General features: G+C 57.0%; 51 protein-coding genes and 4 tRNA genes (2 of these 55 only partly in view). 36 read left to right on the forward strand and 19 right to left on the reverse strand.

All coding sequences use genetic code 11. The features are described 5' to 3' along the window. From nrdG to ALMA_RS01735, 3 genes are all read right to left on the reverse strand, one after another. Positions 1-207 carry the beginning of an anaerobic ribonucleoside-triphosphate reductase activating protein gene (gene nrdG, locus ALMA_RS01725; protein ID WP_094726186.1) on the reverse strand. The gene continues 534 nt to the left of window position 1, outside the view, so only the first 207 of its 741 coding nucleotides appear in the window; the start codon lies at positions 205-207; the stop codon falls past the left edge of the window. An 81-nt stretch (positions 208-288) separates the two neighbouring features. After that, on the reverse strand, positions 289-2,661 hold the full coding sequence (nrdD, locus tag ALMA_RS01730) for an anaerobic ribonucleoside-triphosphate reductase (protein WP_094726111.1): 2,373 nt from the start codon (positions 2,659-2,661) through the stop codon (positions 289-291). A 267-nt stretch (positions 2,662-2,928) separates the two neighbouring features. Beyond that, positions 2,929-4,350: an MFS transporter gene (locus ALMA_RS01735; RefSeq protein ID WP_094726112.1), complete on the reverse strand. Its 1,422-nt coding sequence runs from the start codon at positions 4,348-4,350 to the stop codon at positions 2,929-2,931. Between the two features lie 235 nt (positions 4,351-4,585). On the opposite strand from ALMA_RS01735, the gene ALMA_RS01740 reads away from it, so the two are divergent. Further along, entirely contained in the window at positions 4,586-4,867 is a 282-nt protein-coding gene (locus tag ALMA_RS01740) for a hypothetical protein (protein ID WP_094726113.1), read from the forward strand. Positions 4,868-4,992: 125 nt separating this feature from the next. On the opposite strand, the gene ALMA_RS01745 is transcribed toward ALMA_RS01740, so the two are convergent. Then, positions 4,993-6,006, reverse strand: coding sequence for an FKBP-type peptidyl-prolyl cis-trans isomerase (locus tag ALMA_RS01745; RefSeq protein ID WP_094726114.1), 1,014 nt, complete (start codon positions 6,004-6,006; stop codon positions 4,993-4,995). Positions 6,007-6,230: 224 nt separating this feature from the next. Here ALMA_RS01745 and ALMA_RS01750 point away from each other — a divergent pair, with 224 nt between their 5' ends. From ALMA_RS01750 to ALMA_RS01760, 3 genes are read left to right on the forward strand one after another with little or no spacing between them, the layout of a single operon-like run. Continuing rightward, positions 6,231-7,457 (forward strand): heme exporter protein CcmD, encoded by a 1,227-nt coding sequence (locus ALMA_RS01750; RefSeq protein WP_094726115.1) that lies wholly within the window; start codon positions 6,231-6,233, stop codon positions 7,455-7,457. Then, on the forward strand, positions 7,450-8,445 hold the full coding sequence (locus ALMA_RS01755; protein ID WP_094726116.1) for a DUF8094 domain-containing protein: 996 nt from the start codon (positions 7,450-7,452) through the stop codon (positions 8,443-8,445). Before ALMA_RS01750 ends, ALMA_RS01755 begins: the two co-directional genes overlap by 8 nt. A gap of 39 nt (positions 8,446-8,484) precedes the next feature. Next, a complete protein-coding gene (locus ALMA_RS01760; protein WP_094726117.1) occupies positions 8,485-9,459 on the forward strand; it encodes a tetratricopeptide repeat protein in 975 nt (324 codons plus the stop codon). A 389-nt stretch (positions 9,460-9,848) separates the two neighbouring features. On the opposite strand, the gene ALMA_RS01765 is transcribed toward ALMA_RS01760, so the two are convergent. Next, entirely contained in the window at positions 9,849-10,496 is a 648-nt protein-coding gene (locus ALMA_RS01765; RefSeq protein ID WP_094726118.1) for a CYTH domain-containing protein, read from the reverse strand. Positions 10,497-10,590: 94 nt separating this feature from the next. On the opposite strand from ALMA_RS01765, the gene ALMA_RS01770 reads away from it, so the two are divergent. The 6 genes from ALMA_RS01770 to ALMA_RS01795 all read left to right on the forward strand — a co-directional run bounded on the left by ALMA_RS01770 (position 10,591) and on the right by ALMA_RS01795 (position 15,596). Beyond that, positions 10,591-10,664, forward strand: a tRNA-Arg gene (locus ALMA_RS01770). Positions 10,665-10,850: 186 nt separating this feature from the next. Continuing rightward, entirely contained in the window at positions 10,851-12,461 is a 1,611-nt protein-coding gene (gene lysS / locus ALMA_RS01775; RefSeq protein ID WP_211278319.1) for a lysine--tRNA ligase, read from the forward strand. Positions 12,462-12,578: 117 nt separating this feature from the next. Then, the gene (gene menA / locus ALMA_RS01780; RefSeq protein WP_094726120.1) at positions 12,579-13,553 is read left to right on the forward strand and encodes a 1,4-dihydroxy-2-naphthoate octaprenyltransferase; all 975 of its coding nucleotides are present in this window, start codon (positions 12,579-12,581) and stop codon (positions 13,551-13,553) included. A gap of 10 nt (positions 13,554-13,563) precedes the next feature. After that, entirely contained in the window at positions 13,564-14,301 is a 738-nt protein-coding gene (locus tag ALMA_RS01785) for a phosphoglyceromutase (protein WP_086106752.1), read from the forward strand. A gap of 165 nt (positions 14,302-14,466) precedes the next feature. Further along, positions 14,467-15,096, forward strand: coding sequence for an NAD(P)-dependent oxidoreductase (locus ALMA_RS01790; protein WP_094726121.1), 630 nt, complete (start codon positions 14,467-14,469; stop codon positions 15,094-15,096). Between the two features lie 17 nt (positions 15,097-15,113). Continuing rightward, a complete protein-coding gene (locus ALMA_RS01795) occupies positions 15,114-15,596 on the forward strand; it encodes an Rrf2 family transcriptional regulator (protein ID WP_094726122.1) in 483 nt (160 codons plus the stop codon). 237 nt (positions 15,597-15,833) lie between these two features. Here the strand turns inward: ALMA_RS01795 and ALMA_RS01800 are convergent, their stop codons facing one another. Together ALMA_RS01800 and ALMA_RS01805 are read right to left on the reverse strand one after the other, a co-directional pair. Further along, positions 15,834-17,423 (reverse strand): MucBP domain-containing protein, encoded by a 1,590-nt coding sequence (locus ALMA_RS01800; RefSeq protein WP_094726123.1) that lies wholly within the window; start codon positions 17,421-17,423, stop codon positions 15,834-15,836. Positions 17,424-17,591: 168 nt separating this feature from the next. Beyond that, entirely contained in the window at positions 17,592-19,580 is a 1,989-nt protein-coding gene (locus ALMA_RS01805) for a MucBP domain-containing protein (RefSeq protein ID WP_094726124.1), read from the reverse strand. 419 nt (positions 19,581-19,999) lie between these two features. Here ALMA_RS01805 and ALMA_RS01810 point away from each other — a divergent pair, with 419 nt between their 5' ends. After that, on the forward strand, positions 20,000-21,787 hold the full coding sequence (locus ALMA_RS01810; RefSeq protein ID WP_094726125.1) for a DEAD/DEAH box helicase: 1,788 nt from the start codon (positions 20,000-20,002) through the stop codon (positions 21,785-21,787). Positions 21,788-22,223: 436 nt separating this feature from the next. Here the strand turns inward: ALMA_RS01810 and phoU are convergent, their stop codons facing one another. Continuing rightward, complete coding sequence (gene phoU, locus ALMA_RS01815; RefSeq protein ID WP_094726126.1) at positions 22,224-22,910, reverse strand: phosphate signaling complex protein PhoU; 687 nt, start codon at positions 22,908-22,910, stop codon at positions 22,224-22,226. A gap of 96 nt (positions 22,911-23,006) precedes the next feature. On the opposite strand from phoU, the gene ALMA_RS01820 reads away from it, so the two are divergent. Beyond that, a complete protein-coding gene (locus ALMA_RS01820) occupies positions 23,007-24,281 on the forward strand; it encodes a sensor histidine kinase (RefSeq protein WP_094726127.1) in 1,275 nt (424 codons plus the stop codon). 13 nt (positions 24,282-24,294) lie between these two features. On the opposite strand, the gene ALMA_RS01825 is transcribed toward ALMA_RS01820, so the two are convergent. Next, entirely contained in the window at positions 24,295-24,558 is a 264-nt protein-coding gene (locus ALMA_RS01825) for a DUF2530 domain-containing protein (protein WP_094726128.1), read from the reverse strand. 78 nt (positions 24,559-24,636) lie between these two features. Beyond that, on the reverse strand, positions 24,637-25,878 hold the full coding sequence (gene serC / locus ALMA_RS01830) for a phosphoserine transaminase (protein ID WP_094726187.1): 1,242 nt from the start codon (positions 25,876-25,878) through the stop codon (positions 24,637-24,639). Between the two features lie 321 nt (positions 25,879-26,199). On the opposite strand from serC, the gene ALMA_RS01835 reads away from it, so the two are divergent. Both ALMA_RS01835 and ALMA_RS01840 read left to right on the forward strand, forming a co-directional pair. Further along, positions 26,200-26,976, forward strand: coding sequence for a CHAP domain-containing protein (locus ALMA_RS01835; protein ID WP_244568818.1), 777 nt, complete (start codon positions 26,200-26,202; stop codon positions 26,974-26,976). Between the two features lie 122 nt (positions 26,977-27,098). After that, entirely contained in the window at positions 27,099-28,139 is a 1,041-nt protein-coding gene (locus ALMA_RS01840) for a universal stress protein (RefSeq protein WP_086106762.1), read from the forward strand. Between the two features lie 583 nt (positions 28,140-28,722). Here ALMA_RS01840 and ALMA_RS01845 read toward each other — a convergent pair. After that, the gene (locus tag ALMA_RS01845) at positions 28,723-29,139 is read right to left on the reverse strand and encodes an OsmC family protein (RefSeq protein WP_086106764.1); all 417 of its coding nucleotides are present in this window, start codon (positions 29,137-29,139) and stop codon (positions 28,723-28,725) included. Between the two features lie 194 nt (positions 29,140-29,333). Between ALMA_RS01845 and ALMA_RS01850 the strand changes: the two genes are divergently transcribed. From ALMA_RS01850 to ALMA_RS01875, 5 genes are all read left to right on the forward strand, one after another. Then, entirely contained in the window at positions 29,334-30,206 is an 873-nt protein-coding gene (locus tag ALMA_RS01850; RefSeq protein ID WP_094726130.1) for a thymidylate synthase, read from the forward strand. Positions 30,207-30,356: 150 nt separating this feature from the next. After that, the gene (locus ALMA_RS01855) at positions 30,357-31,052 is read left to right on the forward strand and encodes a dihydrofolate reductase (RefSeq protein WP_094726131.1); all 696 of its coding nucleotides are present in this window, start codon (positions 30,357-30,359) and stop codon (positions 31,050-31,052) included. Positions 31,053-31,086: 34 nt separating this feature from the next. Next, positions 31,087-31,590, forward strand: coding sequence for a low molecular weight protein-tyrosine-phosphatase (locus tag ALMA_RS01860; protein WP_086106767.1), 504 nt, complete (start codon positions 31,087-31,089; stop codon positions 31,588-31,590). Positions 31,591-31,608: 18 nt separating this feature from the next. Continuing rightward, the gene (locus tag ALMA_RS01865; RefSeq protein WP_094726132.1) at positions 31,609-33,156 is read left to right on the forward strand and encodes a family 43 glycosylhydrolase; all 1,548 of its coding nucleotides are present in this window, start codon (positions 31,609-31,611) and stop codon (positions 33,154-33,156) included. 365 nt (positions 33,157-33,521) lie between these two features. Continuing rightward, positions 33,522-33,920 carry a hypothetical protein gene (locus ALMA_RS01875; protein ID WP_094726134.1) on the forward strand — a complete coding sequence of 133 codons (399 nt, stop codon included), beginning with the start codon at positions 33,522-33,524 and terminating at the stop codon, positions 33,918-33,920. A 66-nt stretch (positions 33,921-33,986) separates the two neighbouring features. Here ALMA_RS01875 and ALMA_RS01880 read toward each other — a convergent pair whose 3' ends face one another. Then, positions 33,987-35,123 (reverse strand): substrate-binding domain-containing protein, encoded by a 1,137-nt coding sequence (locus ALMA_RS01880; protein ID WP_377866535.1) that lies wholly within the window; start codon positions 35,121-35,123, stop codon positions 33,987-33,989. 376 nt (positions 35,124-35,499) lie between these two features. Between ALMA_RS01880 and ALMA_RS01885 the strand changes: the two genes are divergently transcribed. Beyond that, on the forward strand, positions 35,500-36,117 hold the full coding sequence (locus ALMA_RS01885; RefSeq protein ID WP_244568828.1) for a nuclear transport factor 2 family protein: 618 nt from the start codon (positions 35,500-35,502) through the stop codon (positions 36,115-36,117). 65 nt (positions 36,118-36,182) lie between these two features. On the opposite strand, the gene ALMA_RS01890 is transcribed toward ALMA_RS01885, so the two are convergent. The 3 genes from ALMA_RS01890 to galE all read right to left on the reverse strand — a co-directional run bounded on the left by ALMA_RS01890 (position 36,183) and on the right by galE (position 37,547). Further along, positions 36,183-36,255, reverse strand: a tRNA-Phe gene (locus ALMA_RS01890). Between the two features lie 54 nt (positions 36,256-36,309). Continuing rightward, positions 36,310-36,383: transfer RNA gene (locus ALMA_RS01895), tRNA-Asp, on the reverse strand. Positions 36,384-36,536: 153 nt separating this feature from the next. Continuing rightward, on the reverse strand, positions 36,537-37,547 hold the full coding sequence (gene galE, locus ALMA_RS01900; RefSeq protein WP_086106990.1) for a UDP-glucose 4-epimerase GalE: 1,011 nt from the start codon (positions 37,545-37,547) through the stop codon (positions 36,537-36,539). A gap of 257 nt (positions 37,548-37,804) precedes the next feature. On the opposite strand from galE, the gene trmB reads away from it, so the two are divergent. Next, positions 37,805-38,632: a tRNA (guanosine(46)-N7)-methyltransferase TrmB gene (gene trmB / locus ALMA_RS01905; protein WP_094726136.1), complete on the forward strand. Its 828-nt coding sequence runs from the start codon at positions 37,805-37,807 to the stop codon at positions 38,630-38,632. 117 nt (positions 38,633-38,749) lie between these two features. Further along, a tRNA-Glu gene (locus ALMA_RS01910) sits at positions 38,750-38,821 on the forward strand. Between the two features lie 101 nt (positions 38,822-38,922). Here ALMA_RS01910 and ALMA_RS01915 read toward each other — a convergent pair. Together ALMA_RS01915 and ALMA_RS01920 are read right to left on the reverse strand one after the other, a co-directional pair. Beyond that, the gene (locus tag ALMA_RS01915) at positions 38,923-39,882 is read right to left on the reverse strand and encodes a hypothetical protein (protein ID WP_094726137.1); all 960 of its coding nucleotides are present in this window, start codon (positions 39,880-39,882) and stop codon (positions 38,923-38,925) included. A 33-nt stretch (positions 39,883-39,915) separates the two neighbouring features. Then, positions 39,916-40,776, reverse strand: coding sequence for a glycosyltransferase family 2 protein (locus ALMA_RS01920; protein WP_094726189.1), 861 nt, complete (start codon positions 40,774-40,776; stop codon positions 39,916-39,918). A gap of 85 nt (positions 40,777-40,861) precedes the next feature. On the opposite strand from ALMA_RS01920, the gene ALMA_RS01925 reads away from it, so the two are divergent. The 11 genes from ALMA_RS01925 (at position 40,862) to ALMA_RS01975 (ending at position 53,461) form a co-directional block, all read left to right on the forward strand. Next, entirely contained in the window at positions 40,862-42,439 is a 1,578-nt protein-coding gene (locus ALMA_RS01925) for an AI-2E family transporter (protein ID WP_158520629.1), read from the forward strand. Beyond that, positions 42,440-43,783: a glycosyltransferase family 2 protein gene (locus ALMA_RS01930; protein ID WP_094726139.1), complete on the forward strand. Its 1,344-nt coding sequence runs from the start codon at positions 42,440-42,442 to the stop codon at positions 43,781-43,783. Next, positions 43,776-45,242: a D-alanyl-D-alanine carboxypeptidase/D-alanyl-D-alanine endopeptidase gene (gene dacB / locus ALMA_RS01935; protein ID WP_094726140.1), complete on the forward strand. Its 1,467-nt coding sequence runs from the start codon at positions 43,776-43,778 to the stop codon at positions 45,240-45,242. Before ALMA_RS01930 ends, dacB begins: the two co-directional genes overlap by 8 nt. Then, positions 45,239-46,249 carry a tRNA lysidine(34) synthetase TilS gene (tilS, locus tag ALMA_RS01940; protein ID WP_094726141.1) on the forward strand — a complete coding sequence of 337 codons (1,011 nt, stop codon included), beginning with the start codon at positions 45,239-45,241 and terminating at the stop codon, positions 46,247-46,249. The genes dacB and tilS overlap by 4 nt, the downstream gene beginning before the upstream one ends. Beyond that, positions 46,236-46,793 carry a hypoxanthine phosphoribosyltransferase gene (gene hpt / locus ALMA_RS01945; RefSeq protein ID WP_094726142.1) on the forward strand — a complete coding sequence of 186 codons (558 nt, stop codon included), beginning with the start codon at positions 46,236-46,238 and terminating at the stop codon, positions 46,791-46,793. The genes tilS and hpt overlap by 14 nt, the downstream gene beginning before the upstream one ends. 303 nt (positions 46,794-47,096) lie before the next feature. Next, the gene (gene ftsH, locus ALMA_RS01950) at positions 47,097-49,373 is read left to right on the forward strand and encodes an ATP-dependent zinc metalloprotease FtsH (RefSeq protein WP_094726190.1); all 2,277 of its coding nucleotides are present in this window, start codon (positions 47,097-47,099) and stop codon (positions 49,371-49,373) included. Beyond that, positions 49,366-49,944 carry a GTP cyclohydrolase I FolE gene (folE, locus tag ALMA_RS01955; RefSeq protein WP_094726143.1) on the forward strand — a complete coding sequence of 193 codons (579 nt, stop codon included), beginning with the start codon at positions 49,366-49,368 and terminating at the stop codon, positions 49,942-49,944. The genes ftsH and folE overlap by 8 nt, the downstream gene beginning before the upstream one ends. 65 nt (positions 49,945-50,009) lie before the next feature. After that, on the forward strand, positions 50,010-50,975 hold the full coding sequence (gene folP / locus ALMA_RS01960; RefSeq protein ID WP_094726144.1) for a dihydropteroate synthase: 966 nt from the start codon (positions 50,010-50,012) through the stop codon (positions 50,973-50,975). Positions 50,976-51,003: 28 nt separating this feature from the next. Then, a complete protein-coding gene (folK, locus tag ALMA_RS01965; RefSeq protein ID WP_094726145.1) occupies positions 51,004-52,011 on the forward strand; it encodes a 2-amino-4-hydroxy-6-hydroxymethyldihydropteridine diphosphokinase in 1,008 nt (335 codons plus the stop codon). Next, positions 52,008-52,475 (forward strand): DUF3180 domain-containing protein, encoded by a 468-nt coding sequence (locus tag ALMA_RS01970; protein WP_094726146.1) that lies wholly within the window; start codon positions 52,008-52,010, stop codon positions 52,473-52,475. Before folK ends, ALMA_RS01970 begins: the two co-directional genes overlap by 4 nt. Positions 52,476-52,507: 32 nt before the next feature. Beyond that, positions 52,508-53,461: a hypothetical protein gene (locus ALMA_RS01975; RefSeq protein ID WP_094726147.1), complete on the forward strand. Its 954-nt coding sequence runs from the start codon at positions 52,508-52,510 to the stop codon at positions 53,459-53,461. A gap of 40 nt (positions 53,462-53,501) precedes the next feature. Here ALMA_RS01975 and ALMA_RS01980 read toward each other — a convergent pair whose 3' ends face one another. After that, the gene (locus ALMA_RS01980; protein WP_094726148.1) at positions 53,502-55,022 is read right to left on the reverse strand and encodes an alpha-N-arabinofuranosidase; all 1,521 of its coding nucleotides are present in this window, start codon (positions 55,020-55,022) and stop codon (positions 53,502-53,504) included. Positions 55,023-55,264: 242 nt separating this feature from the next. Next, a complete protein-coding gene (locus ALMA_RS01985) occupies positions 55,265-56,161 on the reverse strand; it encodes an acyl-CoA thioesterase (protein WP_094726149.1) in 897 nt (298 codons plus the stop codon). On the opposite strand from ALMA_RS01985, the gene ALMA_RS08300 reads away from it, so the two are divergent. From ALMA_RS08300 to ALMA_RS01995, 3 genes are all read left to right on the forward strand, one after another. Continuing rightward, positions 56,160-56,285 (forward strand): hypothetical protein, encoded by a 126-nt coding sequence (locus ALMA_RS08300; RefSeq protein ID WP_275542022.1) that lies wholly within the window; start codon positions 56,160-56,162, stop codon positions 56,283-56,285. The genes ALMA_RS01985 and ALMA_RS08300 overlap by 2 nt on opposite strands. Before the next feature lie 63 nt (positions 56,286-56,348). After that, complete coding sequence (locus ALMA_RS01990; RefSeq protein ID WP_158520630.1) at positions 56,349-57,086, forward strand: LytR/AlgR family response regulator transcription factor; 738 nt, start codon at positions 56,349-56,351, stop codon at positions 57,084-57,086. A gap of 19 nt (positions 57,087-57,105) precedes the next feature. Beyond that, on the forward strand, positions 57,106-57,671 hold the 5' portion of the coding sequence (locus ALMA_RS01995) for an ATP-binding protein (RefSeq protein WP_094726151.1). It continues 943 nt past the right edge of the window; the window shows 566 of its 1,509 coding nt (coding positions 1-566); its start codon is at positions 57,106-57,108; its stop codon lies beyond the right edge, outside the window.

Consider the following 57,671-nt stretch of genomic DNA (forward strand, 5'->3'; position numbering starts at 1 on the left):
GCGGATTCCTTCGCCATCGGTGACGATGAAGCGCTTATAGTCTGCCACGATGTTCTTCGAGAGCCTGCGGCCATCCCACTGGCCGGCGCGAGGATTATTCGCGAGATCTGTCGGTATGCTCGGTCCACGCCCTGTCTCGCCGCGCGCAAAGTCGCGGTGTGCGCTTGTCCGCCTTTTTACTCCCGTTTTTTTAAATTCATCTGCCATGCTGATAAGCTTCCTCTCTGAAAAAACGAGCGGGCTTGGAGAGTTCCCCTCGTCCAAGCCCACGACATCATTCATAAACGCTTACTTCGCGTCATCCCACCATTCACGCACAGTGCCGTCCGCGAGGGTCACGTGCCCAGTCTCGCCAGCCATGTGCTTGACGCGGTGGGCTATCTCCTCGTGGCGGCCGTGCGCCATAGGGCGCTGGACAGGGTTACCGAGGTAGCCGCACGTGCGCTTGGTGACGTTACACGTGTTCGGGTCGCTGTTCCCGCACTCTGGGCAGGTAAAGCCTGTCTCCGTAGGCTGGAAGTCCCCTTCGAAACCACACTTAAAGCAGTGGTCTATAGGTGTGTTCGTGCCGAGGTAGCCTATGCCTATGTTATGAGCGTAGTCCCACACGGCTTCCAGTGCCTTCGGGTTCGACTGAAGGCTCGGGAACTCGCAGTAGTTTATGAAGCCACCGTTCGCCAGGTATGGGAAGTCGCGCTCGTAGGAGAGCTTTTCCATAGGCGTAGGGCGCAGCCACACTGGGTAGTGGAAGGAGTTCGTGTAGAAGTCGTGGTCGGTCACGCCATCCACCACGCCGAACTGCTCCTTATCCAGGCGTGCGAAGCGGTCAGTGAGAGACTCTGCTGGAGTGGAGTAGACGGAGTAGTGGTATCCTTCGGCATTATCCCACTCCACGCACAGGTTATGCATGCGACGCACTATCTCGAGAGCGAACTCCTTACCGTTCTCATCCCAGCTGTGGTCCTGCATCCAGTCCTTACCGTAGAACATGGCCACAGTCTCATACAGGCCTATGTATCCCAGCGAGATGGTGGCACGTGAGCGGTTAAAGAGCTGGTCCACGTTATCCCCAGGCTTGAGGCGTCCGAAAGCACCATGCTGGAAGAGGGTAGGAGCGTTTATAGGTGTGGCTTCCTTACAGCGCTTAATGCGGAACTGCAGAGCTTCGTGTGCTATGGCCATGCGCTGGTCGAAGAGCTTCCAGAAGCGCTTCTTATCCCCATGCGACTCGAGTGCGATGCGTGGGATGTTCACCGTAACCACGCCGAGGTTCAGGCGAGAGTCCTCCACATCCTTACCGGTGTCTGGATCCGTCCAGCCATTCAGGAAGGAGCGGCAGCCCATCGGAGCCTTAAACGATCCAGTAATCTTCACGATGTTCTCATAGAAGACCACGTCTGGGTACATGCGCTTGGTAGCGCACTCGAGAGCCAGCTGCTTCAAGTCATAGTTTGGCTCGTTATCACGCGAGTTCACGCCATGCTTCACAGTGAAGACAAGCTTCGGGAAGATGGCGGTGTGACGGTCCTTACCTAAGCCCCGAATGCGCACGAGCAGGATGGCACGCTGAATCTCGCGTGCGAACCAGTCCTGGCCGAGTCCGAATCCCACGGTCACGAATGGCGTCTGACCGTTACTGATGCGGTTCGAGTTTATCTGATACTCCATGGTCTGCATGGCGTCATAGATGTTCTTGCGTGTGAGAATCTTCGCATACACTTCGCGAATCTGCTCGAGCTCGTCTGCGTCCTCGTGGAACGGTGTATCCATAGGCAGAGGCTCGCGGTTTTCGAAGTGCAGCCAGTCTGCTTCACGCTTCTTAAACTCCTCGATGGCATGCTGGGCTACATCCAGAGGCTCGCCGTCGGGGAAGACCACGCGTGCCATCTCCATGTTCTTCGCATAGTCGAGTTTTGCGTACGGTGCGAGCATCTCGTCTGCGCGGTTCACCGTCTGGCCGCCATACTGCGAGCCCGCTATGTCCTTAATAATCTGCGTAATCTGCGTAGCAGCGGTACCGATGGACTTCGGAGAGTCCATCATGGCGTTCCCGAGGATGAATCCGTGCGCGAGCATGTTCCCGAAGTCTGGCAGAGAGCAGTTCGTCATCGGCGTGAATGGGCTGTAATCCGCGTCGTGGAAGTGGATGTCTCCCTTAATGTGCGCGTTCGCCACTTCTGGAGGCAGCATGCTCATGGCACTGGCCTTTGAGACGGCTCCGGCGAGCAGGTCGCGCTGGGTGGCGTAGACGTTCGAGTCCTTGTTCGCGTTTTCGCGCATGATGGTTTCGTCACGGTTTATGAACTTCTTAATGGCTTCGTTCACGTCGCTCGCCTTCGCGCGCGCGATGTCCTTATTCAGACGCCAGGTCGTGTACGCCTGCGCTATCTCGTACAGGTGATTATTTATGAGAGTGTGTTCCACTGCGTTCTGGATGTCATCGATGCGCACGTTCCCCGTATAGCGGCCTGTAATGACGCTTTCCACGGTAGACGTCATGTCCTCGATGCGGCGTTCATTCTGGGAGTCCAATTCTTCCCCTACTGCGTGAAACGCTGCTTCGATGGCATGAATGATGTTCATGCGGTCGAAAGGAACCACGCGTCCGTCGCGCTTTTCTACCTGAAGTCCCTTCGTCTGTACAGCCGTCGCAGTAGCCATAATCTCCACGTCATCCCCTCTAGATATCCCTCGTGATGAAGCCCTTTCATCACATCACCGTGAAAATATAGTAGGACTACCGTACGACTATATCTGGAGTACATTTTCCGTATAAATACTATATATAGTGTTTTTCGCCTTTGTGAGCGAATGTGGATAACTCGCCCTTTTGGCGCAAATCGGCGCGTGTCCACGTGGATGAAATCGTGGATAAAAAAACACGCCCACTAAATAGTGGGCGTGTCGAAGGAGAAGGGAAAATTGACCTTACTCGTGCGAAAGCTCGTCGTTATACTTCGCGTCCTTCGTCTCCTTAGACAGAACGAGGGATACGAGCGTGAGAGCCGCCGCCACAGCGAGGTAGACGCCTACCATCCACGTGCTGCCGCCAGCCGCACGCCACAGCGCCACCGCGATGATAGGAGCGAGAGCCGCACCCAGGATGGAGCTGATGTTATACGCGATAGCCGAACCGGTGTAGCGCACGTTCGTCGGGAACATCTCAGGCAGGAACGCACCCATAGGACCGAAAGTAATACCCATGAAGATGAAGCCCACGATGAGGAAGGCTTCAGCAGCCCAGACGCTCGCCGGCGTGCCGTGACCGAAGTCGAGGAACAGCGGGAAGAGGAAGCCGAGGATGATGATGCCCACGGTCACCCAGATGAGCAGCGTACGGCGGCCCACCTTATCTGCCCATGGACCGGACAGCAGGGTGAAGATGGCGAAGAAGATGACGCCTATGATCTGCATGAGCACGAACTGCGTGTACGGAATGCCCAGGCCGTTCTTCTCGGTCGGCGTGGTGCCGAAGCTCAGGATCCACGTGGTGGTCAGGTAGAACAGCACATAGGTAGCCAGCATAGCGAAAGTACCGAGCACCACTTCCTTAAAGTGGTAACGGAAAGTATCTGCCAGAGGAGACTTCACGACCTTATCCTGCTCCACAGCCTTCTTAAAGGTCTCGGATTCGTTCAGCTTTACGCGCACCCACATGCCTACGGCCACCATAAGAGCCGAGAAAATGAACGGAATACGCCAGCCCCAGCTCAGGAATGCTTCGGACTGCAGTACAGAGCTCGTCGGGTGAGGCAGCGCGAAGTTAATGATGAGGAACAGACCATTCGCGATGATGAAGCCGATAGGAGCGCCGAGCTGTGGGAAAGTACCATACAGTGCGCGCTTATCTTCAGGAGCGTTCTCCGTGGCTACGAGAGCTGCACCGGACCATTCGCCGCCGAGTGCGAAGCCCTGCGTCAGGCGCAGAATGAGCAGGAAGAATGGCGCCCACAGGCCTATCTGATGGTAGGTCGGCAGGAAACCGATGATGAAGGTGGCTATACCCATGGTCAGCAAGGAGATGACCAGAGTGGTCTTACGGCCGAGGCGGTCGCCCAGGTGGCCGAAGAAGATGGCGCCGAGTGGACGCGCCACCATCGCTGCGCCGAAGACAGCGAAGGAGCTCAGGAGGCTCACGGTGTCATTCCCCTTAGGGAAGAACAGGCTCGGGAAGACGAGCGCTGCTGCCGTCGCGTAGACGTAGAAGTCGTAGAATTCGATGGTCGTACCCACCAGGGAGGCTGCTATGACCTGGCCTGGGGTGTTATAACTGGATTTCTTCGCGGACGCGGTGTGCGCGGTGTGCGCGGTGTTCGCAGTGTTCGCGGGGGACGATGGTGCCTCTGACATGATGGCCCCTTTTCTGTCTCTTCTCAAGTTTCACTCTATCTAAACGAAAAGAGCAGCCTCGGATGTTTTGCATCCTCGCTGCTCTGTATGGTTATGAATTATGGCATATGGGAGACGCGCGCGGCGAAAGTGTCCACTACGTGAGAAAGGCGTGCGGGAAGAGGCTGCGTTTTTCTGCTATACTGAATGTCAATTTCCCCTGTACTTTCAGGGGTCTCATGGAAAGGGAGAGATAATGAAAGATTTTCACGATTTTCTCGATGACACGATGCAGGACAGCATGGGGCAGGCTCTGACGAAGAAGTCCACCATGTACCTCTTCGCTTTTATCTCGGCTGTATGCAGCCTTCTGGTGGCGTGCTTGTCTCCGAAGAAGAATACGGCGAGCGTCGCTCTGGGTGCAGTGGGTGCCACTCTCTGGGGTGTGCTCGCTTACACATCTTTCGTTCAGGAAAAGGATGAAGCGGACGCTCTGTACGAGCTCGCGAGTGTGGCGGATGAGGCTGCGGGGGAGTAGACCTCGTTCTCGTTAAAACCTGTAAAAAAACTTGGCCAATGGTTATGCCCATTTTCTGCCTGACAGAGACGGAAAAATGGCTCAAACCATTGGTCAAGTTTTTCAGTGAGCGGGGCGCTTACTTCTTACTGCGCGTCCAGAATATCCACCACGAAGACGAGAGTGGAGTTTGCCGGGATGTTATTCTGCGCAGTGCTACCGTAGCCGAGGTCTGGTGGGATGATGAGCAGAACCTGCGAGCCTACCTTCTGGCCGGTCAGGCCCTGCGTCCAGCCCTTGACTACCTGCTGGAGGCTGAAGGTGGCGCTGGAGCCGCGAGACCACGAGCTGTCGAATGGCTTTGAGGCATCGCCTCCGAGGACCCAGCCCTTATACTGCACAGTAACCGTGCTGTTCTGCGTCACATCTGCGCCGGTGCCCTGGAGAAGAGTCTGGACCTTGAGCTGACCGTCTGACTTATAATCCTTCAGATCGGTAGCGTCGATGTTTGGCTCGCCATCCTTCGCGAGGGTGATCTTCGGCAGGCTCGAGTCGATGCCGTCCACAGCCTTACCATCTGCTCGGGTAGGGATGGTCTTTGCGCTGACGATGGTCAGGCCCATGATGTAGGCGGTGACCTCATTCTCAGAGTTTGAGGAGTTCGACGAGCTGGAGCTCGACGACTGTGAAGACGACGTGGAGGATTTCGAACCTTCCGAGGTGACGCCGATGGCCACGGTGGAGTTTACCTTCATGGACTTGAAAAGCTTATAGAATGCTGGCTGGAGGTTCTTTTCAGAAAGCGTGGTCGTGCAGTCTGCCGCAGTCTCCCAGGTGGAGCTGACCTCTTTACCCGTCTTCGGGTCGAGGACTATCTGCTGAATGCACAGCTTCTGGCCGTCCTTCAGCTCTGCTCCGTCACCCGTCTGAAGCATTTCATACGAATTATTCGTCACCTTAAAAGGTGTGGTGAAAGTAATAGTAGGCTTCTGGCCGAGTGCGCCTTCCGCCTTCAGTCCCGTCATCTGCGTGAAGGTGATGTCATTCGACGAGGATGAGGACGAGGAGGATGACGAGCCGCACGCTGCCGTAGTAAGAACGAGCGCGGTGCTCATGAGAAGCGCGCCAGCTGTGCGCGCGAGTGTACGTGGTATATGCATACGTCTCACTTTACCCACTGAGCCGGTCAAGCGCGAGCACAGAATGTGCAGGAATAACACAGGAATGTCAGAAAATGGCTTTTTTAAGGTCCTCCATGTAAAATGGTGTGGTTATAGAAAAGAAATTTCTGAGGGTGCGCCCCCAGATGCGAACGCAGATCAGCGGCTCGCGTGTTATGACAGTTGACTAGATACGCACGCGAGCTCGGATCAAGGAGTCTGACATGCCTGAAACGTCTGAAGCACACGAAGAAGAGGGGAGCCCACTGAAGAAGTGGGATCGGCGCAGGATTATGCGCTGGATAGTGATGCCACTCGCCGCTGTTCTGGCCGTGGCAGCACTCGTCATGGGTGTGCTGAATCTGACCATCCTGCGCCCGGCGCGTGTGGTGTCTGCTTCGGCAGGAACGTCCACGAATTATGTGGTCCTAGATGCGGGCGTGGCGAATCTCGTCAGTTCGGAAGTATCCGTGACAGCCACTATTAAGGAATCGGCTGAGCAGCGCTCACAGGCTCGCTCGGGAGATGATAATTCCGCTCAGCGCATGATGTGCGTGGTCGCAGGATCCACCACAGATGTGGATGCGTGGATGGCTGCACAGGCTGTGGCGTACACGCGCGTGACAGGTCTGAGCAGCTGGACGAGCCTGTCCACGCAGAATGTGGCGAAGACGGGAACGGCAGCGAAGGACCAGGTTCAGCTTAGTGATTCGGACCTGTGGGCTCTGAGTAATTGTGCTGAGCGTACGGCCACACTCCGTATTACTGGCGCTCAGCCGTATGAAAAGGTCATCGCTTACAGCCCGAGTGGAGTGAGCAGCGTGCGGGTGAACTGGAACCGCACGAACATGCCGAATACCGCCATCCCATGGTTCAGCTGGGCAGCAGTCTTCATCGTGGTGGCGGTCCTCGCCATGACGTGGCTGTCTGGAGAAGATCCATTCGGCGCACAGCGCAGGAAAAGGAAGCGTGAAGAGCAGCTCGCTGCTCTCGAGGCTCGTGGTATCGATACGGGCATGATTCCGAGCCTTGACGAACCGTACGTGCCGTACCAGAAGAAGAGTAAGTCGGGCATTACGCACCGCACGCGTACGAATGGTCTGTTCGGTGGTCTGTTCGGTAAGAAAGAGACCACCCCAGAGGACTCCACTCAGAAGGATACGCCGAAGCCTACGGTGGTCGATCCGAGCTCGGTGAATCTCGTGGCCTCCACGGGTGCTGGTGCCACAGACAGCGCATGGTCGCCGTCCGTGATTAATCGCACAGATTCACAGGCACAGTCCGAGCACACTGGCACGCTGACCGGCCAGGAGCTGCTGGAATACCTCGCACGTCTGGCGGTGGAAGGCCGCTCGGACACTGCGGAAGATACGGCTGAAGACACGGCGGAAGAGATGAGCGAAGAGAGCGGAAAGATTGACACTTCCGAAAAGGACGATGCACATGAATAAAAACCTCGCAGTACGCGCCGTAGCGGGCCTCGCCGCCGTTTCCGCGCTCGTTTCGCTCGCCGCATGCACGCCGTCGCCGCAAGCGCAGGCAGACCCGGACGGCGCTCCCGTCGTCACCACGGATCAGGAGCAGAAGATTCGCCAGAACGTGCTGAAAGCGATTAAAGCCGCGGACGATGCGCGCGACACGAAGGCGCTGGCCGCACGCATGTCTGGTCCGGCGCTCACCGTGCGTGAAAGCCAGCTGAAGATAGCGCAGAGCACGAATAAGCTGGACTCGAGCGCCACTATCCCAGACTCGCTGAGCCAAAGCATCGTGAGCACGTCGAAGACCTGGCCGCGCGACCTCTTCGCCATCACCACGGTCACGGACCAGCAGCAGTCGCAGCGTCTGCTCGTGCTCGACCAGGAGAAAGCGACGAGTAATTATAAGATTTGGGGTCTCGTGCGCCTCTTCTCGGGCGTGCAGATGCCGAAGTTCGCCGTGGCGACCATAGGCTCCGAGCAGGGGGATGCGAATACGTCCGGTTTGCTTCTTACTCCTGCGCAGGCGGCTCAGCAGTACGCGGACGTGCTTGAGAAGGGCTCGAACAGTTCGAACGCGAACCGTTTCGCGGACGATTCGTTCCGTCAGCAGCTGGCTACGCTTACCGAGAGCGTGCAGAGTGCTATCGCGCAGAACGAGGGCTCTCAGACGCAGACGTACAGCGCGGATACGAAGAATATGAAGGTCATCCGGACGGCTGATGGCGGCGCTCTGGCCGTCGTAGCCATTACGTCCGTGTGGACGCGTACGGCTGGGTCGAACCGCAAGTCGCTGCCTGCTTCGGAGAGCGAGACCGCGCTGTTCGGGAACGCGCAGTCCACGAGTACGCTCGAAGTGACGTATATGAACGAGGTCGCGCTGTACATTCCGGCGTCCGGCTCGAGTGAGCAGATACGCGCGGTAGGCGCGGAACGTCAGCCAATTTCCGTGGTAGCGAAGTAGTCGCAGTCATTCAGGGGAAACGTATAAAGGAGGAAGCGCATGGCACAGGATGCATACCGTCCCAGCTTTTCGCTGGCAGGGGCAGTAGATCTCGAATCGCTCAAGCATAAAGCAGAAGCCCAGATGGGTGAAGAGGGGGGAGCTCCAGCAGCAGGTGGCTACGTCATCGACGTGACCGAGGCGAGCTTCGAAGCCATGGTGAACTCCTCGAACACCTTCCCTGTGCTTCTGCTCGTGTGGATGCAGGATGATCAGCGTTTCTTCGACGTGGCGCGTGCTCTGGCTCGCATGGTTACTGCTCTGAATGGTGGGATGCAGCTGGCGCGCATCGACGGTGCGTCGAATCCGCAGATAGTGCAGGCGCTGCGCGTGCAGGGGGTGCCAGCGCTATTTGCTCTCGTGGGTGGCCGGCCTATCCCTCTGCTCCAGGGCATGCCGTCTGAGGCGGAGCTCACGCAGCTCGAGGAGACGCTCCTACCACAGGTCGTGGCTATGGCTCAGCAGTCTGGGGTAACCGGCACAGCGCCGTTCGTGGGGGATTCGTCTGCGGATGCGTCTGGTGCTACTGACGAGGCCGCCGGACCAGCTGAGCCAGCCATTCCAGCCGGGCACGAGACTGCCCACGCACTGGCGGCCGCTGGACAGTATGACCAGGCTGCTGCCGAGTACGCCAAGCTCGTGGAGCGTGACCCTCATGATGCCGAGGCAGCACGACAGCGTGCTCTGTGCTTGCTGCTGGCTCGAAACGGCCAGTCGGATGTGCGCGTGGTGCGCGCTGCGGCGGCAGAGCGCGTGGACGACGTGCAGGCGCAGCTCGATGTGGCTGATGTGGATATGATAGGCGGGCAGATATCTGATGCGTTCGGGCGTCTTCTGGACTTTATCGCTGTGCCAGCACACCGCGAGCATCTCGCTGTGGTGCGTGAACGTCTCGTAGAGTACTTCGCTATTCCTGAAGCGAGCGATCCACGGCTGAAGGCTGCGCGGCAGAGGCTGATGACGCTGATGTACTAGTGGCTGCGGAGCTGCCCGGGGGGTGTAGCGGCGCTGCGCGCGGTAGGACGCGCTCGTGCGGGCTTGTGCGGGCGAGACGTGAGTTATGTGTAAGTCATCTCACGTCTCGCTCTTTTTTATGCCTTTTCGCGTACTTTCGAGAGCGAAAATGAGATGACTTACACAGAACTGGCTCGAGGGGGATGGGAGGTGGATATGGAGAGGCCGAGGAGGGGATGTGAAAAGACAAGTTGTTTGTAAATCGTCTCATTTTTACCCTCTCCATCCCGGCGAAGAAGCAAAAAATGAGACGATTTACAAACAACTGGCCGTGAGTTTCCTTGAAACTGCACTCAGAGAGGCGAAGTGCGCCCAGCCCGGCCCTGCCCCAGCCGAAGCCGGCCCTGCCCCTACTCCTCCTCGCGGCGATTCTCTCCGAAGCTGTCGAGGAAGAGTGGCCCCACTTCCTCGAGCTCAGCAGCGAAGTCATCCTTCCATGCGCTAAATGGCTTTCCGGCGAGTCCGTCGTTCGAGAAGCGCGCCTGGTCAGTGATTTCCGTGGTGCAGAAGGATGGAATGACGAGATTCGTCACAGGATTATGGCGCTCCACCTCAGCTACGATGAGTGGATAATTATCCGCGCCAAAGAGGTCTATCTTCCAGCCATCTTCGCCCTGCCAGATGCTGTAGCGGTTCTTAATAATCGCCTTTCCACCGCGGAAGACGAGCTCCGCAGCTACGTCGGGATCTATAGAGTTCTCCAGCTCATAGCGTGTACCGCCCACGGCTGGGCCCTTCGCTGTGAGCGTGGCTTCAGTAAAGCTATCGCGGTAGCGGGCGAGGACAGAAATGGGATCGGTATCCTCAGCCATGTCGAGGCGCACATTTTTCGCGTTCAAACGTACACGCAGAGCGTAGTTATCCTGGTGCACGTAATAGCTCTGGACGATGAGCGTAGGAGCCTCGTCAGCCAGAATCTCCGACGGAATGCTCTCACAGAAGAAGCGGCGTTCGTATTCGAAATGATCGAAGTGGTCGAGCTGATCGAGAGAATCCATGGCTACCTCCAGTAGTGGTACATACACCTGTACCACGATTTTAACATGCGCGGGTATGCGTGTTTCCGCTCCACTTGTTATAATCGTGGACGATGGGTCTGTAGCTCAGCGGATGAGAGCATCTGTTTCCGGTACAGAAGGTCGAGAGTTCGAATCTCTTCAGGCCCACTTTTGGTCAGGTGCTTCCCGTAGTGCTTCCCGTAGCAGTGCCCGCAGCCTTCCCGCACAGCAGTGTACGACGCTTTTAGTACTCTTATATTCCATAGATAATACTCCTTCTATCGAGGACATGAGTAGAACGTTATGGAAGAATTGACAGAAGAACAGACCGAAAAGAGCGAAAACGCCAGCGGAATGAATACCGTGGAACGCGCGGAACTCCTGCTGAAGCAGGACGAAACCATAGCCGAGCGCATCGCGGGCGGAGCGAGCCTCGACGAGGCCATCGACCCGTCGAACGAGCAGTACGGGCCGCACGCGCACCCGGAGCAGGTGCAGATGCGCGTGGCGAAGCGTTCGCTCATGCTGCAGAACGGGGTCGATCCGTACCCAGCCGAGCTGCCTGTCACGCATACCATTCAGCAGGTACGCGAGGCGTACGAGGGGAAGCTCGAAGCCGGGCAGGAGACGGACGACGTGGTAGCGCTGGCCGGTCGCGTCATCTTCCTGAGGAACGGCGGCGGCCTGTGCTTCGTGCAGCTCGAAGCCGGCGACGGCACACCTATCCAGGGTATGCTTTCGAAGAAGGAGATCGGTGCAGACAGTCTGAAGGAATTTAAGCAGCTCGTGGATCTCGGGGACTTCCTCTTCCTCAAGGGCCGCGTCATCTCCTCGAAGACCGGAGAGCTCTCCATCTTCGCCAGCGAGTGGAAGATCGCGACGAAGGCGCTGCGCCCTCTGCCAGCGCTGCATAAGGAGCTGAACGAGGAACAGCGCACGCGTAAGCCATACCTCGGGATGATCGTGGATGATGCGATGCGTAAGATGGTGCGAAACCGCGCATCTGTGGTCTCCTCGCTGCGCCGGAACTTCGAGTCCCGCGGATACATCGAGGCGGAAACGCCTATGCTCCAGACGCTGCGCGGTGGTGCTACAGCGCGTCCGTTCACCACGCATATTAATGCTTTCGACATGGGCCTGTATCTGCGCATCGCTCCAGAACTTTTCCTCAAGCGTATGCTCGTAGGCGGCATAGACCGTGTCTTCGAGATAAACCGCGCGTTCCGTAACGAGGGTGCAGATGCCACGCACGCACCAGAATTTACCACCATCGAAGCGTACGAAGCGTATGCTACGTATGACACCATGGCCACGATCACGCAGTCGCTCATCCAGCAGGCAGCTCTGGACACCTTCGGCTCCACCACGGTGACGCTGGCAGATGGAACGGAGTATGACCTCGGCGGCCAGTGGCGCGAGCTGGACATGTATGAGTCGCTGTCTGAAAAGCTCGGTGAGGAAGTCACGCCGGCCACGTCCGTCCAGACCCTGCAGGCCTTTGCGGATAAGCTGGGCGTGGAGCATGAAAAGGTGGAAAACCACGGTAAGCTCGTGGAAAACCTCTGGGATCACTTCTATACCGAGGACCCGCATCAGCTCTGGGAGCCTACTTTCGTGCGCGACTTCCCTGTGGAGACTTCGCCGCTGACGAAGTCGCACCGCTCGAAGCCGGGCCAGGTGGAGAAGTGGGATCTGTACATCCGCGGTTTCGAGCTGGGGACGGCATACTCGGAGCTGAATGATCCTGTCGTCCAGCGTCAGCGCTTCGTGGAGCAGGCGAAGATGGGTATGGCGGGCGACGACGAGGCTATGGACATCGACGAGGACTTCATCGAGGCTCTCGGCGTGGGCATGCCTCCTGCGGGCGGCATGGGCATGGGATTAGACCGTCTGCTCATCGCGCTGACGGGCGCTACTATCCGCGAGACCATTACGTTCCCGCTGGTGAAGCCGCTGAGTATGTAAGGTAGGTTTACGAACGTCGCAGACTTTCGCACGAACGTCGCAGACTTTCGCACGTCGTGCGGCTGCCTCGGGAACTGCTCGCACGTCGTGCGGACGTCACGCACAAGGAGGGCTCGCATGCGCACACTTCGGCTTTTGATCCTCGGATCGCGCCCGCGCACGTGGGCCCTTTCTGTATGCCCCGTGCTCGTGGCGCTGCTGTGCGCGAGCATGGATTCGTATCTGCTCGGCACGACCTTCTGGTCCGGCTCTGTGCGAGTGCCGCTGGAGGCGCTACTGTGCGTGGTGGTAGCGCTGAGCCTGCAGATTTCTGCCAATTTTTCGAATGATTACATCGATGGCATCCGCAGCGTAGACCGCTTGCGTGGGGACGGTGCGCCGGTGCGGATGAACGCAGCGGGCGGCATAGCGCAGCCTCTCGCTCTGCGTGCTGCCCTCGCTACCTCACTATTCGGCGTGGTCGCCGGCGTAGCGGCCGTGTGTCTCAGCCGGCAGTACTGGCTGCTGGGTGTGGGTGCGCTGTGCGTGCTCGCGGCGTGGGGATACTCGAGCTGGGCGAGTGCGCGTGGACTCGGCGAGCTTCTGGCTTTCCTCTTCTTCGGGCCTGTGGTCGTACTCTGCGTGGAGGCGCTCATACTGTCGGGTGGGGGCGGCTCGGCCCACGTAGGGCCGTGGGCGCTCCTGGGCAGTGTGCAGTGTGGCGTGCTTGCGGCGAGCGTGCTACTCGTGAATAATCTGCGTGACGAGTATAGCGACCGCGCTGCTGGGAAACGCACGCTCGTCGTACGCTGGGGAGGCGCTTTCGGGCGCTGGCTGCTGGCTGCGTGGCTCGGCTGTGTGCTCGTGCTTTCCTGGGGGCAATTCTTCGTGGCTCTTTTCACGCTGTCGTTCCGCGTGAACGTGTGGCTTTCCTTGGCTGACGTGCTCGTGCTTGCTGCTCTGAATGCGGTGACTATCTGGGGACTGCTGCACGTGTGGCGAGCTGTGAAGCGTCCAGCTTTCTACGCCCGAGTCTTTTCCTCGGTGAATCTTCTCATGATTCTTCTGACTCTCCACACGGCTGCGGTGTGGCTCGTCGCGAACGCGCTTTAAACTAGTGAGTATGACTTACAAGTTAGTACTGCTCCGTCATGGACAGAGCGCATGGAATAAGACTAACCAGTTTACTGGTTGGGTAGATGTACCCCTGACCGAACAGGGTGTGGAAGAAGCGAAGCGTGGTGGCGAGCTGCTGAAGGAGAAGAACGTTCTCCCAGACATCGTCTTCACGTCTCTGCTGCGCCGCGCTATTAACACCGCGAACATCGCACTGGATGCTGCAGACCGCCTGTGGATTCCAGTAGAGCGTAACTGGCGCCTGAACGAGCGTCACTACGGTGCTCTTCAGGGTAAGAATAAGACCGAGATTCGTGAAGAATACGGTGACGAGAAGTTCATGATCTGGCGTCGCTCCTACGGCACTCCACCTCCTGAGATCGATCCAAACGACGAGTACTCGCAGAATAATGACCCACGTTACGCAGGTGCAGAAGTCCCAGAGACCGAAGCTCTCTCGAACGTGGTCACTCGCGTAACCCCATACTGGGAAGAGACCATTAAGCCACAGCTGAAGGCTGGTAAGACAGTCCTCATCGCTGCTCATGGTAACTCTCTGCGTGCCATCGTGAAGATGCTCGACGGTCTGAGCGAAGAGGAGATAGCTAAGGTGAACATTCCTACCGCTATCCCACTGCTCTACGAACTGGATGAGAACTTCAAGCCTATCAAGCCTCGTGGTGAATACCTCGATCCAGAGGCAGCAGCTGCAGGTGCTGCAGCAGTGGCGAACCAGGGTAAGTAGTTTTCATCGGTTTTCTATAAAGCTGAATACAAAAAGGGCGAGTTCCTCGTGTGAGGGCTCGCCTTTTGTATGCTCTCGGCGAAAAGTAGTAATAAAAAAATTGACAACTAACTCCCGCTCCTTTAAGCTGTAACTATAAACATTACAGCTTAAAGGAGTATGTGCATGAAGATAGCAGTAGTAGCAGCAAACGGTAAGGCCGGACAGCTCATCGTGAAGGAAGCAGTGGAGCGTGGTCTGGACGTTACGGCCATCGTACGCAGCGCGAACAAAACTGTAGCGCAGAACGTTCTCGTGAAGGACACTTTCGACCTGACGGCAGACGACCTGCGCGGCTTTGATGTGGTCGTGGACGCTCTCGGCGCATGGGGGCCGAATGCATCGGATATTTATAAGGCTACCGAGCATCTGACTGCAGTGCTGAAGGGAACGGACACGCGTCTGATCGTCGTGGGTGGTGCGGGAAGCCTGTATGTGGATGACACGCACACGAAGACTGTTCTGGATATGGCAGTAGGCTTCCCAGAAGAAGCCATGGCCGTGGTGAAGGCGCATGCACACGCGCTCGCGGGGCTGCGCGAGGTGCGCGACGTGAAGTGGACGTATGTGAGCCCAGCAGCGGAGTTTGAAGCAGACGGTGCGCGTACGGGCGAGTACCAGATCGGCGGCGACCAGATGCTTCTGAATGCTGAGGGTAAGAGCGTCATCTCGTACGCCGACTATGCCATCGCTGTGGTGGATGAAGCTGAGTCTGGCGCACACGTGCAGCAGCGCATCAGCGTGGTGAGCAAGTAAGCGGTAGACTAGCGTATATGCAGATAAGTAGTCGGTTTACCATAGCTGTGCACGCGCTCGCGTACATCGATCTTTTTGAGTCGCAGATGCGCGTGACGAGTGCTGTGCTCGCGCAGAGTATTCGCGTGAATCCTGTCATCATCCGCGGTGTCCTGTCTGACCTGAAGGCGGCGGGCATCGTGGATGCGCGCAAGGGCAGCGGTGGCACGTGGCTGGTTCGGCCGTTAAGCGCAGTGACGCTGTATGACGTGTTTGCGGCGGTGGATCCGGTGGGAGGGGCTTCGGGTTCGGAGCTCTTCCACTTCCACGAGAATCCGGCACCGCAGTGCGTCGTGGGTGGAAATATCCACACTGCGCTGGATGATAAGCTCCAGGCTGCGCAGGACGCCATGGAAGAGCAGCTCCGGGCTGTGACGCTGGATACGGTGGTGGCAGACCTCGTGGGGGCGGCGCGCTCGCGCGGGCAGGAGGTGCCTGAGGTGGGGAGTGCTGCTGCGTGAGGAAGGCGCTCGTCGGCACTCTGAGTTTTTCGTCCAATTTTAGTGTTTTGTAGTCAGTTCTGACCGCGTGGCTGAGCTTCGTGTGGGGACAAGAACCGCAGTATTTAGCCGTTTTTCATTTCGAACACGTTCGAGAAAACGGTCAAAACTGACTACAAACTCGCCATCTTCACAGAACATACATGAAGGGCTTCGGAATTCTCTCCGAAGCCCTTCATTGCGCAGACATTATGTGGCTTATGCGCGCATACGCCGGTATGCTACCACGCCTATGCCCAGAGCGCTGAGAGCTGCGGCAGCAGCACCCAGAGCGAGAACATTCGAACCAGTCTTCGCTAGAGGCTGGGAGTTCTTTTCGGAGGTTTGCTCGGTCGGAGTAGTCGTGGTGGTGGTCGTGGTATCTGTGTTATACGAGGTGCCGGTATTTACGTTCGAGAGCGCGGTGACCGTGTCAGCGAGAGGATTTCCATCCTCATCCACGTAGTGGACGACCACAGAGCCTACCTTATGGGTGTAGTAATGCGTCGTATTCGTAGGAATAACGAGGTCGTTATAGAGCGGATTTGCGAGGCTTCGCGTGCCATTCGTCTCCGGAGTAGATGTGGAGACATAGAGGCTCTTGCCCGCCTCAGTGGATGAGTAGGGGCGCACATTCAGGTTATTATATCCATTAAAGCCGAGTCGGATAGTGTAGCCATCCTTATCCCAGATGGTCACCTGATGACCGAATCCCTCGACGGGCTGGGTAGCCAGTGCTTTTATCTGAGCTGCTTCGTCGGCAGTGATAAAGTCTTCGCCTGTGCTCGTGGTACTCGTGAGGACATCCGTATTCGTATTTACGGAATTTGATGCCATGGCATTCGTGCGCAGGACTTCGATGAAGCCTGTGGTACTCGTATCCTCATAGTTTTGTGTGCCAGTATATGTGGGATCTGCCACGTAGAGGGACTTGACCACAGTTCCATCAGACTGAATGGTACGCAGAATCTTGATAAAGAAGCGCTGGGTATCTGAAGCGGGGCGGTCGAGAGCTGTGCCTTCTTCTGTGTTTGCTAGTGTGGTTACCGAGCGCGTATACGTGTAATCGCTGAACTCACGCGGATTCGATGGAGTAGAGGTCTGCCCGGCGCCATCCATCATCTCATAGGTAGCCAGAGTTTTTCCATCTTCTGTGGCATAGGTGGTAGTGGACACCTGTGGCTTTGAGAGATTTGTGCTACCTACAGTATAAGGTCCGAGCTGGCCACCATACATCCAGGAAGCAGATATGCTGCCATACGTGGTATCGCTGGCGGTAGCAGTGCTATAGGTGAGAGTAATCGGTGTATTTGCGACGCCTGTAGTGATAGTAGGGAACGCGGTGACGAGTCCCGTTAAGGATGCACTCGACCCTGGTGTCAAAGTATGAGATTCCACCACGGAATTATCCGAAATGCGGACGAGCTCCGCGAGAACATTTTCATCCGAACGGTCCGTATTCATGGATAAACGCAGGAAGTACTGCTGAGCTATGGCTGATCCATTCGACATGCCAGCAAAAGCGAAATATCCCAGTCCGAGATAGGACACGGTATACATGCCCTCTGCAGAAGTAGGAGACCAAGAATCCACATGCATAGGCTCGCTCAGCTTGGCGCCATTCGGGTCGCTCATATCCGGGGAGACGCTCTGCGTGGTGTCTACGAGAGTGCCGATACCTTCGCCTACATTCAGGCTAGAAGCATCGGCGGCGTGAGCGGGAAGAAGACTGACCACAGCGCATGCTGCAGCGAGTACTCCCACAGTAGCAGCGGTCAGAGTACGGCGTACTCGGCGAGAAAGAAACATACGGTAATCCTTAAAAGATAAATGTATCTGGATGCAGAAAGTTCCCCTCTTCCTGGAACTTCACTCGCGCCACTGTAGAGATGAAATCTGAAAAAGAGCTAAAAATTGGCACAGAATATGCGAAAAGGCCTTCCCGCACGCGGCGAGAAGGCCTGGATAAGCGTGAAACTACGCTCTACGCATACGGCGCCACGCTACAGCAGCCATGCCGAGCGCACTCAGAGTGAGAGCAGCGGCAGACAGCGTCAGCACATCCGAACCCGTGCGAGCCAGAGTCGTGGCAGAAGCAGGCGCGAAAACGTGCGTCACGTTCCCCACGGCATCCGTATCTGTGCGCACGAAACGGTATCCTGCAAAGCTCGAAGCCGGCAGAGTGCCGTTCTCGCGAGCGCGCAGAACGGTGCCATCCGTGGTCACCCAGATGGTGGTCTTCGTAGTAGGAACCGTCGTCACCTTACGGTAGATGTACGTCACATGCGTGGTGCCTTCCACGACTTTACCCGTCGCGTTATTATCCTTCACGCGAACGTACTCGTACTTCTCTCCGTTAAAGGAAATGGTAGATGGACGGTGGTCCTCATCCGTGTTATAGGTCAGGCCTGTGTTTACGTTATCCTCGTCCGTCTGGTCGGCAGCGATGGTATTCCCGTCTTCATCTACGTAGTGGACCACGACCGAGCCCTTCTTATGGGTGTAGTAGTGGATTACTTCACCGTGGAAAGTAACGTCATTCCACAGCTGGATATTCGTGCTACCATTCTGGCCGGTACCGCCATTACCATACAGGCCGATGAGCGAGAGGTAGAGGCTCTTTCCCGCAGTGAGGTTCCACACTGGGGCAGCAGTCTTATTATTCGCCCCATTAAAACCGAGACGCACTTCCTTACCATCCTGGCTCCACACCGTTACCTGAGCATTCGCAGAGCCATTCCCATCTGCAGTGGACTGCTTCGCCAGAGCTTCTACCTGTTCCGCTTCAGATTCGGTGATGAACTCTTCGCCCGAAGCAGTCTTCTGGCCTGTGACGAGGTGAAGCTCAGTATTTACGGTATTCGGTGCCATCACATTCGTCTCGAGGACCTTAATGAAGCCGGTCGTGCTTGCGTCCGTGTAGTTCACTTCGCCCGTGTAGGTAGGATCCTGAACATAGACAGACTTTACAGTAGAACCATCTGCAGCGACGATACGGTAGAGGCGCTTCATCTTATAGAGTGGGGACTGCACATCCAGCTGCTCCGTATTCAGGTCCTTCGTACCATTTATTACCGTGCGCGTATAGGTGTAATCCGAAAACTCACGCTTTTCGGATGGAGTAGCAGACTGGCGAGCGCCCGTCATGAGAGAGTAGGATGCGAGCGTGTCTCCGCCCTCCGTCTTATACAGAGTGTTAAAGAGGTATGGCTTTCCTACGATGGAGTTATTCACTTCGTAGAGAGTGCCAGCGACGTTATACTGCAGCTTCAGGTTACCGTACTGATCATCATTCGCACCAGAGGTATCGTAGAAGACGTTTATATCTCCTGTGGTGAGCGTCGTGCTGCCGAGAGTGAGCTGTGGGTATGCCGTCTTAAACTCAGTCAGAGAGGTGCGCTCTCCTGGCTGAACGTCATGAGACTCGACCACAGTATTATCTGAGGACCTTACGAACTCTACGCGTACCCAGTGGACGGAGGCGTCGCGTGGCATGGACAGGCGGACATAATACGAGTCGAAGATAGACGTCCCCTGGCTAAAGCCCGACTGCATGAACCAGTTCAGTGGAGCGTAGTTAAAGGTATACATATCTGTATCCGTAATAGGCTGCCAGGATGGCAGACGTGCTGGCAGCTCTTCGATGGCAGCTCCATTCGCATCCGACATAGCTGGCGTAGCTGTCTGGGACTCATCTATGAGGACTCCAGCGCCCTCACCTATCTTCAGGTTCTTCGTCGCATCCTGAATCTTCTGGTGCAGTTCAGTGGTAGGAGTCACAGCAGCATGAGCTGCATTCTGAGGAGCGAGTGTAAGCGCTCCTGTAGTCACGAGTGTGAGTGCTGCCAGGCTGACGAGAGTAGCACGAGCAGCATGCTTTACTCGCGAGGTGCGCGAGGTGCGCGAGGTGCGCGAAAGGCGCAAAAGGCGCGAAAGGCGCGCAGAAAAAGCGGTAAGTAGAGCCATTCTTCCTTCTTATCTCTTATGGTCGAACTTATCGTGTCGGTATGTATGTTTTTCAGTTCCAGAAGAGTTCATTCTAGCATAGTGGATGGCATTTTCCTTGGGGGAGCGAGACGGTGTGGCGAGTATGAATTCAGAATGAATGACTCATGAATCACGAATGAATATAAACTGAACAGAATCTGGAGGAAACTCGATATAGCCCCCTGCTGGTAAAATAAAAAACACGAAAAGAAGAGCTCATAAAACGTAGAATTAAGAACGCTACGGATGCGTTTCTTTGATGAAATCCCGAGCAGTAGTGAAGAATGTGCTGGCGGGAGAATTGACGGGTTACTACGCGCTAGCCAGAACTCTGACGCACGCATAACGGATGCGAGGCAGAAGCAGAACGAGCGAGCGCCAGAAAGATATAGAAAATCATGAAGTTTGAAGAACTGGGCCTGAGCCCACAGATTTTGCGTGCCGTACAGGATATGGGATTCGAGGAAGCCTCGCCTATCCAGGCAGCCGCCATCCCGGTCGTCATGAGCGGCCGCGATATGATAGGCCAGGCGCAGACCGGAACCGGTAAGACCGCATCCTTCGGCATCCCAGTCCTCGAAAAGGTGGATCCGAAGGACTACAGCACACAGGTGCTCATCCTCGCTCCTACACGAGAGCTGGCCATCCAGTCCTCCGAAGAGCTGCACCGCCTTTCGAAGTACATGCACGGCGTAAAAATCGTGCCTATTTACGGCGGTGCAGATATGGCTCGTCAGATTCGCGCGCTGAAGGACGGCGTGCAGATCATCATCGGTACGCCAGGGCGCGTTATGGACCATCTGCGTCGCGGTACGCTCACCACAGAGCACATCCACACCATCGTGCTCGATGAAGCCGATGAGATGCTGAACATGGGCTTTAGGGAAGACATCGAAGCTATCCTCGACCAGATGCCGGAGGAAGGCCGCCAGATGGTGCTCTTCTCGGCCACCATGGCGAAGCCTATTATGGACATCACCACGAAGTACCAGAAGGATGCCGAGCTGGTGAAGGTGGCGCAGACTGAGCTGACCGTGCCGAACATCGACCAGTATTACTATGACGTGCGCCGTAAAGATAAGACGGACGTGCTCACACGACTGCTGGATTACTACTCGCCGAAGCTGTCCCTCGTCTTCTGTAATACGAAGTCCATGGTGGACGAGCTCGCCGAGACTCTGCAGTCGCGCGGATACGCGGCGGAGGGCCTGCATGGGGACATGAAGCAGTCTGCCCGCGACCGCGTGATGAAGCGGTTCCGCTCGGGGAAGGTCGAGGTGCTCATCGCGACGGACGTGGCGGCGCGCGGTATCGACGTGGATGACGTCGAAGCTGTGTTCAATTATGACATTCCTCGCGAAGTGGAATACTACGTTCACCGCATCGGCCGTACCGGCCGTGCGGGTCGTGCAGGGCGTGCCTTCAGCTTCGTGCGCGGTAAGGAAGTCTATAAGCTGCGTGACATCCAGCGCTACTGCAAGACGAAGATAGTGGCGCAGCACATTCCTACTCTGGCGGACGTGCAGGCCATGAAGACCGAAAAGGTTATGGATGATGTCCTCAGCGTGGTGGAAGCTGGTGGCCTGCATGAGATGATAGACATCATCGAGACGCAGATAAACACCTCAGACTACACGGCCATGGACATCGCTGCAGCCTTCCTGAAGAAGGCTCTCGAAGGTGCCAGCGACATGAGCGCACAGAACGCGGATGGCGTGGACACGCTGACTGCTTTTGATAAGCGGGGTGAGGATCCTGGATTCGATCTGGCTGGCGAGCGACCGAACCGTAAGAAGCGCCGCGAGCGGGAGTTCGGCGAGGGGCATGACGGCTCTCGGGGCGAGGGCGGACGCGGTCGCGACGGCGGGCGTGATGGGCGTGACGGTGGACGCGGCTCACGCAAGCATAACCTTCATAAGGAAGACGTGGAAGTGGGCATGACCCGCTTTAAGATAAGCCTCGGAAAGAAGCATGGCATTCGCCCGAATGACGTGGTGCGCATCATCTCCAGTGAAGCACACATCCCTGGCCGCGCCATCGGAGCTATCGAGCTGAATGATAATACCAGCTACGTGGAGCTGCCGTCCGAGCTGTCCTCTCTCGTGCTGAAGTCCATGAAGAAGGTAAAGTTTAAGGGAAAGAAGCTCGGTCTCGAGCTGGCCTTTACGAAAAAGAAGAAGAAGTAAGGGTAAGTCAGTCAGTACGTAAGCGCCGGGAACTTTACCCCGAATTGTGACCATATTTTGTCTCAGATAGGAGCCGAAATGGTCACAATTCGGGGTAAAGTTTTATGACCATCGTAGGAGCTGCACGTTTTCATGACATCGGACAAACTTACGCTCAAGATTTAGCCATTTTCTCCTTCTGATAGGGCGAAAAATGGCTAAATCTTTAGCGTAAGTTTGTTATCTGCTGTCGAAGGAGCGTGAATCGGAGAGGAAGCGCGCACTCCTACTGCAAAAAATGCGACTTTTCTAGAAGTTCATCGATTTGCTGAGCCTGAGCAGCCCATTTTTTCGACAAACTTCTAGAAAAGTCGCATTTTTTAAAAAATCTCAGCAGCCCGACCGACCAGCCCAGCCCGCCCCAGCTCAGCCCAGCCAGACCCAGCAGATCGCCAGCCTAGTCCCCGTCGCTATCCACGCCGATGAAGCGGGACGGATCCTTCGACGGGTCAAAGCCAGAGACCATGTATACGAGACGGCGGCCGATGGACACGCTGTGGTCTCCGATGCGCTCGTAGTACCGGCTCAGCAGTACGGAATCGATGGTCTGATCCGTGGTGGCCGTCCACTCGTCCGAACGCGCGATGGTATACACACTTTCGAAAAGCTTATCCATGGTGTCATCACTGAGGATGAGGCGCTGTGCAGCCTTTTCGTCATGCGACGTCATAAGGTCAGACAGGGTAGAGGTGGTCTTTTCCGCGAAGTCCTGCATCTGGAGGAAGATGTCCTTCACCTGAGGAGCCAGCGGCGAGTCCGGGTACGTGCTACGTGCGGTTTCAGCTATGTGGCGTGCGAGGTCGCCTATGCGTTCGAGCAGCGAGGCGATGCTCATGGTAGAGACGACGATGCGCAGATCCGTAGCTACAGGACTCTGCTTCGCCAGTAAGATAACGCACTGGTTATTAATGGAATGCTCGAGAGCATCGATGTGCGCATCCCCGTCGATAACGTCCTGCGCGAGCTCGATGTTCCCCTCGAACAGTGCCCTGCCAGCATCCTCGACAGCGTCGTGCACAGCTGCTGCCATGGAGGTGAGATCCTCCGCGACCTGCTGTAATTCCTCGTTAAATATAGCGCGCATGAGTGCTCCTGTTCGGTTTAGCGTTCCTCGTACCGTGTGCTTCCATTTTACGGGTAGCCCGTGTCATTCGGATAGCGCGTGTGGGAAAATGAGAGTATGCATCTAGATCTCACGTTTGTGCTGTCCCTCGTGGTCATCACTGTGCTTACGCTCGCGCTCGCCGGATGGCTTCTGTCCGTTCTGTGGCGTTTATTTATGCCAATTTTCCAGAACCGGGGCCTATGGCGCGCTGCGCGCTCCCTTACGTGGCGCATGCAGTACTCACGGCGCCGGCGCATAAAGAAACGGTTCGATGTCCTCGAAGATGACGATGAGGACGAGGATGAGGACGACGAGCTGGATTCCTCTACCCTGCGGGTGCTCACCGCGCTGGATGCGGCCACCATCGTGGTAGATGGGGATGATGAAGTAGAGCGTGCTTCTGCGTCCGCCTACCGCTGGAGCCTCGTGAAGAATGATGAGATAGCGAATGACCAGATAGCCGAAGCTATACAGAAAACGCGACAGGGAGAAGGTCGCCAGAAGTTCGACATCGTCACGTATACAGCAGATGACCTCGTGAAGGATAGTGAAGAGGATACGCATGTGACAGCTCGGCCACACTGGCTGAGCGTAACGGTGAGCATGATTAGCGAGCGTAGAGCAGTAGTGCTTATCTCAGACCAGAGCGAAGCGAAGCGCTTCGCACAAACTCGTGATGACTTCGTTACGAATGTGGCTGAGCAGCTCCTCGAACCTGCGGACAGTCTCGCGAGCATAGGGCAGGCATGGTCACAGTCCACGAATGAGGTGGCGGCGCGTGACGGTAAAGTTATCTCCACGCAGGCTCGGCACATGCATAAGCTCGTGTCTGACCTTCTGCTTCTCATCCAGGCTCAGGAGAAAGTGACTCCATCTGAGGAAAACAGGCTCGACCTCGGTGCATTGGTACGTCGTGTGGTGGATAGCATGACGCCAGACCGTGGCGTACGTATCCATGTGCGTGCCAGAGACGGTGTGCTGGTGAACGGCAGCGCGGTGCAGATAGAGGCGGCAGTGGGGAAATTGACCTCAAATGCAGTGCGCTACTCGAAGAAAAACGGCGTCGTAACGGTGGTCGTAGATACTGCGCGCGACGAGAACTATGCGGCCATCCGCGTCATCGACACAGGGCTGGGCATACGGCCGGACGAGCAGGAGCACATCTTCGAACGCTTCTACCGGGGAAGCATCCAGCCGAACGATGCGGTCGCGCGAAACGAGGATGCCGTGGGCCTGGGCCTCGCCATCGTGAAGCACGTGGCGCTGACGCATCGCGGAACGGTGAGCGTGTGGAGCGCGCCGGGGCAGGGCAGCACGTTCAGCCTCTTCCTGCCGAAAGCGACGAAATAAGCTGATCGACAGCTTACTGCTGCATGAGGGCGAGCAGACGATACAGGTGGCGGTTATACAGCTCCCACACGAGGCCGGAAATGCCGAAAATAAGCCCCCAGATGCAGATCATAAACTCGCGGTGGAAGCTACCATGCAGGAAAAACATGGCTGCGAAAGCGATGGAAGGGATAAGCCACAGAAGCGTGCCCACCAGAAAAATGACATGAAGATCCACTTGCTCGGCCTGCGGCGTCTCGCGGCGCTGCTCAGGATCATAAATCGGTGCTATCTTCATGTCATTTACTCTAGAACTATCGGGGGACTCGGGGGCTGGGGCTCGTGGCTGGGCTCGGGGACGCGCGCGCAAAGAAGCCTATGCACGCAGTTGCGCCACTACGGCGTCGATGCAGTCGGTCAGTGCTACCACGTCTGTCGTGTCCACGGATGGGAAGACTCCCACGCGCAGCTGATTTCTTCCGAGACCTCGGTATCCTGCCACATCCACGATGCCATTCGCGCGCAGGGCGGCGAGGACGTCTGCGGCAGGCAGCTCATCAGTCAGATCGATGGTGACCACCACGCTCGAGCGCGCTTCACGATCCGCGACGAAGGGGTGGGCGAACGTGCTCGCCTCTGCCCACTCGTAGAGGACGTTCGCGGACGCTGCGCAGCGTGCGGCGGCCCATTCTAAGCCTCCATTCTTCAGCAGCCAGTCTATCTGGTTTTTCATGAGCAGAAGTGTGGCTATGGCAGGAGTGTTTAGGGTCTGATGCTTACGCGAATTCGCCACGGCCTTCGTAAACGAGAGGAACGGCGGAATCCAGCGGCCGGAGCTTTCTGAAGGGTGGAGTTTCGCGTGAGCGTCTGCCTGAGCGTCTGCCTGAGCGTCTGCCTGAGCTTCGATGCGCTCAGCGCGCTCTATGGCACGTGGCGATGCGAGCGCCACCCACAAGCCTCCATCTGCACCAAATCCTTTCTGCGGGGAGAAGTAGTACACGTCTACTTCACGTGGGTCGATAATGGTGCCGGCTGCTGCAGACGTGCCGTCCACGATGGTGAGAGCATCTGGTCGCGTGGCACTATGCACGCGACGCACTGGAGTCAGTACGCCTGTGGACGTTTCGTTATGTGCCCAGGCGAAGACATCTGCATCTGCTGCCTCACCTGTAGCTTCAGGAAGTCGGTAGCGTCCTGGCTCTGTCTCGAAGAGCACAGGAGCCTCGAGGAATGGAGCACGAGCAGCACTATCGGCGAACTTTTTACTAAATGAGCCATACACGCCGAAAGCAGCTTTCCTCTCTATGAGGCACGCGCAGGCCATGTCCCAGAAGGCGCTCGCGCCACCGTTTCCGAGGACTACGTCGTAGTCATCTGGAAGATGGTAGAGCTCGCGAATGCCCTGCTGAATGCTCGCTACCACGTCTTTTATAGGAGCCTGACGGTGAGATGTCCCCATGAGCTGCGCGCCTTCGCCCGTGAGATACTCAAGCTGCTCGTGGCGGATTTTACTCGGGCCAGAGCCGAAGCGACCATCCGATGGAAGGAGGTCGAAGGGCAGCAGGTCGAGCGGCAGCGGGTCGAGTGGGAGCGGCTGAATGCCGGCGGAGTCACTCATATGTGCACTTTTTTCAGTCATGTATCATAATATACTTATTTTTTCGCCGGTCGGGTAATTTTATCCCATATTTTCCCCGTCATTTCGCGCTTTACCCGATATATACGGGAGAACCGCCGTGGACATCTGGTTGCGAGCGTTCTGAGACACGCGTAGAATAGTGCGAGTCCGAAAACTTTTTGAGGAGTGATTTTTATGAAGCACGCAGCGCCTAAGTCGGCTTCGGCCCACAGACGCACTGCACGACATGGAGTAGGAGTTTTCACGCCGGGTGTCCCCGTGGAAAGTCTGAATGAAGCAGTAAAACGCGAAGTGAACGCAATGCCGCGTACACGCCGCGAACGCCGCGAATATGCTCGCGCATATGCACGTAAAAACCGATTTACTATGTCTGGCGCAGTAACCCTCCTGTTCGGCACCGTGGGTACAGCAGTCGTGGCCACAGCGCTGAGCACAAATACGAATCTTTTCGACCGCACTATGGCTGTGGCCATGGCAGCAGATACAGGAACGCTGTCCACGGATTCCACAAATGCCACCGCTTCAGCCACGAGTACGGATTCTGCGGATGCATCCGCAGTCTCTCGCTCCTCTGAGCGTTCTGCGACGAGGGATGCGAATGGCGTGGCGAACGCATCCCTGACGCAGGAAACCGCTTCGGTGAGCACCTCTGCAGCAGTGGAGTGGAATGCGGAAGATGGTGCTACAGCTATCGACGTGAGTAACCTGACGAAGAGCGACCATCCTACGGGAGACACGGGCAACGCCTACCCATTCTCGGAGTGCACATGGTGGGCGTACACTCGCCGCCATCAGCTGGGTCTTCCGGTAGGCTCTTACTTCGGTAATGGTGCGCAGTGGGCGAAGTCTGCGCGTGCTCTCGGATACCAGGTGGACCATACGCCAGAGGTGGGCGCGATTATGGTCTTCCAGCCTGGTGAGGAAGGCGCTGCAGCGTATTACGGTCACGTGGCCATAGTGGAGAAGATAAATCCTGATGGTTCTGTGGTGACGTCGGAATCCGGCTCCATTATGCAGGGGAAGACGTATACGCGCACTATCTCGAACCCAGAACGTTTCGAGTTCATCCACGATTAGCTCTCTCTTTGCGAACGTGTGAAAAGCCCCGGACTGTGAACGGTCTGGGGCTTTTATTTTTCGCCCGCCGTGTCGCGCGCTAGAATGGGCAGTACGAGATACGCTCGAACGAGGAGGTTCTTATGGCACGGTATGATAAGGCTATCTTAGTAGGCGTGGATGGCTCGGACGCCGCATATAAGGCGGTCTGGTGGGCTGCCAATTACGCACATCACGCGGGATTAACCCTACACATCGTCAGCGCATACACGCTGCCGAGTTATTCCGCGGTGTCGTTTGATAATACATTCACTGTCTCGGGCGATGATGCAACCTCGCGTCAGGATGCGCAGGAAATCCTCGGACGCGCGAAGGCCATAGCCACGAAACAGGGCGTCGAAGCGACCACACTCATCGTCACGGGAGAGCCGTCCGCAGTCTTTATAGAATTGTCCAGAAACTATAACCTCGTGGTCATAGGAAACCGCGGGAAAGGCGGACTCGCCGAACGTCTGCTCGGCACGACGTCGTCCAGCCTGCCGGCGTACGCGTACTGCCCTATCGTGGTGGTGCCGTACACGGATGATGCGGGGAATAAAGTGCATCTGCATAACCAGATTACACACGTGGTCGTGAACTCGGACGAATCAAAGTGGGGTCTCAAAGCTCTCGACATCGCCGCCGAATTCGCGCACAGCTGGGGAGCGCAGCTGAAGGTCATCAGCGCGGTTCCCGCACTCAGTAATCTCGACGAATCCGAAATGGCTAGTGTACTCGAGTCCTATGCGGATGACCTGCACACGCGTCTCGCCCCGCTGCGCGTCCAGTACCCGAACCTTGCCATCGACGAACAGGTGGCTGTGGGCACGTCTGTCCACGCGCTTGAGGCGACTCTTCCGGACACGGATATCGTGGTGGTGGGCTCGCGCGGTCGCGGAGGCCTGACGGGTCTGCTCTTCGGTTCGGTCAGCCAGGCGCTGCTGCAGCATTCGGATAAGCCGGTGTATGTGGTGCCGCGCCGTTACGTGCAGGCTGCGGAGAGCGAGCTGGATACCATTCCAGATTCGCCGAGCGAGGTGGCCACGAAGCCGCTGAGCGACATCGGCGGCGTGGAGTCTGTGACGGTGCAGCAGGCGGAGGATTCCGAGCTGCAGAGCATCGAGGAGACTATCGACCCGCGGTAGTGCGGTTTTTGGGTTCTGTGCGGGGAGTGGCTGCGTGTGCGGCTGCTCCCCGTTTTTGCGTGGGGTGGGGTGCTCCGGGCGGGAGGAGTGAGCTTTTCGGGACGTTCAGGCGTGGAGCTGCCTGCTAGGCTGGGATGAGAATGGCTTTTTTCTGCCAATTTTCCGTGTGAGCGTACGGGGCGGGAGTGAGGAAGCGTTCCGAGAAGCTCACTCCTCGCTGGGAGGAGGGGTTTCGAGAGGTAGTGGTCTGGCGACGCGGGTGGGTATGTGATGGTTGTGTGGTGAATGCGCAGTTGTGGGCTAATTCGGACGTGTGTTCTGGAGCGGTCTGGCAGTTTGGGGCTAATTCCGACGCGGGTGCCGCCGTGCGCTGTGTTCCGCGAACGGAGAACCCCATATTTACGCCATTGCGTCTCCCGGGCGTCTGACCGCGTGGAGAGCTCTCGTCGGAATTGGCCCTAAAGTGCAGAACAGCAGAAAAGCGGGCGTCGGTTTTAGCCCTAAACTGCTCTCCGCGCGCAGACAAAAAGGGCGCTCAGCTGCAGCAGCCGAACGCCCCTCGAAGCCTCGCGAAACTAAAGCTCTAGTGGCGGATCTCCACGTCCATGCGGACCGGGGTCTCCTGCGTGTACGTGTGCATGACGGTGCAGCCCTTCTCGATGTGGCGGCGCACGCGCTCAGCCAGCTTCTGCGCGGCGGCCTCGTCGAGCCCTGCCTCGAGAGCGTCCACGACCACCTGCTCGCTGAAGCTCAGGTAGCGGTCCTCGTCAGCGTCATACGCGGCGTCTACCACGATGCGCGCGCCCTTACCCTCGCCGAGCGCAGACTCGACGGCGAACTGGCTGGACAGCGCGGCGCATGCTGCGAGCGCGACCTTGCTTAGATCTCCCGGCGAGAACAGACCCTTATCCGAGCCGCGGCCGAACTTGATGTGTGCGCCGTCATCGCTGAACGCGTCCCACGAACCGTCCTTGTTACGTTCTACCCACAAGCGTGCCATAGTATCTCCTTTATGCGTCGTGTGCTGTGTGCATTCACCTTCTAGAATACCGTCTGGCGCGGTTTTATTCCTGGCCGCGTCGCGTTTTTGCGGTGAGCGTATGGCGCTGTGTTTTTTCGGCCAATTTTCCCTCGTCCGTACTAGCCCTTCGCGCTGAGCGAGCTTCGCCTGCCTCGCGTGCTACTCTCATAACTATGGCACTTACACAGCATGAACTCGATGACATCCGCGCGCGCATCCCGGAGCGCCCAGACACAGACATTCCTATGCCGTATGAGGATACCGTACGAGACATCCTCCTGAACGGATCACTGAAGTCGGACCGCACGGGCACGGGCACAGTCTCCGTCTTCGGACGTCAGATGCGTTTCGACCTGAGCGAGTCTTTCCCGCTTTTGACGACGAAGCGGGTGTTCTTTAAGGGCATAGCGTACGAGCTGCTCTGGTTCCTGAAGGGCTCGCAGAACATTCACTGGCTGCAGGAGCATAATGTGCACATCTGGGATGAGTGGGCGGATGAGAATGGTGACCTCGGCCCGGTCTACGGTGTCCAGTGGCGTAGCTGGCCAGCTCCTACGGCCGATGACCCGGAGCATACCATCGATCAGATATCGAACGTGCTCGAACAGCTGAAGACGAATCCAGACTCGCGCCGTATGCTCGTGACCGCGTGGAATCCTGCAGAAGTGGAGAATATGGCGCTGCCTCCATGCCACTCGCTCTTCCAGTTCTACGTGGCGGATGGGAAGCTGTCCTGCCAGCTTTACCAGCGCTCGGCAGATATGTTCCTCGGCGTACCGTTTAACATCGCGTCGTACGCGCTGCTCACGCTCATGATGGCGCAGCAGGCGGGTCTCGAGCCGGGCGAATTCGTCTGGACGGGTGGAGACTGCCACATTTATGATAATCACATGGAGCAGGTGCTCGAGCAGCTGGGACGCACGCCATATCCATATCCGCAGATGCGCGTGAGGAAGGCGCCGTCGCTTTTCGAGTATGATTACTCGGACTTCACTATAGAGAACTACGAGTACCATCCCACCATTAAGGCGCCGGTGGCTGTATAGGTAGCTGTATAGGTGGCTGTATAAACGCTGCATCGCATAGACATGACATCGAGTGGGTAGATATTCAGAGTTTTGCCCACTCGATTTGTTACACTAGAGCGCATACGATACGACACAGGATACCCACGCGTATCTAAGGAGAGTACAGACATGGAGCACGATAGTAGTCGCACTGGCTACCACCAACCTCAGCCCGCCTCGGCCGGGCATAACTTCCGCAGTTTCGCGGAGGACGCCGAGGAACAGTGGGATGATGACATCATCGAAGAATCGACTCACACCACACATCCACGCATTAAGCTCATCTGGGCTCAGGCGTATGACCAGGACGGCCGTCCAGGAGCCATAGGGCTTCAGGGGCAGATGCCGTGGCATCTTCGCGAGGATATGAAGCATTTTAAGGACTGCACCATCACGCATCCGGTCATTATGGGCCGTAGGACGTGGGAGTCGCTGGATCCGAAGTTCCGTCCTCTGAAGAACAGGGATAACTACGTTATCTCGAGGAATCCTGAGTTTACCGCCCTCGGAGCCATCGTCATGCCGTCGCTGGACGAAGCCATAGACCTCGCCTCTGAGCCTGCCATCCCGGATGATGGCGTGCGCAGGGACGAGATATGGATTATCGGCGGAGGCCAGCTCTACGCGGAGGCACTCCAGTTCGCGGACGAGATCTACATTACGGACATCGATGCACGCGTGCAGGCAGACACCTACGCTCCAGACATGCAGGCACACATCGAGCGCGGCCTGTTTACGGAAGAAATTCTGCGCGACTGGACCGCTCCGGAGGACCCGACGAGCGGGATCGCGCGCTACCGCATTCGCGTTCTGAAGCACGCGTAAGGCGCGAGTCACGACCACACACGAGGAGACACACATGTACACCATTATGACCGTCTGCACGGGGAATATCTGCCGCTCGCCTATGGCGGAGATAGTTCTGCGCAAGTATGTGGAGGACGCGGGGCTCGCAGACCGCGTCCAGGTGAAGTCCTCTGCTGTCTCCTCGGAAGAGCATGGGAATCCCATAGACCGTCGTGCGCAGCGTGCTCTGCGCGCTCGCGGCTATGAGCTGCCAGCGCATCACTTCGCCCACCGCATTACGCGCGACGAGATAGACGAGACAGATCTGTTCCTGCCTATGACGGCCTCACATAAGAGCGCGCTTCTGCGCCAGATTCCGTCGAGTGATGCCTCTGAGGTGCACATGTACCGCAGCTTCGACCCGAAGCTTCCTGCGGTGAGTGCTGCGCAGGAGTCGCGCATCGACCTCGTGGATCCGTGGTATGGCGGCCCGGAGGACTTCGAGATAGCGCTCGACCAGATAGAAGAGGTCGCTCCGTACATCGTGGACTGGGTGAGCACTCAGCTCGACGAGTAAGCTCGGGGCAGGCGAGAGGTGAATCCGTTCCTTCCTGAGGGCGAATATATTCCAGACGCGGAGCCGTACATTTTCGGCGACCGCGTCTACATCTATGGCTCGCATGACCAGTTCGGCGCTCCCATCTTCTGCACGGGAGACTACATGGCGTGGTCAGCGCCCGTGGAGAGCTTCGAAAAGCCGGGTGCATGGCGCTGTGATGGCGTGCTGTATAGAAAGACGCAGGATCCGCTGAATACGCTGGGTCTGCGGCTTCTTTTCGCTCCGGACGTCTGCCAGGGGCCAGATGGGCGTTTTTACCTCTACTATGCGTTCGATTTTATGGGCATTATGGGCGTGGCCGTGGCGGACGAGCCTGCTGGTCCGTTTGAATTTTACGGCCACGTACGACACGCCGACGGCACGCTGTGGGGACGCCGTGCTGGGGACTCGTTTCCGTTCGACCCGGCTGTCCTCGTAGATGGCGGCCGCGTGTACCTCTATTCCGGCTTTTATACGCCCGTTTCGCGCGTTCTGACAGGCTTTCATCAGCTCAATTTTCCCGGAGGCGTGGTCGTGGAACTCAGCGACGATATGCTCACGCTGAAAGGGGAGGAAGAATTGGCCTTTCCGAGGGAAGACGGCGAATTCTTCGAAGCCAGCTCTATCCGGAAGATAGGCGCATACTATTACTTCGTCTACTCCTCGCAGCGTAACCATGAACTCAAATACGCGGTCAGCAGCAGGCCGAACGGCGGGTTCGAGTACGCGGGCACGCTCGTGAGTATAGGAAATGTGGGCCTGCACGGCATTACGGACGAGCGACACGCGGATAATTACCTGGGAAATACGCACGGCGGACTGCTCCAGCGCGGCGAGGATTTTTACATCTTCTACCACCGCCAGACGAACCGCACGTCGTACGCGCGCCAGGCCTGCGCGGAAAAGCTCACGTACACGCGAGACGCGCGTGGCATGCTCCACTTCCAGCAGGCGGAAATAACGACACGCGGAGCAGATGACGCCCCGCTCACGCTCGGCGTGTCTGCAGAGACGTCTCTCAAGGCGTACACGGCGAGTACGCTGTGGGCGGGTGGGCACGAGACGCTGCGCTACGACGCGCCTATGACCCGTGCTGAGCGGGCGAAACATCCGTACTTCACGCAGGAGCGCGGAGAAGACGGCGTGTCGGGTATCGCGGTTCGTCAGTACATAGCGAATATGACAGATGGCGCGACATGCGGATTTACGTACGTCTCCACGGCGTGTCTCGAAGAGCTTAGCCGAGTGAGTGTGCGAGCGCGTGCTCGGCGTGGCGCGGTGGGAGAACTCGTCGTGTCTGTACAGGCGCGAGGGCAGGCGCGAGGGCAGCGACGGGAGAGCCAGCGTGCGGTTCTCGCCCGGATTCCAGTGAGTGGAAGAGGTACGCGTGGTTTTGTCATGAAGCCGCAGTGGGCGGTGTATGAGGCGGCTGCTTTTGCTCTGGAGCGTAAGGAAATCGGCGCGGATGAGGTAGCGCTATATGTGACGTACGAGGGGACGGGTGCTGTGGATTTGCTCGATATGTGCGGCACGTGTGGCGAATGAAAAAAAACGAGTAAAATAGTATGTACTCATAAGCCATCGTGGGCTGAACGAGAATACTCGGGCGGTGATGCAGGATGTGGACGGTAGTGCGGAACGCGTGTACAGCCATGTGGCGCTACATCATGCGTAACTCATGTTTTTGGGCAGTGGTGACAGTCATCGTCATGTGGATGGCATTCTTTATGACGATGGTGGGAGCGCATACGGTGTCTCTTCATCCGAATACTGCAGAGAATAACCATCTCTGGGACGTTCGCATATTCGTGGTGTATGGTCTCGGATGCATAATCTCCACCGCTTCACGAGTGCCTCTGCAGAGGAGCAGAGGCAGGACACAGAAAGAAAAGAAAGAGAGGAGATAACAGATGCGTAACATCACTCTATTTTTCACGCGTCCACGTACCTGGGCGTGTATAAGTGCTCTCGCCGGATGGCTCATACTCGGCATAGTTCGTTCGCAGGCGCAGATGTTCGAGCTGGTGAGTCTTAGTGCTGAAATGCGAGCCTACTGGTCGAAGATGGTCATCCTCGTGCCGTTTTTCCTCACGACTCTCATCGCCTGCATCTGCGCTATGGCTGATACGCGCGTACGCGCTGGCGTGAGAGTGGGATTTAGTGTGGGGCTCGTCGCGCAGTATTGTGCGCTTCTCAGCCTCCTACTCTACACCGGTAGTTCGCAGATTCCCCTAGCGGAAGTGGGTCTTTTCCTTCTCGGAGGCTGTGTGGCTCTCCTGCTCGGGATAGTCATGGTGTGTCAGAAGTAAGGAATGCACGAGAAAGGGTGGAGAGAATCTAGTAGTCTCTCCACCCTTTCTGAGAAGAACGCCGCGTTACTGCTGCTTGGTCAGCTCGTCGAAGCGCTCCTGCGTGATGAAGTTCGCTTTCACCACCTCAGTGAGATTACTCTTCTCGAGAGTGAGCGGGTCGAGCAGCTTCGACTTCACGTCCACCACACCGTTATTCATGCTGCCGTTCAGGCCGGAGACGTCCTTACCCTCGGCGAGCTGGACGACCATCTCGTACACGGCGTCCGCGAGCTTCGCTACATCCTTAAACACGGTCATGGACTGCAGATCCTGGCTGATGTTCGCCACGGCTATTTCGTTCGCGTCCTGGCCTGTGATGACTGGCCAGCTGTCCGTTCCCGGCTTCATGTCTGGGCGCTTGGTTTGGATGGCGTTAATGACGCCCTGAGCGAGGTCATCGTTTGGTGTGAGCACTGCGTCCAATTTTTCCCCATGCGCATAGCTCGAGTCCAGAATGGATTCCATGTCCGTCTGAGTCTGTGCGGTCTTCCAGGACATCACGGAGATGGACTGCCACTTGTCGAGAGTGAAGTTACCATCGACGCCACCACCGTGGTTCGAGATGCTCTTCAAGACTCCACTCTTAAAGTATGGCTGGAGAAGCTCCCATGCACCCTTAAAGAAGAACTTCGCATTATTATCATCTGGAGAGCCAGTGAAGACTTCCATGTTAAATGGTCCCTTCGCGCCCTTTTCGAGACCGAGCTTATCGATGATGTACTTCGCCTGGAGCACGCCTACCTGCTCGAGCTGGAAGGTAGCGTAGTAATCCACGGCTTCCGTGTTCATGATGAGGCGGTCATACGCGATCACCTTCGCACCGGCCTCGTGAGCCTTTTCTACAGCTGGTCCTACAGAGGTGCCGTCCTTTGCTGCCACCACGATGATCTTCGCGTTATTATTCACCATGTTTTCTATGTCTGCATTCTGCTGTGACGGCTTATCATCCGCATAGGAGAGGATGACCTTATAGCCAGCCTTTTCCAGCTTCGTGCGCAGGTTCTTACCATCCTTATTCCAGCGTTCCATGGATTTCGTCGGCATGGATATGCCTATGGTGGCACCCTTTTCCATAGCTCCCGAGGAGGATCCTCCTGCAGATCCCGAGCGGGTGGCAGAGCAGGCTCCGAGGCCTACGAGTAATGCTGCTGAAGCGATCATAGCTACGGTGGTGTGTGCTACGCGCGAGAAAACTTTCATCGTGGTCATATTCACTTCTCCTTCAAAGTTACGTATGAGCGTATGCTGCGCGGCGTATGGGCTTAAGTACCGCAGCTCTGAGGGTGGGGCAGGGCGGCTCCGCTGTGCCGAACTCCCAGGGCTTGCTTAGAGTCTAACACAAAAAATCGAGTTAGTTAAACGAACGAACTAACTAAAGGTGCGCGACACGCCGAAGAAAAGAGTGCTGAGCCCTTGTAAATAAAGGACTCAGCAAGGGTAGAGAAAAAATTGGCAGACAAAAATAGATGTAATACTTGCGGTTACAGCAAAAGGAAAACCCATAACGAATACACAGAAGGCACTCGCGCTCATCTCCATTTTCGCGTCCGGCGATGCACAGGCAGCACGCGAGCTTCTCGCAGACGGATACATTCAGCATAATCTCGCGTATGACACGGGTGCAGACGCATTCGTGGGTGCGGTAGAATACCTGGCATCCGCTCCAGTGAAGACTACGGTACAGAACGTCCGTGCATTCGAGGATGGCGATAAGGTCGTGCTGCAGACGGTGTATAACTTCGCTGGCGCTGGCGAGCAGGTGGCATTCGATGTCTTCCGCTTCGATGAGAACGGAAAGATAGCGGAGCACTGGGATAACCTCGCTGCGCTTGCTCCTGCAAATCCTTCAGGTCATACGCAGATAGACAGCCCAGTGGAGGCGGCTGACCTCGAGAAGACGGAAGAAAATCGTGCAGTAGTACAGAACTTCCTTCATGACGTCATGCAGGGTATCTCCATGGTGTATGACACCGTCCACCAGGTACTGGCGCAGGGAAATATGGTTCTGGCCATCTCGGAAGGATCCTTCGGCGGCGCTCCTACCTCGTACTATGACCTGTGGCGCGTGGAAGACGGGAAGATAGCTGAGCACTGGGATGTTATGGAGACCATCGCAGATAAGGCGACCTGGCAGAACGAGAACGGTAAGTTCTAAGCTCTCAGTTCTGGGGACATATGCGAGAAGGGGCTCTCCGTGAGGAGATCCCCTTCTTTAACCAGTGGCTCCGACCGGCGTCGATCCGGTGACCTTACGATTTTCAGTCGCACGCTCTACCAACTGAGCTACAGAGCCATATTATGTTATTTTGAGAAAAGAAAACCCGGTAGAACCGGGTTCTTTTTCCAGCGACTCCGACCGGACTTGAACCGGCGACCTCCGCCGTGACAGGGCGGCGCTCTAACCAACTGAGCTACGGAGCCACAATCGCTTGCAATCTCTTGCGGCGACGAGATATAACTATAGAGCACTTTTCACTAGCGCGCAAGTCGGGTACGAAAAAAGCCCTAGAAACCGCATGATTTCTAGGGCTTTACGGCGTGTCGTCTTCGGCCTTATAGGGCCTTATAAGGCGCTTAGTTCTTCTGCTCCCAGTTCTCCACGTCGATGTGATGCGCAGGATTTGCCTGCCATGCCTTCCATGCGGACTCCACGATGTCGTGAACGTCATACTGTGCATGCCAGCCCATCTCGGTGTTAATGCGCTCTGGGGAACCGATGAGGTGCGGTGGGTCGCCAGCGCGGCGAGGCTGGATGGTCTCTACGAATGGCAGACCAGAGACCTTCTTAATCTCATCGACTATCTGGCGCACGGACGTACCAGTGCCGGTGCCCACGTTAAAGGCATCGTACTTGCGCTCGTCGCGGTCGAGGTAGTTCATCGCTGCGATGTGCGCGTCAGCCAGGTCGGACACGTGGATGTAATCGCGCACGCAGGTGCCGTCGTCGGTAGGGTAGTCGTCGCCGAAGATAGCGGGGGCGAGACCACGCTGGAGGCGGTCAAGCACCATAGGTACGAGGTTCAGCACAGCTGGATCTTCCAGCTCTACAGGACCGCAGCCAGCGACATTGAAATAACGCAGTGCGCAGAAACGCAGGCCGTATGCGTGTGCTGCAGCGCGGCCCATCCACTCGCCGAACAGCTTCGTCTGGCCGTATGGGTTAATAGGCACCATAGGCTGAACGTCTTCTGGAACGACGTCTACAGGAGGCTCGCCATACGTCGCGGCGGAGCTCGAGAAGACTATCTTCTGTACGTCGGCGTCCTTCATGGCCTGCAGAACGTTCAAAAGTCCGTTAATGTTCTGCTGGTAGTACCACAGTGGCTTTTCTACGGACTCGCCCACCTGCTTACGTGCGGCGAAGTGAATGACGGCGTCGACGTCTTCGTCGCGCATAATCTGAGCGAGGCGCTCATCTGCACCTGGTGCAGACACGTCCATGCCATACAGGCGTGCGCCTTCGATGCGCGTGGACTTTCCGTAGCTCAGGTCATCAGCTACGACTACGCGCTTACCTGCTTCGTGGAGGGCGTGGACGACGTGAGCGCCGATGTATCCGCAGCCTCCGGTAACAAGAACAGTCATGTTACTCCTTTAATCGCGAGGATTCCCTAGTGTCACGCGCTGTGCACTTTTGTGCGCAGATGTGCGTTCGTGACACTTTTATTATAGCGCGGAATGTGTATGATGAGAGTGGAATAGGCGATTTTTTAGTTAGTTCCTCGTACTTTTTCTGTGTGGATGCGTGCGCGCGTGCGTGAACATATGTGCGTGAGCGTGCGCGTCAGTATCCCGAGAGCTGTACGTGGCGCGCGAGATGACGCGAAACGAGGAGAACATATATGGAACAGGAACCACAGGGGCAGGAGGCACGCCGCCGCGCGGTCGTCTCTTTCGTGCGCCGCTCATCGAAGCTCGACCCGCGCATGGAGCGCGCGTGGGAGAAGTACTCGGGGGAGTACTTGCTCGAGCTCGATAAAGGCGGCCATGAGCTCGGAGTAAGCGCGGATGTGCGGCTGAGTCGGGAGTTCCTCGCATCGGTCTGGGGTGAGGGCTTTCGGGCTGACGGACGTATTATCGTGGAGATAGGCACAGGTCAGGGTGAGAACATCGTGGCTGCTGCGGCCGCTCATTCGGAGGATAATTTCCTCGGGCTCGAGGTGTATACGCCAGGTGTGGCGCACGCTCTGCTGATGGCAGGAAAGCAGGAGCTGCATAATCTGCGCATGGTGCAGGTGAATGCTCCGGAGCTTCTTCAGGCCTTCGAGCCGGGCGTGCTCGACGAGGTCTGGACCTTCTTCCCGGATCCGTGGCCGAAGACGAAGCATCATAAGCGCCGCATCGTGCAGGATGCGCTGGCGTCTGCTGTGCATGCTGCGCTGAAGGATGGCGGCGTCTGGCGCATCGCTACGGACATCGATGATTATGCTCTGCATGTGCACGAGGTCATGGATGTGCGCGCGGACTTCGAGAACGCGGGTGAGCTGACGGTGAGCCTAGCCACGGAGCACGTGAGCAAGGGGACTGCTGAGATGGCGGCTCAGCTTCCGCATGCGGACTTTACGGAGTCTGCGCGTTTCGAGGGGCGCGTGCTCACGAATTTCGAGAATAAGGGGATAGCTGCTGGCCGCGTTATTCATGACATGACATACCGCGCTGTGCAGGCTTAAGGTCAATTCTTCCGCACCTTTCACCGGCGTGTCGCTCGCGCATTTGTCGCGCGCGACACGCCGAAGTGCTCGAAGGCTTGCGCTGATGAGGGCTTTCCCGTAATATATACCAAGTCAGCCCCCGTCGTCTAATGGTTAGGACATCAGACTTTCACTCTGACAACGAGAGTTCGATTCTCTCCGGGGGTACGACTCAAAGGCTCCAGCTTCTGCTGGAGCCTTTTTCGTTATCTTGCGGAAAAGGAAAAGCCCCGTTCATACGAACGGGGCCCAGCGCATCTCATCATTCCTTACGCGTGGAATTCACCGCGGTCGAAGGCGGCGCGGAATTCTTCCTCGGTAGGAACACGACCATAGGTGTCTTCAAAGGAGCGTGTCCATTCATCGGTCGATGGAATGGTATCGTGTATATCTTCTGCTGGAGCCTCATCTGTAGCCACAGTTTCTGGGGATACTGGAGGAACTGGCATAGATGATATGCGCACGGATGCTTTCTGCTCCTGAGAGCGCAGGATGAATGCTGTGACAGTGCAGGCGAGTACCGCTAGTCCCAGTACTTGGGCGAAGATGAGTCCCACTCCTGCACTAAAACCAGATCCCAGTCCCTGAGAGTTCGCCTGAGAAACTGCCAGAATCATCATGAGAATAGGGAAGGCGCCCGTAATAGTGGCGATGACCAGTGTCGTAAAGCGCAGAGATGTTTTTCCAGCGAAGCGCACCGCTGCACCGAAGCCGATGGTCAGAGCGAGCAGGCCGATGAAAAGATGAACATCGGTAATAGGGGAGCCACCCAGCTGCTGGCTCATGCTCATAATCTCAAAACCGTTCAGATTCCTCTTAAAGAATCCCATGTCGAAGCTGTAGTAGGGCATGAAGAGGCTGAAGAACATGATGATAGCAGCGGTGAATGCGCCGAAGATGAGGAAGTCCTGGCGCTCGCCGACGGACAGAGAGGTAAAGTTCTTCGCCTCATTCATCGTGGTATTCACGGTAGCCTGTGTGAAAGTACGGGCAGAGTTCAGTGCAGCCTGTACCGAGTCTGAGGATGCTTCGAATGCAGGAGCTGCTGAATCTGCTGGATTTACTGGGGGTGCCGGCATGGCAGGGGCGGCAGGTGCTGGGGCTGGAGTAGCCGCAGCTACCTCGCCAGCTGCGAGAGCGGCCTGGTAGTCTTCGAGGGATGGCTTATGGCCATTCAAAGCTACGAACTGGTTATGCCAGTCCTGAGCAGACAGTGGTGTGGTCGTCATAAAAGTATCTTTCTGTGAGAGGGGCTGTGCGGATTAGTCGAGGTGAGCGCGCTTGCGGTAGCTCTTCCAGAGGAGCTCTGGAGTGTCTACTCTAAAGATGGAGCACCATGCGCCATACACGTGGTACATGGTATTCAGCAGAGGGTAGAGACGCAGAAGCGTGCGCTCTGGATATCCTCCGCGACTGTGGCCAGGATGAGCATTAAACGTGGTCTGGAAGCGCTGCATATATGCACGGAAAGAATCATGTGCCGTGCCCATGCGGCGCGCGCTCGCTCCGGTGACCATCTCGGTGCAGTACTGAGTCTTCAGACCCTGTTCGAACAGGTGCAGGCTGCAGTCGATGTCCTCATGGAAGACGTCCTCCACGTCGGCGCAGACTACGGGGCGTATAGCCTCCCATGCGCTCTTACGCATGGCCATGTTCGAGCCGAAGAGCAGCGGCATGCCATCTGCACTGTACTGCTTTTCGCGCACGAGGCTGTCGAAGAACTGGCCTACTGGGGGAAGTGGCATGTCATAGTAGCACACAGGTCCCGTAGCGCCAGCTACGTCAGGATGAGAGTCGAAGAAGAGGGTGGCAGCTTCTACCCAGTTCGGCTTAATCATGCAGTCTGCATCGATACGTGCCAGGATGTCACCCGTGGCCATGTCGAGTCCGAAGTTACGCGTAGGGATGAGTCCCTGCGCAGCGGTCTGACGCGTGAGAATCACGTGCGACTCAGGATGCTCGTCGATGAATTTCTGGACGAGCTCACGCGTGTTATCCGTGGAATTATTATCCACCACGATAATCTCGTGAGCAGGCATGGTCTGTGTGGTCGCGTTTCGTAAGCAGGCGAGAACGCGGCGTGATTCGTTCCATGTAGGAATAACTATAGACACTGTAGACATGAAGAATAGTGTAGTCGCGACGGTCTATAAGATGCTCGAGGGAAAGAAAACGACACGGTTGTGCCCGAGTGGAATAATATCAGATATGACACACGAGACAGCTCGAGAGAATCCAGCCATAGAGGAAAAATTGGCAGAAAAAGCGCAGACTAGCGTGCGCACGCGTTCTCGCGCCCACGCGCAGAACGAGCACGCGCACGTCCATAACGTGCAGGGCGAAGTAGCAGACCTCGCGTCCATCTTCCCGAGGAAAGGGGACAGCCGCCGTCCGCCGGAATGGTATACGCGCGCGCTGCTCTACGCGTTCATAGCCATCGCGCTCGGATACTTTGTGTGGCAGGCCTTTGATGCCGTTCAGGGAGTCATTCTGAACATCGTCATCTCGCTGTTCATCGCCTTCGCTATCGAGCCTATCGTCAAATGGCTCATCTCGAAGGGGTGGAAGCGGAATCTGTCCACGGGACTGACGCTGCTGTTCCTTTTCATTCTCATCAGCATCTTCATCGCTGTCTTCGGAAACCTCATGGTTCAGCAGATCGTCTCCATCGTGTCCGGCCTACCAGACTTATATGCTCAGCTGACCGAGTTCGTGAAGAAACAGTTTAACTACACACTTCCGCAGATGAATGCGCTGAGCGGAACCATCCTCGCGAACATTCGTACAGACAGCATAGGAAGTTTCGCGGGGCAGGCACTGAGCACTGCGAGCTCGGCCTTCAGCGCTATGCTCGACCTGCTGACCATCGTGCTCGTCACGTATTACATGAGCGCGTACGGACCGAACATGCGTAAAGTCATCTGCCATTACATGCCGGCTGAGTCGCAGAAGCGTTTCCTCGTCACGTGGACTGTCGTGCAGGACCAGATATCTGGCTTCCTGTATTCGCGCATCGTGCTCGCGCTCGTGAATGCCGCATGCCTGTCTGTCTTCATGATCATCCTCCACGTGCCGAACTGGCTGCCTCTCGCACTCGCCTGCGGTATTATCTCGCAGTTCGTGCCGATGATTGGTACGTACATCGGCGGCGCGCTGCCGGCGGTCTTCGCGTGGGGGACGAACGGCCTGCAGACCGGTATCTACGTCATCATCTTCATCATCATCTATCAGCAGATAGAGAATAACGTCATTAGTCCTATGATTACACGCTCGACGATGGATCTGAATCCGGCCATCGCGCTGCTGGGCGTCTTCGCGTTTTCGGCTATCTGGGGAGCTCTGGGAGGCTTCTTGGCTTTGCCAATTATCGCGAGTATTCAGGCGCTTCTCAGTACGTATCTCAAGCGCTATGACCTGGTGGATTCGGAACTGCTCGATGATCCGAAGCCGCAGAACTCCTCCGTACTGGCGCGCAGCGTGCAGGGCGCTGGGGAAAAGATATCCGAAACGATGATGGTGCCACTGCGTGGCTCGAATACTCAGTCGCGGCATGTAACGGCAGAAGACCTTCGTCGCTTCCGTGAATCGGTGGAGGGGACGGGAGCTCTGCCGAAGGCGGAGGAAAGCGTGCTGGAGTATCTCGAGAGCGAGGATGACGAGAATGCGGAGCCTGACGAGAACGCACAGCGCGTTCCATCCTCTGCTGCGCCTATAGCTCCAGCGAAGCCAGCGCGTCCGCGTAAGCGCCTTACTGGGGACATGCCAGAAAGAGAGGAGAAGAACTAGATGAACGGTCTTCTTTTCTTCCTCGACATTCTCATCACCATCATCGGTTTTATCACCATGATTTACCAGATTATGGTGGTGGTCGTGGGCATGCTCGCGAAGCCTACAGTGTATCCGGATGTGCCTCAGGACAGGCGCTACGCGGTCCTCATCTCTGCACGAAATGAAGAGGCAGTCATCGGAAACCTCGTGCGCTCCATCCAGAATCAGACGTATCCGAGTGAACTCGTAGACGTATGGCTCGTCGCGGATAATTGCACGGATAAGACCGCACAGGTGGTGCGCGACATGGGCTGCCACGTCGTAGAGCGCTTTAATAAGCAGCAGGTAGGAAAGGGCTACGCACTGCAGTACCTGCTGCGAAAGATGATGGCGGACGGCGAAGCGCAGAAGTATGATGCCTTCTTCATCTTTGATGCGGATAATTTGCTGGATAAGAACTACATCGCAGAGATGAATAAAGCTCGCCAGGCCGGCTTCGAAGTGCTCACTAGCTACCGGAATTCGGTGAATACGGGCCAGAACTGGATCTCTTCGGGCGCAGCACTGTGGTTCGTGCGTGAGTCGCGCTTCCTGAATACCACACGTTCTGCACTCGGTACCTCATGCCATGTGGGTGGAACGGGCTTTATGTTCTCCAGGCGTATTATGGAGCGAAACGATGGGTGGAAGTTCCATCTGCTCACTGAAGACATGGAGTTCACCATGGACTGCATTCTGCACGGAGACCGCATCGGATTCTGCGGATCTGCCATGTTCTATGACGAGCAGCCCGTGGACTTTAAGACTAGCTGGGACCAGCGTGTGCGCTGGTCGAAGGGCTTCCTTCAGGTCTTCCGCTACTACAGTAAAGTCATGGCCCAGTGGGGTATTAAAGAGCGTGATTTTTCTGCCATAGATGTGACACTCATGGTGTGCCCGTTCATGGTCATATCCGTGGTGCGCTTCCTTCTCGGCATTATTTATGCAGCACTGGGATATATCTCCTGGTATTCCATCATTCAGGGCTTTAGCAGCTGGGGTACATCCATCCTCGGATTCCTTATCGGCATGATGGTCCTCGCGCTTGTATCCGGTTTTGTGGAGCGAGATAAGCTGAATATTACTATGAAAGAGCTTCTCGTCTACACGCTCAGCTTCCCTGTGTATATGGCCAGCTATGTGCCTATCTCTTTCGTGGCCATCTTTGCGAAGTCCCAGTGGAAGCCTATAGCGCACGCGGGTGGCCAGGCTGCGGCAGACATTATGGCGAATGAGGGAGTCGTAGAAAAAGGAGCAGGGAGAGCAGTAAGAGCAGGAGAATCTGCGGAAGAAGCAGTAGGAGGAGTGCAGACACATGCCTAAAGAGTCCATGTCTTCGCATCTTCGCCGAGCACTCGTCGTAGGCATCAGTGCCGTCGTGACGCTGTGCCTCGCGGCTTCAGTAGTAGCAGCTGACGCGTGGGGTTTGCTAAACGCAAGCCCATGGAGCACTATACGTCGTGTGTATGCACAGGGGCGTGTAGCTGCTCTGCACCCGTCCCATGCGGTGCGATCAATGGATGTGTCCCAGCTTACTGTGGGGAAAATAAAGTCCGAAAAGATAGACACGCAGTCGGCGAGAGCTCTCATAGATCAGCTTGCTTCGAGCGTGGGTGTGGGAAATGCTGTATCCGTAGCTGTAGCAGATGTATCGGGGAAAATAGTAGCAGCTCAGAATGAAAAGACTGCCGTGGAACCAGCATCCACGATGAAAACGCTCACGGCTTTCGCGTCTTCTGTAACCCTGAATATGCAGGATACGCTGAAGACGACTGTAAAGCTGGATAAGGATACGAGCACACTCACCCTCGTGGGTGGGGGAGATATCCTGCTGAAAAATGCAGAGAGCGATCCGAACCATGTGAATGGTCGCGCAGGGCTGGTTACACTCGCGCAGCAGACTGCTGGAGTTCTGAGCTCGCGAGGTATTACGCAGGTGAGCCTCCGGTTCGATAATGGGCTCTTTAATGGAGACACTCTTCCGGCAGACTTGAACGCGAGCTCGAATGTGAACCAGGCATACCGAAATCTTATCCAGACGACGACCATGGCTGTGGACGAAGCGCGTGAGTGGGGTGGAGCGCCACCGCAGAATCCGGATGGGGAAGGACAGTGGCTTCCTGAACGCAGCATCACGCCGGCGTATGATACCGCTGCTATGTTCGCGCAGGCTCTGCATGCACAGGGCATAACGGTGGATACGTCTAGCCTCGCACATGAGGCTGCGAGCAGTAAGGCTTTCGATGTAGCATCTGTGCAGTCTGCGCCGCTGTGGCAAATACTCGGCCTCATGCTGACGAATTCGGATAATTCGCTCGCTCAGCTTTTCGGTCGCCTCCTCGCTCTCCATGAGAAGAAGGAGAACTCGTATAAAGGTGCGACTGAGGCAGTACTGAGTGTTCTTAAACAGTATGGCGTTCCTACAGATGGACTTGCTATAGCAGACACGTCTGGGCTTGAGCCGGGTTCGCGCCTGACCGTACAGACGCTCGTGCATGTGCAGTCCGCGTTCCTGAATACGAAGAGCGTGACCTGGCCGGCGGAAGTGGGACTGCCCGTCTCGCAGCTCAGCGGTACGCTGGCCGCTCGAGATTTCGGTGCGGAAGCGCGCGGCCTCGTGCGTGCTAAGACCGGTACGCTCGACACCGTGACAGCGCTGGCAGGAAACGTCTCGCGTCTGAACGGTTCGGCGCTCATTTTCGCTGTGGTCGTGAACGGTTCGGACATGGATGCGGCGAAAGCTGCTGTCAATTCTTTCGTTAAGGGGCTGGTTCAGCTATGACAGCGCTCGTAAAACGTGCTCAGAATATTCTGCGAAAAAGCTGCGGAGAGAATCCGGGGCTCCTGCTCGTGGCCTGTTCTGGCGGGAGAGATTCGCTCGCGCTCGCCGCTGTTTCACGGGAAACATACCACCATGTGGGAGCGCTTATCATAAACCACCAGCTTCAGGACGGCTCGCGTGAAGTGGCTGAAGAGGCTGCTCGCATCTGCCGCGAGCGCGGCTTAGACCCTGTACAGATAGTGGATATCCAGGTAGAGCGCACGCGCTCAGGGCTCGAAGCCGACGCTCGTGATGCCCGCTACGACGCGCTGAGTCGAGTATCGAGAAAGATGGGCGCTAGTGCGGTTCTCGTGGCACACACGCAGGATGATGTGGCTGAAACCATTCTCATGAAGCTCCTGCGTGGAGCTGGCGTGAATGCTTTAAACGGCATAGCATCCCGTGTAGAACATGATGGTGTGCCGTTCCTGCGCCCGTTCCTGAGCTTGAGCCGAGCAGATACGACGCAGATATGCGAGCAGCTCAGTCTTACGTACTGGGATGATCCGACGAATGGGGACTCAGTAGCGCCGGGAGAGCTTCTTCCCGAGGACTTCCCCCTGCGTTCGAAGATACGTCATGATGTGCTGCCTCTTCTCAGCACAGTGACACACAGAGATGCTGTGGAAGTCCTGGCCGGCAGCGTGGACGAGGCTCGTGAAGATTTAGAAATAATTGACACAGCTGTAGCAGAAGCATACAGCGCCTGTACGCGCGAAAAAGACGGGCGCCTCGAACTGAAGATCCGCGCGCTGAACGCGCAGCTGCCAGCCGTGCAGCGTCGCGTCATCGCGCGGTTTATCGCGGAAAATGGGCAGACGCCTACGCGTGCCATGATTCAGGCGGTCGCACAGCTTCGAGCAGCCGACGAAAAGAAGAAAACGGTCCAGCTGAAAGCGGGCCTGGCCGCGTATAAAATGTATAACGTCATTCAGTTATGGAAAGATAGTGATTATGCAAATTTCTGACGTACGTGAAGACATCGATCACGAGCTGATCTCTCGTGAAGACATTCAGACGAAGATAAACGACGTAGCAGCACAGGTATCTGTGGACTATGCGGATAAGGATCCTGTATTCCTCGCCGTGCTGAAGGGAGCCGTGAACACCATGGCTGTCTTCTCGCAGGCGGTGAGCATCCCAGCGCAGATAGAATTCATGACGCTGTCCTCGTATGGTGCGGGCACGGCATCCAGTGGGCAGATTAAGGTCATCCAGGATGTGCGCTGTGACGTGAAGGGTCGAAACATTCTCATCGTGGAAGACATCATCGATTCGGGATACACGCTGGACTGGCTCGTGCGCGAGCTGAAGAGCCGTGGCGCTGCTTCCGTAGAAGTCTTCGCGCTGCTCGAAAAGCCAGCGCGCCGCGTGGTGGATGTGGATGTGAAGTATAAGGGCTTTACCATTCCGGATGAATTCGTCGTGGGCTTCGGACTGGATTATGACGAAAAGTATCGTAATCTGGATTCTATCGCTGTGCTGAAGCCTGAGGTTTACGAAGGCGAGTAGACTCGGGGCGCGCAGTAAGGCGGCTGGAAGGCGAGAGGAAAGAAAGCGAGGAAAACGCACGCAGAGCGCGTGGAGGTTTTCTTCGCTTTTCTACAATTCTTCCTCCACTTTCAGTTTTTCTTCAGCCGCACGCTAAGCTCCCCAGAATGCGCACATCTGAACGTGTATCATGGCGTACACAGACATAAACGAAAATCATCACACGTATACACATGCACATGACTTTAAGGGTCAGTGCACGAAGGTGAGGAATGTATGGCCCATACCACTACTTTAGCCGCGGAAGGCTCTGAGGGCGCGGTGATGCTCGACGGCATCCCGTCCGCTCCGACGCCGCCGTCCGCTCCTTCGGCGCCATCGCCGAACGGCTCGGGCTCCGGATCGGGCTCCGGAAGCTCGAACGGTGGATCCAGCTCCGGTCCGCGCAGACCGCTCCCGCCGTCTGGCTCGAACGACCCGAATAACCCATTTAATTCTGACGGACAGAACGGGCAGAACGGTCCACAGCAGAACCCACTGTGGTGGCAGCGTCCATGGCTATGGATGGCTCTCATAGCAGCACTGCTCGTGGGCGTGTTCTTCTTCGTGAATCAGTCGGACGTGCAGTCTATAGATACGAAGGATGGATTCTCGCTCATAGAAAGCGGAAAAGCTGAATATGTGGAGATTACGGATAACTACCAGTCTGTGAAGCTCACCCTGAAGGATGACTTTACGAAGAAGGATCCGAAGTCCACTGACCCGAATGCGAAGGAAAAGAACTACGGAAAGAAAGTCCAGTTCTACTTCTCCACGGTTCAGCGCGATGACCTGAATAAGCTGCTGAATGACGCGAAGATTACGAATGGGTATAACGTCACCATTCAGTTCAGTAATCCGTGGATGAGTATTCTCTCGTCACTCCTTCCTATAATCCTGCTCATGGGCATGATGTGGTGGGTCATGTCGCGCATCGGAGATGGAGCCGGCGGTGGAATGCTCGGCCTTCCTGGTGGAAACCGTAACAAGCGCCTGCAGGAAGCAGACATCCCGAAGACGAAGTTCGCTGACGTGGCGGGTGAAGAAGCAGCCGTAACGGAAGTGGAAGAGATTAAGGACTTCCTGAAGGATCCTACGAAGTACCGTAAGCTGGGCGCGCGCATCCCTCACGGCCTGCTGCTCTACGGTCCTCCGGGAACGGGTAAGACGCTCATCGCCCGCGCTATAGCAGGTGAAGCAGGCGTACCGTTCTACTCCATGGCGGGCTCGGACTTCGAAGAAGTCTTCGTGGGCCTGGGTGCCTCGCGCGTGCGTGAGCTCTTCGAAGAAGCGAAGAAGAATGCACCGGCTATCATCTTTATCGATGAAATCGATGCGATGGGGCGCCGCCGCTCCTCCGCTGCCTCGAATGGTAGTGGCGCTGGCGAGCAGACTCTGAATGCTCTGCTTGTAGAGATGGATGGCTTCGATACAGATACGAACGTGATCATCATCGCAGCAACGAACCGTCCAGATGTGCTGGATTCTGCGCTCACACGTCCAGGTCGCTTCGACCGCCAGGTGGCTGTAGAAGCTCCAGACTTGAAGGGCCGCGAAGACATTCTAAAGGTACATGCGAAGGGGAAGCCATTCGCTCCTGATGTGGACCTGCATCGCATCGCTGTGCTCACCCCTGGATTTACGGGTGCAGACCTCGCGAATGTGCTGAATGAGGCTGCTCTGCTGACCGCACGTGAAGATGCGGAACTCATCGACGCACGCGCTATCGATGAAGCTGTGGACCGCGTCATGAGTGGTCCACGCCGCCGCAGTAATGGCATGGCTCTCGAAGAGCTGCGAAATACCGCATACCATGAGGGTGGTCATGCTATGGTGGCTGCGGCTCTGCATCACACTGACCCGGTAACGAAGGTGACCATCCTGCCGCGTGGTCGTGCGCTCGGCTACACGGCAGTGATGCCTACGGAAGACCGCTTTAGCCAGTCTCGAAATGAGCTTCTGGACCAGATGGCGTATGCCATGGGTGGCCGTGTGGCCGAAGAAGTCGTCTTCCATGATCCTACGACCGGTGCGTCGAACGACATCGAGAAGGCGACGAATATCGCTCGCCGTATGGTGGTGGAGTTCGGCTTCTCGGATAAGCTCGGCGCTATTAAGTGGAACGACGAGTCGAACGACGGCGGCATGGACAGCCTGCAGCCGCGTAAGTACTCGGAGCGTACCGCGCAGATCATCGATGACGAGGTTCTTCAGCTCGTGGAGACCGCGCATCAGGAAGCGTATGACATCGTCATGCAGAATCGCGCGGTTTTGGATGAGCTCGTTCGTCAACTTCTCGAAAAGGAGACACTCGATGCGAAAGAATTGGCTGCTATCTTCGCTCCACTGAAGAAGGCTCCAGAACGTACCCAGTGGCTCTCTGCCTCGGACCGCGTCGTCTCGGACCTGCCACCAGTGGAGATTCCGAAGAATCTGCGCAGCTCTGTAGCGGTGGATGCGACTTCGGGAGCTCAGGAGGATGCTGAAGCTTCTACAGAAGGTGTCTCGGTACCATCGGATGATTCAGCTGAACCGCAGGAAGAAGCGCCATCGCATGACTAGAGGCGAATATAACGAGGAAGGCGTACGTAAAGCCGTGCGCCTTTTCCTCGAATCCATAGGGGAAGATCCAGACCGGGAAGGTCTTCTCGATACTCCCGACCGCATAGCACGTGCAGGTAGAGAGCTTTTTTCTGGTTTGTCTCAAGATCCGAAGGAAGTGCTCGCGAAACGCTTTACAGTGGACACGGAGGAGATGGTTCTCGTGCGGGACATCGAGCTTTACTCGGTGTGCGAGCATCATCTTCTCCCGTTCCACGGGGTGGCACATATCGGGTATATTCCTAGCGGTCATGAGGTGACCGGGCTCTCGAAGCTGGCGCGACTGGTCGATGTGTATGCGCGGCGTCCGCAAGTTCAGGAACGCCTCACCCAGCAGATAGCAGATGCGCTCGTGAATGAACTGCATGCGAAAGGCGTCATCGTCGTGACAGACTGTGAGCATCTGTGCATGTCTATGCGCGGGGTAAAAAAGTCCCAGGCGAGGACTCTCACTTCTGCAGTACGTGGCGTCATGAGAGAGAGCACTACACGCGCAGAAGCTATGCAGCTCATCCTTCAGCCGCGAGGCTAGAAGGTAGGGAAAATCGCTAGCGCGAGGAAGTAAAAAGAGAGAAGAGGGAAGGGAAAAGGGAGATTATGAGTCGTCAGGATATAAACGCTACACTGAAAAACCGTGAGCGGACACTCGTGATGGGCGTGCTAAATATTACTGAGGATTCCTTCTCTGATGGTGGGCGGTATCTCGAGCCAGAGGCAGCTCTGGCTCACGCGCGTGAGATGGTCGCGCAGGGGGCAGACATCCTCGACATCGGGGCAGAATCCACCAGACCTGGAGCAGTACGCGTGCCTGAAGAGGTAGAGAAGGAGCGCATTCTCGGTGCTGTGACTCATCTCGTGCGCGAATTCCCTGACCTCCCTTTAAGCATCGATACGACGCGTGCGAGTGTGGCACGTGCTGCTCTCGAAGCCGGTGCGCACATCATTAATGACGTCTCGGGAGGTAAGCTCGACCCTGAGCTTCCACGCGTGGTAGCCCAGTACCCAGACTGTCTCTACATCGTCCAGCACTGGCGGACGTGGCTCGGACAGGATGGGTCTGCACAGAGTGAAAAGACCACGACACACTATGCGAATGGTGTGGTGGATGATACGTATGAAGAACTCCAGTCCCAGGTCCTCGCCGTTCGTGCTGCAGGAGTACAGCCAGGCCAGATCATCATCGACCCAGGTCTCGGTTTTTCGAAACCGACCATAGACCATAATGTTCCTCTTATACTGAATACTGAGCACCTTAGCCATATGGGATATCCTGTGCTTATAGGAGCATCGCGTAAGCGTTTCGTCGCTGCCATGATCCGGGAAGCTGGACAGGAGGACAGTGAAGAAACGCGCGATATGATGACGGCATCCCTGAGCGTTATAGCAGCGGAACGGGGAGCGTGGGCAGTACGGGTACATGACGTAGCGCGAAACCGCCTCGCTATAGAAGTGGCCCAGCAGGTGCGTGCATCGAAAAATCAGCTTCTGGACCGCCTGTCCGACCAGCTGTCTCAGACCATGAACATCCCGAACATGAGCGCAGACATCAGCATAGACATCTAAGCATCTGAGCGTAGAAAAGGATAAGCAGATGGATTACATTACTCTTACAGGAGTGAGCGCCCTCGGAACACATGGAGTCCTGGACTTCGAGCATACGGACCCCCAGCCATTTGTGGTAGATGCGACCCTTTATCTCGACCTCAGTGACGCATCGCGCAGTGACGACCTAGCAGATACCGTCAGCTACGCACAGATAGCAGACCGTATCGTATCCGTTATCCAGGGCGAGCACTGTGACCTCATCGAACGCCTCGCTCAGCGCATCGCAGACAGCATTCTGCTCTTGTGGCGCGTACAGCGTACAGTGGTGACGGTCCATAAGCCGAAAGCTCCCATCGAACAGGACTTCGGGGATGTGAGCGTGACCATCGAGCGCGAACAGCCGAGCGGAGCGAGCTACGGAGACGAGAAAATTGACACTCCTACGAAAGCCTCGCAAGCAGCTGCCGAACAGACAGAACAGACAGAACAGGTACAAGACCCGCCCGAACTGCACACGGCCATCCTCGCGCTCGGGGGGAACGTGGGAGACGTGAGCCTGGCTATGCGCGAAGCTATCGTGAGCCTCGACGCGCTGCCGGGAAATCAGATTACCGGTATCTCCGCGCTGTATAGAACTGCGCCGTGGGGCGTGCCGGGCGCTGAGCCAGTGCCAGACTTTTATAACGCGGTCGTCGAGCTGAGTACGCCGCTGAGCGCACGCGAGCTGCTCGAGCACATCCACACGATAGAAGCCGAGCATGGACGCACGCGCGACGTGCACTGGGACTCACGCACACTGGACATTGATATCATAGACTTTAACGGAACAGTCAGCGCAGATCCGGATCTGACTCTTCCCCATCCGCGTGCCTGGCAGCGCGCTTTCGTTCTGCGGCCGTGGCTGGATGTTCAGCCGAACGCGCAGCTGGTGGGGGAGCATGAGGGGGCCGTAGCTGAGCTCGCCCAGCGCGCACCAGACGCGCACGCGGTGCAGCTCGAATCCCTGGACTGGATACTGCAGACGGGACGCACGAAGGAGGATGGACAGCGATGAAAGCTCAGCGCACCCCGTGGTGGCACTACGTGACACTGCTCATAGCCGGCCTGCTCGTCGGTCTCATAGCGGCCTCGTGGGCGTCTCGCCATTCGAGCGCTATGATGAGCGCGCCGTGGTATCTCACGGCATCCATCATCGGCGTGGGATTCGTGGTCCTGTGGTCGGCGTGGCAGGTGCGGCGCTTCGTAGATGGGAAGATCACGAAGATGGCGCCGGAACGCAGCGTAAACACTCTCGTTTTCGCGAAGGCACTGGGGCTGGCTGCAGCCGCGCTCGCAGGGTGGTATCTGGGGATTTTCGCCATCGTCATTCAGCATGCAGAAGTGGAGTACTTTGCTACTGTGGCGTGGCAGACGTCCGTGGCTGCTGTAGCGTGTGGAATCGATGTGGGGTTCGGTGCGCTCGGCGAGTTCTGGTGTCTCATGCCGCCAGATGGAGAGAAGAGAGACTCCGGGAAGTAAGACCACGCATACGTAACGTAAGGATTTGAGACATGACACATTTCGAACTTCGCATTCCGGTACAGGAGGCGAGTACGCGACCGGATAAAGCGCGGGACATCCAGCTGTGGATCTCGCGCGTGCCTGCGGGCAAGCGCACGCCCGTCTGGGAGCTCTCGCACACGTATACGGCGCACGAGCAGTATCCACTCGGCGCGGACCGTTTCGCGACGAACCGGAGGAATCTGTTCCTCGACGTGCTCTCTCTGCTCGATGCGGGTGCACGCGTGGAGGATGCGTCTGATGCTGTGCGCGTGAGCGAGATTCCTGAGCCTGGCGAGGAGCATACGGACGAGCAGGCACAGGACTATACGGTGGCCACGCTCAAGACTCTCGCTCAGCGTGCGGCTCGCGTCGCCGCTGATGGTTCGGGGAATGCTCGCCGTTTTAAGGATGCGCGTGCGCTGTGGCAGAAGCTGTCCGCGCATGTGGACGCCGCGCTGAAGGCGGGGCTGACTGAGCCGGTGACGAATGTGCGCAAAACGCATAATTGGAAGAAAAATCAGCCGTTTAAGGACGTGTCTGCGCATCCGGACGCATGGTACGTGCTGAACGTCTACGCGCGCTCGAATCCGAAGAAGGATGCGTTCCTGGCCGTCCGGACGCTCGGCGAGCTGTGGGCGTACGTGGCCGAGCGCGACGCGCAGGATGCCGCTACACTTAGCCGCGTCGAGCAGCAGCGCGCGGCGGCGGAAGCGAATCTCGACTATCCGACCTTCGGCGAGCTCGCGCAGCTGACCGGCGACGCGAATATGCTCGTCTTCCCGGATGACGCGAGCCTCGTGTCCTGGATTCGCGAGACTGCAGGCAGCGCGGACGAGCTCGCGCGCGAGACGCCGGTGGAAGCGCACGTTCCGCCGAGCGTGCTGGACGAGGACGACCCGGCGTACATGCCGCGCGTCTCGACCGGCACTGCTCTGCATCTGGCGAACGTTCTGGATAAGTAAAGCTAAGGCCAATTCTCGCACTGGAGAATTGGCCTTAGTCCTACAGAACGCGGGCGGTGAGCACCGTCACCGACGCAGCCGGGAGACTCAGCGTATGTGAGGCGCCCGTCTCGGCCGGCGCGTCCACTTGGTAGGAGCGGACGGCATCTGGACTCTCCGGCGTATTACAGCTGTGCGGGTCATCCGCTTCGAGACGGCGCACGCTGACCACATCCACCGGCGAGGCGAAGAGCAGCTCCACATCCGTGGCCGCATCCATGGATGCATTCACGAGGTCCACGGTGATAACGCCATCCTTCTCTGACGCGAAAGTATACACGCCCGTCTCTTTATCCTGGCGTGGGATGCTCAGCGCGCGAGCCCCGCGATGTGCCTGATACATCATGAAGACGTCATAATTCGGCGTGATGACCATATCCTCACCCTCGGTGAGGATGAGCGAATTCAGAACGTTCACCGTCTGCGCGTTACATGCCATGGTGAGCACATCACAGTGGCGCTGGAGCAGGTCGAGTGTCAGAGCCGTGGTAATGGCATCGCGCATGGTCACCTGCTGCTTGAGGGCAGGCTGAGCAGTGAAGGCACTGTAATGCCAGTTACCCCATTCGCCGAGGACGAGATCCACATGGGTGAGCTTCGAGTCGAGCGGGCCTTCCGGCTCAGGAACGCGCTGTATACTGCTGCGTACGAGTGCGGCCTGCTCCACGATGAGATCTTCGAGCTCGAGACAGCCGGAGATGACGCGATTCCAGCCCTCGCGCGTGAACTCAGTAGGCGTGTCTGCAGGGTCAGAGACATTCCAATTATAAAAATGCATGTCATACCCGTGGATAGGCGGCTGACGGTACTCGCTCAAGGATGTGAAGAAGTCCTCAGTCCACTTCACGCTTTCGCGTGGCTTATTCGAGTCGGGGCCACTGGCGATGGCATACATAGGGCTCGTCTCGAAGACACTCTGGGTAAACTTCGGCATAGCGCTGGCGAAGCGACGGTACTCATCCATGTACGTCTGTGGGGTCATAGTACCGCCTCCGGCCCACACTTCGTTCCCTATACCCCAGTACTTCACGTTATACGGCTCTGGATGGCCGTTTGCTGCGCGCAGACGAGACAGAGTCGTGTCCTCGGCGCGGTTACAGTACTCCATCCAGTCCTTCATCTCCTGAACCGTGCCGGAGAGGAGATTTATATTTATCCACGGTTCAGCGCCTATCATCTCGCACAGCTGGAGAAACTCGTCCGTGCCGAACTGGTTATCTTCGCGCTCGAAAGTACCGAAATTCTCATTAAAGGTGACGGGACGCTCCTCTCGTGGACCGATGCCGTCGCGCCAGTGGTACATGTCCGCATAGCATCCGCCTGGCCAGCGCAGCACAGGAGGCTTGAGCTGCTTCAAGGCATCGAGGACATCATTACGGTATCCCTTCGTGTTCGGGATAGGGCTGTCTTCGCCCACCCAGATGCCTTCATTAATGCAGGTGCCGAGGTACTCGATAAACTGGCCGTGGAGCTTCGGACTGATGGTGCCGATGCGCTGGGCGGGATCGATGAATATGGTCATAATGTGCTCCTTTGCAGAGGGGTGTGAGAGTAAGTGTAGCACATGTGTGTGAACGTTCACATGAGGACTTCGCGGCGATGCGTCGAGCACTCTGAGTTTTTCTGTGAGAATGGCGAGTTTGTCGTCACGAATGACTGTCTCGAGATGTGAGAAACGGCGGAATCTCGCGGTTTCTGTGTATCAAACGTTCGCTGGAGACGGTCATTCGTGACTACAAATGGACGAAAAACGGGAAAATTGGCCTACGCCTGAGCAGGAACGCGGATCATAGCCTCCTGTGCCATGGCGGCGACGAGCTCCCCGGACGCGCTGTAGACGCGGGCGTGTGCGAGTCCGCGACCATGCGCGGCCACAGGAGTGTCCTGCACGTACAGGTGCCACGTGTTCATGTCCACATTCTGATACCACCACATGGAGTGGTCGAGGCTCGCGAAACTCATGCCCGGAGCGCTGAAATCCAGCTGCGCGCGGCGGACGATAGGCTCCATCATGATCTGGTCGCAGCCGAGGGCGAGGAGCGCGCGATGCAGCGTCTGCCCGGCGAGCGTATCCGCGGACGGCGCCGTGCCGTCGAGCTTCATCCAGACGAGCTGACGGCCGGACGGTTCGCCCGTCTGCGGTGCGCCCAGAATGACGGACGGCGTGACGTGCCGGATGTCGAATGCGGACTTATGCGCGTAGTAGTCCGCGAACGGCGAGTGCTGGGCGAGCGGCGTCATGAGCTGCTGTGCGCTGGGCAATTCTTCCGGATCTGGCACGTTCTCAGGCATAACGTCGGCGTACTCGAAGCCGCTCTGACCAGGTTCCTGGAAGCTCGCGATGGCGGTAAGTATGGCACCATGACTCTGGGTGACATTCACGCGGCGGCTCGAAAACGAGCGACCATCCCTCAGGTTCTCCACGTGGAATGTCACATCCTGATGAATATCTCCAGGGCTGATGAAGTAGCCATGAAGAGAGTGGGGGAGTCTGTCTGGCGTGGTGAGGCTTGCTGCCATAACAGACTGGGCGAGAACCTGTCCGCCATAGACGCGACCAGTGGGGAAGTAGAGGGATGGAGCAGTGAAGGTGCTTTCTTCGGAAGGCTGTGCAGCGAGGTCTAGGACGCTCAGAAGGTTTTCGAGAGGAGTAGAAGTCATGGGTATTAGTGTAGTGCATGTGGGGCGACGAGGTGGAGTGCGCGAACGGCATATGCGCACGTGGCCTGTGAAAGCTGAGGAAGAATTGGCCACAAGCGTAAGAATTATGAATGCTGACGAATGATGCACGCCCTCGTGTAAAATGAATACGCGAACGCCCGCCGATATACGCGAAGAGGGGAGAGCCATGCGCGTAGCTGTCATAGACGATGTCCCGCAGGAAGCGGACGCCACGCGGGCATTAGTCGAGCGCGCGGCCGGCGCTGACTCGGACCTGAGCGCGCATGCAGACGCCGAAACGGCAGACATCACGCTCTTCTCCTCCGGCTCGGAATTTCTCGATACATACCCGCGCGGACACGGCTTCGACGTCATCTTCCTGGACATCGAAATGCCCGGCCTCGACGGCATGGAGACCGCGCGCAAAATCCGCGAGTATGACACGAACGCCATCATCATCTTCACCACACGCATGGCGCAGTACGCCGTGGCGGGATACGCGGTGGATGCTATCAGTTATCTCGTCAAGCCCATCGCGCAGCCGGAATTCGCGCTCGCGTGGCGTAAAGTCCAGCGCATTCTCAGCTCGCGCACGTCTCTCCAGGTGCCCATCGAATCCACCACGGGCACTATCTTCCTGAACTCCGACGATATCCTCTATGTGGACGTGCGGTCTCACATGCTGTACTACCATACGACGCGCGGCACGTATACCGCGTGGAAGAGTCTCACAGCAGCAGCAGAGGAACTGAAAGATTACGATTTCGCGGTCATCAGCCGCTATGTCATGGTGAACATCGCACACGTGACGAAGATAGACACCTCGACCGGGGACATCGACGTGGAGGGGGAGATCTTCCGCGTGTCGCGCTCGAAGAAGAAGGACGTGGCACAGCGGCTGCTGGACTTCCATGCGCGTGGATAGCGCGGGGAGATAGAGAATCATGGATTTTTCCTACATTACATTCCCCTTTGAAACGCTTCTGGCGGTGCTCCTCGTCTCGAGCCATCAGAAACTGAAGTACGGCTGGCCTCCGCGCATTAAAGCAGGCATCACCTTCGGACTCGTTACGCTGCTCTACTTCGTTCTGGGACTGAGCGCGAACCAGTCGGGATACACCATCGACACGGTGGAGATGCTGTATCTGCCCTTCATCTGCATTCTGTATCTCGGATTCGCGGCCGCGCTCGCCGTCATCGTGCAGCAGCTCTATGATGTGACTCCTGTCGAAGCGCTGGTGACTATGGTGATGGGCTATGGTCTGCAGCACCTCTCGGTGGGGATAGTGAATACGTTTTTGCGTGCGGTTCCGCTGCAGACGCTGGGATCTGGTCTGGGTTCTGGTCTGGGTGGGGCCGGAAGCATGGCTGCAGTGGGCGAACTCGCCGCAGATACTGCACGTATCCTCATTATGGCTGTCTGCTATGCCATCGCGTACCACTGGCTCACTCCGCGCTTCCACATTCACGTGGAAGCTGTGCAGCAGTCCATGCGCTGGGTGTGGCTCAG

Origin of the sequence: Alloscardovia macacae (genome assembly GCF_002259705.1) — a bacterium.
GTDB lineage: Bacteria > Actinomycetota > Actinomycetes > Actinomycetales > Bifidobacteriaceae > Alloscardovia > Alloscardovia macacae.

Coding starts and splice junctions, on each gene's coding strand:
- phoU (WP_094726126.1), bottom strand. CDS start 22,910: ATGCGCGCTATATTTAACGAGGAATTACAGCAGGTCGCGGAGGATCTC.
- folK (WP_094726145.1), top strand. CDS start 51,004: ATGGATTACATTACTCTTACAGGAGTGAGCGCCCTCGGAACACATGGA.
- dacB (WP_094726140.1), top strand. CDS start 43,776: ATGCCTAAAGAGTCCATGTCTTCGCATCTTCGCCGAGCACTCGTCGTA.
- nrdD (WP_094726111.1), bottom strand. CDS start 2,661: ATGGCTACTGCGACGGCTGTACAGACGAAGGGACTTCAGGTAGAAAAG.
- ALMA_RS01810 (WP_094726125.1), top strand. CDS start 20,000: ATGAAGTTTGAAGAACTGGGCCTGAGCCCACAGATTTTGCGTGCCGTA.
- ALMA_RS01840 (WP_086106762.1), top strand. CDS start 27,099: ATGGCACGGTATGATAAGGCTATCTTAGTAGGCGTGGATGGCTCGGAC.
- ALMA_RS01980 (WP_094726148.1), bottom strand. CDS start 55,022: ATGACCATATTCATCGATCCCGCCCAGCGCATCGGCACCATCAGTCCG.
- tilS (WP_094726141.1), top strand. CDS start 45,239: ATGACAGCGCTCGTAAAACGTGCTCAGAATATTCTGCGAAAAAGCTGC.
- ALMA_RS01975 (WP_094726147.1), top strand. CDS start 52,508: ATGACACATTTCGAACTTCGCATTCCGGTACAGGAGGCGAGTACGCGA.
- ALMA_RS01920 (WP_094726189.1), bottom strand. CDS start 40,776: ATGTCTACAGTGTCTATAGTTATTCCTACATGGAACGAATCACGCCGC.
- ALMA_RS01790 (WP_094726121.1), top strand. CDS start 14,467: ATGAAGATAGCAGTAGTAGCAGCAAACGGTAAGGCCGGACAGCTCATC.
- ALMA_RS01925 (WP_158520629.1), top strand. CDS start 40,862: ATGACACACGAGACAGCTCGAGAGAATCCAGCCATAGAGGAAAAATTG.
- ALMA_RS01745 (WP_094726114.1), bottom strand. CDS start 6,006: ATGCATATACCACGTACACTCGCGCGCACAGCTGGCGCGCTTCTCATG.
- ALMA_RS01875 (WP_094726134.1), top strand. CDS start 33,522: ATGCGTAACATCACTCTATTTTTCACGCGTCCACGTACCTGGGCGTGT.
- serC (WP_094726187.1), bottom strand. CDS start 25,878: ATGAGTGACTCCGCCGGCATTCAGCCGCTCCCACTCGACCCGCTGCCG.
- menA (WP_094726120.1), top strand. CDS start 12,579: ATGCGCACACTTCGGCTTTTGATCCTCGGATCGCGCCCGCGCACGTGG.
- ALMA_RS01765 (WP_094726118.1), bottom strand. CDS start 10,496: ATGGATTCTCTCGATCAGCTCGACCACTTCGATCATTTCGAATACGAA.
- ALMA_RS01735 (WP_094726112.1), bottom strand. CDS start 4,350: ATGTCAGAGGCACCATCGTCCCCCGCGAACACTGCGAACACCGCGCAC.
- galE (WP_086106990.1), bottom strand. CDS start 37,547: ATGACTGTTCTTGTTACCGGAGGCTGCGGATACATCGGCGCTCACGTC.
- ALMA_RS01835 (WP_244568818.1), top strand. CDS start 26,200: ATGCCGCGTACACGCCGCGAACGCCGCGAATATGCTCGCGCATATGCA.
- ALMA_RS01880 (WP_377866535.1), bottom strand. CDS start 35,123: ATGATCGCTTCAGCAGCATTACTCGTAGGCCTCGGAGCCTGCTCTGCC.
- ALMA_RS01845 (WP_086106764.1), bottom strand. CDS start 29,139: ATGGCACGCTTGTGGGTAGAACGTAACAAGGACGGTTCGTGGGACGCG.
- ALMA_RS01805 (WP_094726124.1), bottom strand. CDS start 19,580: ATGGCTCTACTTACCGCTTTTTCTGCGCGCCTTTCGCGCCTTTTGCGC.
- trmB (WP_094726136.1), top strand. CDS start 37,805: ATGGAACAGGAACCACAGGGGCAGGAGGCACGCCGCCGCGCGGTCGTC.
- ALMA_RS01970 (WP_094726146.1), top strand. CDS start 52,008: ATGAAAGCTCAGCGCACCCCGTGGTGGCACTACGTGACACTGCTCATA.
- folP (WP_094726144.1), top strand. CDS start 50,010: ATGAGTCGTCAGGATATAAACGCTACACTGAAAAACCGTGAGCGGACA.
- ALMA_RS01750 (WP_094726115.1), top strand. CDS start 6,231: ATGCCTGAAACGTCTGAAGCACACGAAGAAGAGGGGAGCCCACTGAAG.
- ALMA_RS08300 (WP_275542022.1), top strand. CDS start 56,160: ATGGGTATTAGTGTAGTGCATGTGGGGCGACGAGGTGGAGTGCGCGAA.
- hpt (WP_094726142.1), top strand. CDS start 46,236: ATGCAAATTTCTGACGTACGTGAAGACATCGATCACGAGCTGATCTCT.
- folE (WP_094726143.1), top strand. CDS start 49,366: ATGACTAGAGGCGAATATAACGAGGAAGGCGTACGTAAAGCCGTGCGC.
- lysS (WP_211278319.1), top strand. CDS start 10,851: ATGAATACCGTGGAACGCGCGGAACTCCTGCTGAAGCAGGACGAAACC.
- ALMA_RS01755 (WP_094726116.1), top strand. CDS start 7,450: ATGAATAAAAACCTCGCAGTACGCGCCGTAGCGGGCCTCGCCGCCGTT.
- ALMA_RS01795 (WP_094726122.1), top strand. CDS start 15,114: ATGCAGATAAGTAGTCGGTTTACCATAGCTGTGCACGCGCTCGCGTAC.
- ALMA_RS01855 (WP_094726131.1), top strand. CDS start 30,357: ATGGAGCACGATAGTAGTCGCACTGGCTACCACCAACCTCAGCCCGCC.
- ALMA_RS01990 (WP_158520630.1), top strand. CDS start 56,349: ATGCGCGTAGCTGTCATAGACGATGTCCCGCAGGAAGCGGACGCCACG.
- ALMA_RS01760 (WP_094726117.1), top strand. CDS start 8,485: ATGGCACAGGATGCATACCGTCCCAGCTTTTCGCTGGCAGGGGCAGTA.
- ALMA_RS01850 (WP_094726130.1), top strand. CDS start 29,334: ATGGCACTTACACAGCATGAACTCGATGACATCCGCGCGCGCATCCCG.
- ALMA_RS01930 (WP_094726139.1), top strand. CDS start 42,440: ATGAACGGTCTTCTTTTCTTCCTCGACATTCTCATCACCATCATCGGT.
- ALMA_RS01825 (WP_094726128.1), bottom strand. CDS start 24,558: ATGAAGATAGCACCGATTTATGATCCTGAGCAGCGCCGCGAGACGCCG.
- ALMA_RS01985 (WP_094726149.1), bottom strand. CDS start 56,161: ATGACTTCTACTCCTCTCGAAAACCTTCTGAGCGTCCTAGACCTCGCT.
- ALMA_RS01860 (WP_086106767.1), top strand. CDS start 31,087: ATGTACACCATTATGACCGTCTGCACGGGGAATATCTGCCGCTCGCCT.
- ALMA_RS01820 (WP_094726127.1), top strand. CDS start 23,007: ATGCATCTAGATCTCACGTTTGTGCTGTCCCTCGTGGTCATCACTGTG.
- ALMA_RS01785 (WP_086106752.1), top strand. CDS start 13,564: ATGACTTACAAGTTAGTACTGCTCCGTCATGGACAGAGCGCATGGAAT.
- ftsH (WP_094726190.1), top strand. CDS start 47,097: ATGCTCGACGGCATCCCGTCCGCTCCGACGCCGCCGTCCGCTCCTTCG.
- ALMA_RS01740 (WP_094726113.1), top strand. CDS start 4,586: ATGAAAGATTTTCACGATTTTCTCGATGACACGATGCAGGACAGCATG.
- ALMA_RS01800 (WP_094726123.1), bottom strand. CDS start 17,423: ATGTTTCTTTCTCGCCGAGTACGCCGTACTCTGACCGCTGCTACTGTG.
- ALMA_RS01915 (WP_094726137.1), bottom strand. CDS start 39,882: ATGACGACCACACCACTGTCTGCTCAGGACTGGCATAACCAGTTCGTA.